This window comes from Gammaproteobacteria bacterium (assembly GCA_027296625.1).
Classification (GTDB): domain Bacteria; phylum Pseudomonadota; class Gammaproteobacteria; order JAKEHO01; family JAKEHO01; genus JAKEHO01.
In genome coordinates, this window is sequence record JAPUIX010000029.1 from 1 (window position 1) to 57,671 (window position 57,671).

The 57,671-nt window shown below is 54.5% G+C and carries 55 protein-coding genes and 1 pseudogene (1 of these 56 running past the window's edge); 24 read left to right on the plus strand and 32 right to left on the minus strand.

The features are described 5' to 3' along the window. Window positions 1-348: thymidylate synthase (gene thyA, locus O6944_01345; GenBank protein MCZ6717794.1), on the minus strand; the 348-nt coding region annotated here is incomplete at its 3' end. A gap of 40 nt (window positions 349-388) precedes the next feature. Further along, entirely contained in the window at window positions 389-1,189 is an 801-nt protein-coding gene (lgt, locus tag O6944_01350) for a prolipoprotein diacylglyceryl transferase (protein MCZ6717795.1), read from the minus strand. A gap of 135 nt (window positions 1,190-1,324) precedes the next feature. Between lgt and O6944_01355 the strand changes: the two genes are divergently transcribed. The 4 genes from O6944_01355 to O6944_01370 all read left to right on the plus strand — a co-directional run bounded on the left by O6944_01355 (window position 1,325) and on the right by O6944_01370 (window position 7,023). Continuing rightward, window positions 1,325-3,397: a thioredoxin domain-containing protein gene (locus O6944_01355; protein MCZ6717796.1), complete on the plus strand. Its 2,073-nt coding sequence runs from the start codon at window positions 1,325-1,327 to the stop codon at window positions 3,395-3,397. Between the two features lie 303 nt (window positions 3,398-3,700). Further along, a complete protein-coding gene (locus O6944_01360) occupies window positions 3,701-5,506 on the plus strand; it encodes a phosphoenolpyruvate carboxykinase (GTP) (GenBank protein MCZ6717797.1) in 1,806 nt (601 codons plus the stop codon). Window positions 5,507-5,826: 320 nt separating this feature from the next. Then, a complete protein-coding gene (locus O6944_01365) occupies window positions 5,827-6,630 on the plus strand; it encodes a DUF2092 domain-containing protein (protein ID MCZ6717798.1) in 804 nt (267 codons plus the stop codon). 21 nt (window positions 6,631-6,651) lie between these two features. Beyond that, window positions 6,652-7,023 (plus strand): hypothetical protein, encoded by a 372-nt coding sequence (locus tag O6944_01370; protein MCZ6717799.1) that lies wholly within the window; start codon window positions 6,652-6,654, stop codon window positions 7,021-7,023. A 17-nt stretch (window positions 7,024-7,040) separates the two neighbouring features. On the opposite strand, the gene O6944_01375 is transcribed toward O6944_01370, so the two are convergent. The 6 genes from O6944_01375 to O6944_01400 all read right to left on the minus strand — a co-directional run bounded on the left by O6944_01375 (window position 7,041) and on the right by O6944_01400 (window position 13,493). Continuing rightward, the gene (locus O6944_01375) at window positions 7,041-8,135 is read right to left on the minus strand and encodes a hypothetical protein (protein ID MCZ6717800.1); all 1,095 of its coding nucleotides are present in this window, start codon (window positions 8,133-8,135) and stop codon (window positions 7,041-7,043) included. Between the two features lie 25 nt (window positions 8,136-8,160). Further along, the gene (locus tag O6944_01380) at window positions 8,161-9,069 is read right to left on the minus strand and encodes a metal ABC transporter substrate-binding protein (protein ID MCZ6717801.1); all 909 of its coding nucleotides are present in this window, start codon (window positions 9,067-9,069) and stop codon (window positions 8,161-8,163) included. Between the two features lie 61 nt (window positions 9,070-9,130). Beyond that, the gene (locus tag O6944_01385; protein MCZ6717802.1) at window positions 9,131-10,312 is read right to left on the minus strand and encodes an ABC transporter permease; all 1,182 of its coding nucleotides are present in this window, start codon (window positions 10,310-10,312) and stop codon (window positions 9,131-9,133) included. After that, window positions 10,309-10,977, minus strand: a complete 669-nt coding sequence (locus O6944_01390; GenBank protein ID MCZ6717803.1) for an ABC transporter ATP-binding protein — start codon at window positions 10,975-10,977, stop codon at window positions 10,309-10,311. Before O6944_01390 ends, O6944_01385 begins: the two co-directional genes overlap by 4 nt. 77 nt (window positions 10,978-11,054) lie before the next feature. Then, window positions 11,055-13,082 (minus strand): hypothetical protein, encoded by a 2,028-nt coding sequence (locus O6944_01395; protein MCZ6717804.1) that lies wholly within the window; start codon window positions 13,080-13,082, stop codon window positions 11,055-11,057. A 66-nt stretch (window positions 13,083-13,148) separates the two neighbouring features. Continuing rightward, the gene (locus O6944_01400; protein MCZ6717805.1) at window positions 13,149-13,493 is read right to left on the minus strand and encodes a hypothetical protein; all 345 of its coding nucleotides are present in this window, start codon (window positions 13,491-13,493) and stop codon (window positions 13,149-13,151) included. A gap of 961 nt (window positions 13,494-14,454) precedes the next feature. Here O6944_01400 and O6944_01405 point away from each other — a divergent pair. The 3 genes from O6944_01405 (at window position 14,455) to gntH (ending at window position 17,282) form a co-directional block, all read left to right on the plus strand. Continuing rightward, the gene (locus tag O6944_01405; GenBank protein MCZ6717806.1) at window positions 14,455-15,138 is read left to right on the plus strand and encodes a lipid-binding SYLF domain-containing protein; all 684 of its coding nucleotides are present in this window, start codon (window positions 14,455-14,457) and stop codon (window positions 15,136-15,138) included. A 535-nt stretch (window positions 15,139-15,673) separates the two neighbouring features. Further along, the gene (locus O6944_01410; GenBank protein MCZ6717807.1) at window positions 15,674-15,958 is read left to right on the plus strand and encodes a hypothetical protein; all 285 of its coding nucleotides are present in this window, start codon (window positions 15,674-15,676) and stop codon (window positions 15,956-15,958) included. Window positions 15,959-15,992: 34 nt separating this feature from the next. Further along, the gene (gntH, locus tag O6944_01415; protein ID MCZ6717808.1) at window positions 15,993-17,282 is read left to right on the plus strand and encodes a guanitoxin biosynthesis MBL fold metallo-hydrolase GntH; all 1,290 of its coding nucleotides are present in this window, start codon (window positions 15,993-15,995) and stop codon (window positions 17,280-17,282) included. A 276-nt stretch (window positions 17,283-17,558) separates the two neighbouring features. On the opposite strand, the gene O6944_01420 is transcribed toward gntH, so the two are convergent. The 6 genes from O6944_01420 to O6944_01445 all read right to left on the minus strand — a co-directional run bounded on the left by O6944_01420 (window position 17,559) and on the right by O6944_01445 (window position 21,002). After that, the gene (locus tag O6944_01420; GenBank protein MCZ6717809.1) at window positions 17,559-17,837 is read right to left on the minus strand and encodes a hypothetical protein; all 279 of its coding nucleotides are present in this window, start codon (window positions 17,835-17,837) and stop codon (window positions 17,559-17,561) included. Between the two features lie 147 nt (window positions 17,838-17,984). Beyond that, entirely contained in the window at window positions 17,985-18,338 is a 354-nt protein-coding gene (locus O6944_01425; protein MCZ6717810.1) for a hypothetical protein, read from the minus strand. A gap of 61 nt (window positions 18,339-18,399) precedes the next feature. Continuing rightward, entirely contained in the window at window positions 18,400-18,867 is a 468-nt protein-coding gene (locus O6944_01430) for a hypothetical protein (protein MCZ6717811.1), read from the minus strand. 201 nt (window positions 18,868-19,068) lie between these two features. Continuing rightward, complete coding sequence (locus tag O6944_01435; GenBank protein ID MCZ6717812.1) at window positions 19,069-19,479, minus strand: hypothetical protein; 411 nt, start codon at window positions 19,477-19,479, stop codon at window positions 19,069-19,071. A gap of 113 nt (window positions 19,480-19,592) precedes the next feature. Then, a complete protein-coding gene (locus O6944_01440) occupies window positions 19,593-20,093 on the minus strand; it encodes a glycine zipper domain-containing protein (protein MCZ6717813.1) in 501 nt (166 codons plus the stop codon). Window positions 20,094-20,168: 75 nt separating this feature from the next. Next, entirely contained in the window at window positions 20,169-21,002 is an 834-nt protein-coding gene (locus O6944_01445) for a hypothetical protein (GenBank protein ID MCZ6717814.1), read from the minus strand. A gap of 82 nt (window positions 21,003-21,084) precedes the next feature. On the opposite strand from O6944_01445, the gene O6944_01450 reads away from it, so the two are divergent. Then, on the plus strand, window positions 21,085-21,522 hold the full coding sequence (locus O6944_01450; GenBank protein MCZ6717815.1) for a heme-binding protein: 438 nt from the start codon (window positions 21,085-21,087) through the stop codon (window positions 21,520-21,522). 34 nt (window positions 21,523-21,556) lie between these two features. On the opposite strand, the gene O6944_01455 is transcribed toward O6944_01450, so the two are convergent. Continuing rightward, on the minus strand, window positions 21,557-22,492 hold the full coding sequence (locus O6944_01455; protein ID MCZ6717816.1) for a carbohydrate kinase family protein: 936 nt from the start codon (window positions 22,490-22,492) through the stop codon (window positions 21,557-21,559). 130 nt (window positions 22,493-22,622) lie between these two features. On the opposite strand from O6944_01455, the gene O6944_01460 reads away from it, so the two are divergent. After that, window positions 22,623-23,267, plus strand: coding sequence for a hypothetical protein (locus O6944_01460; protein ID MCZ6717817.1), 645 nt, complete (start codon window positions 22,623-22,625; stop codon window positions 23,265-23,267). 53 nt (window positions 23,268-23,320) lie between these two features. On the opposite strand, the gene uvrA is transcribed toward O6944_01460, so the two are convergent. Beyond that, complete coding sequence (gene uvrA, locus O6944_01465; GenBank protein ID MCZ6717818.1) at window positions 23,321-26,203, minus strand: excinuclease ABC subunit UvrA; 2,883 nt, start codon at window positions 26,201-26,203, stop codon at window positions 23,321-23,323. 54 nt (window positions 26,204-26,257) lie between these two features. Between uvrA and O6944_01470 the strand changes: the two genes are divergently transcribed. Both O6944_01470 and ssb read left to right on the plus strand, forming a co-directional pair. Beyond that, window positions 26,258-27,655, plus strand: a complete 1,398-nt coding sequence (locus O6944_01470; GenBank protein MCZ6717819.1) for an MFS transporter — start codon at window positions 26,258-26,260, stop codon at window positions 27,653-27,655. A gap of 34 nt (window positions 27,656-27,689) precedes the next feature. Then, window positions 27,690-28,136, plus strand: coding sequence for a single-stranded DNA-binding protein (gene ssb / locus O6944_01475; protein ID MCZ6717820.1), 447 nt, complete (start codon window positions 27,690-27,692; stop codon window positions 28,134-28,136). A gap of 18 nt (window positions 28,137-28,154) precedes the next feature. Here ssb and O6944_01480 read toward each other — a convergent pair whose 3' ends face one another. Further along, complete coding sequence (locus O6944_01480; GenBank protein MCZ6717821.1) at window positions 28,155-29,510, minus strand: OprD family outer membrane porin; 1,356 nt, start codon at window positions 29,508-29,510, stop codon at window positions 28,155-28,157. A gap of 326 nt (window positions 29,511-29,836) precedes the next feature. On the opposite strand from O6944_01480, the gene O6944_01485 reads away from it, so the two are divergent. After that, on the plus strand, window positions 29,837-30,322 hold the full coding sequence (locus O6944_01485) for a hypothetical protein (protein ID MCZ6717822.1): 486 nt from the start codon (window positions 29,837-29,839) through the stop codon (window positions 30,320-30,322). 180 nt (window positions 30,323-30,502) lie between these two features. Here O6944_01485 and O6944_01490 read toward each other — a convergent pair whose 3' ends face one another. Beyond that, window positions 30,503-32,173 (minus strand): efflux transporter outer membrane subunit, encoded by a 1,671-nt coding sequence (locus O6944_01490; GenBank protein MCZ6717823.1) that lies wholly within the window; start codon window positions 32,171-32,173, stop codon window positions 30,503-30,505. A 351-nt stretch (window positions 32,174-32,524) separates the two neighbouring features. Between O6944_01490 and O6944_01495 the strand changes: the two genes are divergently transcribed. The 4 genes from O6944_01495 to O6944_01510 are packed head-to-tail and all read left to right on the plus strand — an operon-like array spanning window position 32,525 to window position 36,181. After that, window positions 32,525-33,691, plus strand: coding sequence for an MlaE family lipid ABC transporter permease subunit (locus O6944_01495; protein MCZ6717824.1), 1,167 nt, complete (start codon window positions 32,525-32,527; stop codon window positions 33,689-33,691). A gap of 47 nt (window positions 33,692-33,738) precedes the next feature. Beyond that, window positions 33,739-34,518, plus strand: coding sequence for an ATP-binding cassette domain-containing protein (locus tag O6944_01500; protein ID MCZ6717825.1), 780 nt, complete (start codon window positions 33,739-33,741; stop codon window positions 34,516-34,518). Beyond that, the gene (locus O6944_01505; protein MCZ6717826.1) at window positions 34,515-35,564 is read left to right on the plus strand and encodes an MlaD family protein; all 1,050 of its coding nucleotides are present in this window, start codon (window positions 34,515-34,517) and stop codon (window positions 35,562-35,564) included. The genes O6944_01500 and O6944_01505 overlap by 4 nt, the downstream gene beginning before the upstream one ends. Then, entirely contained in the window at window positions 35,564-36,181 is a 618-nt protein-coding gene (locus O6944_01510) for a PqiC family protein (GenBank protein MCZ6717827.1), read from the plus strand. Before O6944_01505 ends, O6944_01510 begins: the two co-directional genes overlap by 1 nt. Window positions 36,182-36,186: 5 nt before the next feature. Here the strand turns inward: O6944_01510 and O6944_01515 are convergent, their stop codons facing one another. From O6944_01515 to fusA, 4 genes are all read right to left on the minus strand, one after another. After that, on the minus strand, window positions 36,187-37,524 hold the full coding sequence (locus tag O6944_01515; protein ID MCZ6717828.1) for an MFS transporter: 1,338 nt from the start codon (window positions 37,522-37,524) through the stop codon (window positions 36,187-36,189). 176 nt (window positions 37,525-37,700) lie between these two features. Continuing rightward, complete coding sequence (locus tag O6944_01520; protein ID MCZ6717829.1) at window positions 37,701-38,279, minus strand: hypothetical protein; 579 nt, start codon at window positions 38,277-38,279, stop codon at window positions 37,701-37,703. Between the two features lie 14 nt (window positions 38,280-38,293). After that, the gene (locus O6944_01525) at window positions 38,294-40,585 is read right to left on the minus strand and encodes a nitrite/sulfite reductase (protein ID MCZ6717830.1); all 2,292 of its coding nucleotides are present in this window, start codon (window positions 40,583-40,585) and stop codon (window positions 38,294-38,296) included. Window positions 40,586-40,899: 314 nt separating this feature from the next. Next, window positions 40,900-42,951 (minus strand): elongation factor G, encoded by a 2,052-nt coding sequence (fusA, locus tag O6944_01530; protein MCZ6717831.1) that lies wholly within the window; start codon window positions 42,949-42,951, stop codon window positions 40,900-40,902. Window positions 42,952-43,068: 117 nt separating this feature from the next. Here fusA and O6944_01535 point away from each other — a divergent pair, with 117 nt between their 5' ends. After that, window positions 43,069-43,272, plus strand: coding sequence for a hypothetical protein (locus O6944_01535; GenBank protein ID MCZ6717832.1), 204 nt, complete (start codon window positions 43,069-43,071; stop codon window positions 43,270-43,272). Window positions 43,273-43,313: 41 nt separating this feature from the next. On the opposite strand, the gene O6944_01540 is transcribed toward O6944_01535, so the two are convergent. Next, window positions 43,314-43,526: a hypothetical protein gene (locus O6944_01540; protein MCZ6717833.1), complete on the minus strand. Its 213-nt coding sequence runs from the start codon at window positions 43,524-43,526 to the stop codon at window positions 43,314-43,316. Window positions 43,527-43,813: 287 nt separating this feature from the next. Next, window positions 43,814-44,910: pseudogene (gene zapE, locus O6944_01545) on the minus strand (cell division protein ZapE). A gap of 152 nt (window positions 44,911-45,062) precedes the next feature. Here zapE and O6944_01550 point away from each other — a divergent pair. Then, window positions 45,063-45,767, plus strand: coding sequence for a potassium channel family protein (locus O6944_01550; GenBank protein ID MCZ6717834.1), 705 nt, complete (start codon window positions 45,063-45,065; stop codon window positions 45,765-45,767). 107 nt (window positions 45,768-45,874) lie between these two features. After that, window positions 45,875-46,558: a zinc metallopeptidase gene (locus O6944_01555; GenBank protein ID MCZ6717835.1), complete on the plus strand. Its 684-nt coding sequence runs from the start codon at window positions 45,875-45,877 to the stop codon at window positions 46,556-46,558. 18 nt (window positions 46,559-46,576) lie between these two features. On the opposite strand, the gene O6944_01560 is transcribed toward O6944_01555, so the two are convergent. Next, complete coding sequence (locus O6944_01560) at window positions 46,577-47,665, minus strand: PA0069 family radical SAM protein (protein MCZ6717836.1); 1,089 nt, start codon at window positions 47,663-47,665, stop codon at window positions 46,577-46,579. A 27-nt stretch (window positions 47,666-47,692) separates the two neighbouring features. Then, complete coding sequence (locus O6944_01565) at window positions 47,693-48,574, minus strand: tetratricopeptide repeat protein (GenBank protein MCZ6717837.1); 882 nt, start codon at window positions 48,572-48,574, stop codon at window positions 47,693-47,695. Between the two features lie 65 nt (window positions 48,575-48,639). Between O6944_01565 and O6944_01570 the strand changes: the two genes are divergently transcribed. The 4 genes from O6944_01570 to O6944_01585 all read left to right on the plus strand — a co-directional run bounded on the left by O6944_01570 (window position 48,640) and on the right by O6944_01585 (window position 50,927). After that, window positions 48,640-49,068 (plus strand): hypothetical protein, encoded by a 429-nt coding sequence (locus O6944_01570; protein ID MCZ6717838.1) that lies wholly within the window; start codon window positions 48,640-48,642, stop codon window positions 49,066-49,068. Window positions 49,069-49,083: 15 nt separating this feature from the next. Further along, the gene (locus tag O6944_01575; GenBank protein MCZ6717839.1) at window positions 49,084-49,341 is read left to right on the plus strand and encodes a hypothetical protein; all 258 of its coding nucleotides are present in this window, start codon (window positions 49,084-49,086) and stop codon (window positions 49,339-49,341) included. Between the two features lies 1 nt (window position 49,342). Then, window positions 49,343-49,951, plus strand: a complete 609-nt coding sequence (locus O6944_01580; protein MCZ6717840.1) for a DNA recombination protein RmuC — start codon at window positions 49,343-49,345, stop codon at window positions 49,949-49,951. 160 nt (window positions 49,952-50,111) lie between these two features. Then, the gene (locus O6944_01585) at window positions 50,112-50,927 is read left to right on the plus strand and encodes an HAD-IA family hydrolase (protein MCZ6717841.1); all 816 of its coding nucleotides are present in this window, start codon (window positions 50,112-50,114) and stop codon (window positions 50,925-50,927) included. Window positions 50,928-51,045: 118 nt separating this feature from the next. Here the strand turns inward: O6944_01585 and O6944_01590 are convergent, their stop codons facing one another. Next, window positions 51,046-51,633 carry a Slp family lipoprotein gene (locus tag O6944_01590; GenBank protein ID MCZ6717842.1) on the minus strand — a complete coding sequence of 196 codons (588 nt, stop codon included), beginning with the start codon at window positions 51,631-51,633 and terminating at the stop codon, window positions 51,046-51,048. Between the two features lie 149 nt (window positions 51,634-51,782). Here O6944_01590 and O6944_01595 point away from each other — a divergent pair, with 149 nt between their 5' ends. Next, complete coding sequence (locus tag O6944_01595) at window positions 51,783-52,730, plus strand: hydrogen peroxide-inducible genes activator (protein ID MCZ6717843.1); 948 nt, start codon at window positions 51,783-51,785, stop codon at window positions 52,728-52,730. A gap of 91 nt (window positions 52,731-52,821) precedes the next feature. On the opposite strand, the gene O6944_01600 is transcribed toward O6944_01595, so the two are convergent. From O6944_01600 to otsB, 5 genes are all read right to left on the minus strand, one after another. After that, a complete protein-coding gene (locus tag O6944_01600; GenBank protein MCZ6717844.1) occupies window positions 52,822-54,204 on the minus strand; it encodes a DegQ family serine endoprotease in 1,383 nt (460 codons plus the stop codon). A 182-nt stretch (window positions 54,205-54,386) separates the two neighbouring features. After that, window positions 54,387-54,659: a MerR family transcriptional regulator gene (locus O6944_01605; GenBank protein MCZ6717845.1), complete on the minus strand. Its 273-nt coding sequence runs from the start codon at window positions 54,657-54,659 to the stop codon at window positions 54,387-54,389. Window positions 54,660-54,722: 63 nt separating this feature from the next. After that, window positions 54,723-55,670: a DnaJ domain-containing protein gene (locus O6944_01610; GenBank protein ID MCZ6717846.1), complete on the minus strand. Its 948-nt coding sequence runs from the start codon at window positions 55,668-55,670 to the stop codon at window positions 54,723-54,725. A gap of 71 nt (window positions 55,671-55,741) precedes the next feature. Further along, window positions 55,742-56,191, minus strand: coding sequence for an Hsp20/alpha crystallin family protein (locus O6944_01615; protein MCZ6717847.1), 450 nt, complete (start codon window positions 56,189-56,191; stop codon window positions 55,742-55,744). 184 nt (window positions 56,192-56,375) lie between these two features. Further along, window positions 56,376-57,671, minus strand: partial view of a trehalose-phosphatase gene (gene otsB, locus O6944_01620; GenBank protein MCZ6717848.1) — the 3' portion only. It continues 258 nt past the right edge of the window; the window shows 1,296 of its 1,554 coding nt (coding positions 259-1,554); its start codon lies beyond the right edge, outside the window; the stop codon is at window positions 56,376-56,378.

The window sequence follows — 57,671 nt, forward strand, 5'->3', positions numbered from 1 at the left end:
TACCACGTTACTTATCTGATCGATAGTGCGTCCATCGGAAGCACGCCACGAACGCCACTGTACACCATACACCGGCCCAAGATTTCCATCATTATCGGCCCACTGATCCCAAATCGTGACACCATGTTCATTCAGATAGTGGATATTGCCTTCTCCACGCAGGAACCACAGCAGTTCATAGATAATCGATTTGAAATGCAGCATTTTTGTTGTGACCACTGGAAACCCATCACCTAGTTCAAAACGCATCTGATAACCAAATACGCTCATCGTGCCGGTCCCTGTGCGATCGTGCTTCTGCACGCCATGGGCCTTCACATACCGCAAAAGATCGAGATATTGCTTCATTGAACGAAACGCAAGGCTAAGCGTCTATGTATCTTTGGAGCTACGTGCTCACTGCACCACGTTCTCGGTAGGCGAGTCCCACCATGAGCGCTCCAAGCAGAATCATGGGCAGAGAGAGAACGTGACCCATTGTGACCCAGCCCAAGGTAAGGTAACCAAGATGGGCATCGGGCACACGAACGAACTCAACTGCGAATCGGAAACAGCCGTACAAAAACAGAAACAGGCCCGACACGGCCATCGTGGGACGCGGCTTTACAGAGAAAAGCCAAAGGATGACAAAAAGCAGAAGGCCCTCAAGTAGCGCCTCGTAAAGCTGCGTTGGGTGACGTGGTAGACCACCAGCTCGAAGGTCTGGGAAGACCATTGCCCAAGGTAAACTCGTCGGTGCCCCCCATAGTTCGCCATTGATAAAATTACCAATCCGTCCCGCACCTAAGCCGATCGGCACCACGGGTGCCACAAAGTCCATCACTGCCAGGAACTGCTTTGCCTGTTTGCGGCTAAAGAGCCATAGAGCCAGAAGCCCGCCAAGCAGGCCGCCGTGAAATGACATCCCGCCTTGCCAAACCTTGAAAATACCTAGCGGATCATGCAGGTACACAGGTAGGTTATAAAACAGCACGTAGCCGAGGCGCCCACCGAGCACGGCCCCAATGGCGACGTAAAAGGTGAGATCAGCCACTTGTTCAGGAGTCCAACCCAATTTCGGGTCCCGTGATCGCCAGCGCAACAACCACCAACCGGCAACGATCCCAACGATATAGGAAATGCCATACCAGTGTATCTTCAATGGACCAAGATGTATGGCGACGGGATCAATATTCGGAAAGTTCAGCATGGTCGGCCACTAGTTTAACAAGCACCATCACTAAAATCAGAACCTAGCGGGCCATGCGACCCGGGTGCTGAACGAGACAGTTGCTACCCCCATACGTTATAGTGTGGGACGTTAGTCAAACATCGGCTGCTGCCCATGGCGCCTTCCAAACACCGCAATGCGCTCGCCAGTGAGACGAGCCCGTATCTTTTGCAACATGCGGACAATCCAGTAGCTTGGTTTCCCTGGGGTGAAGAGGCCCTGAAGCGAGCCAAGCAAGAGGATAAACCGATCTTACTATCGATCGGCTATTCCGCCTGTCACTGGTGCCATGTGATGGCGCACGAGTCGTTTGAAAATGATGAAACAGCGGCTCTAATGAATGATCACTTCGTCAATATTAAGGTCGATCGAGAGCAACGACCCGACCTCGATAAAATCTACCAGACAGCTCATCAGTTGTTGACGCAGCGCGCGGGTGGTTGGCCTTTGACGATGTTCCTTACGCCTGAAGACCAAGCACCATTCTTTGGCGGCACATACTTTCCCCGCGAGCCCCGATCCGGCCTGCCGGGCTTCAAAGACTTACTGTTAAATGTCTCTCAATTCTATAAATCAAATCGTGATGCCATCAAGGAACAAAACGAATCTTTGATCCGGGCGCTTAGCATGTTACAGCCGCAAGGCGCAGGTAATGACGCTGTCATGTCTGCAGAACCATTGGAACTTGCACGGCGACAACTTACACAGATTTACGATGCCAGAGAAGGTGGCTTTGGTAGTGCGCCCAAGTTCCCTCACCCCACCAACATCGAACGGCTCCTGCGAGACTACGCAACAAGCACCGCGTCAGGGCGATCGGATACCAATGTGCTGGAGATGGCGCTATTCACCTTGAGAAAAATGGCGCTCGGGGGGATCTATGACCAGCTCGGTGGTGGTTTTTATCGTTATTCCGTGGACGAGCGCTGGATGATCCCCCATTTCGAAAAGATGCTCTACGACAACGGCCCGCTACTTACGCTCTACAGCGACGCCTGGCAAATCACCCGGGATCCGCTGTTTGAAAAGGTCGCATTAGAGACCGCGGATTGGGTGATCAGGGAAATGCAATCGCTGGAAGGCGGTTTTTATTCAACGCTGGATGCCGATTCCGGGGGCATGGAAGGCAAATTCTACGTATGGTCCCGGGAGGAAGTCAGCGATCTGTTGAGTACAAATGAAAATCAACTTGTCGCACGCTATTTCGGACTTGACCGGGACGCTAACTTCGAAGGCAAGTGGCATTTACACGTAGCGTGTGACATCGGGGCCGCGGCTCAAGCCTTAGGCGCGACGGATACTGAGGCACATACACTTCTCAAAGATGCGCGACGGAAGCTGTTCGAGGCACGCAACGGGCGTATTCGACCCGGGCGGGACGAAAAAATATTGACCTCATGGAATGGCCTGATGATCAAAGGCATGGCGACGGCTGGCCGCATCTTTGAACACAGGGACTATGTCGATGCGGCCGAACGCGCGCTCGATTTCGTCCGGAAGACCCTGTGGCGGGACGGGCGACTCTTGGCGACCTACAAGGATGGCAAGGCACATTTGAATGCCTATCTTGATGATTACGCCTTCATGATTGACGCAATTCTGACACTGCTTGAAGCCCGTTGGCGAGATGGTGACCTGCCGTTTGCGATACAGCTTGCTGATGTTTTGCTTGATGCGTTCCAAGACAACGAGCAGGGCGGTTTCTTCTTCACATCCGATGATCACGAGCAGCTCATTCAGCGGTCCAAACCCCTGATGGATGACGCCCTGCCAGCGGGCAATGGGATTGCTGCCTACGCTTTGGGCCGCCTGGGACACATCACTGGCGAGACGCGCTACCTCGATAGCGCTGAATGCGCATTGCGCGCCAGCTACCCGTCAATTGAGCGAAGTCCCGCCACCCACAATGCCCTCTTGCTCGCTTTGGAGGAGTATCTCCAGCCACCACAAACCATTATCCTGCGAGGGCAAAGGGAAACGTTGCAGCCTTGGCGGGAACGCTGCTTGGAGCGCTTTGCCCCACGCCGGCTCACCCTCACGATCCCCACCGGTGCCACCGATCTGCCAGGCGTTTTGGGGGAACAAAGTCCAAACGGGGAAGCGGTCGCCTATGTCTGCGAGGGCCACGAATGCAGCGCGCCGATTGAAAGCCTCGATGCTCTCGCTGAGCGCTTGAAAGATTTGTGAATTCAGTGAGATAATGCTTAGTTACGATTGAGAAATGACGCCGCCCCTAAATAAACCGTCAGCCGATGGGACGCTCAACGACACCAGATAGCTCACAGTAACTGCAGCGTTAAGACAAAAGTACAGTGATAACTTGGCTGGCAAGGTATTGTACCGGTCAACTCAGAGGCGGTTCCAAATACCTTTAATATATGCGCAGTCATACATGCGATATGTCGACTTCAGCATGCTGATAGGGGAACCGCACGAGCACCTTGACCTTTAGGGTGAGTGTTGCAAAAAAACGATCGGGGTAGTTTACATATGGCGACGAGAAACAACGCACTACGGGAATGGGTCGAAGAGCTTGCAAAATTAATGCAGCCGGACGACATCCATTGGTGTGACGGCACCAAGACCGAATACGACGCAATGTGGGAACCGCTAGTCAAGGGCGGTACGGCGAAACGATTGAATGACGCAAAGCGTCCAAACAGCTACTACGTGAGATCCGTACCGGCTGATGTGGCCCGTGTTGAGGACCGGACCTACATTTGTTCTGAAGAGGAGCCCGATGCGGGGCCGACCAATAACTGGTGCGACCCGAAAGAGATGCGTGCAACTTTGAATAGTCTTTTCTCCGGTTGCATGAAGGGCCGCACAATGTATGTGATCCCGTTTAGCATGGGGCCGATCGGCTCGCCCATTGCTCACATTGGTGTGCAGGTGTCCGATTCGCCATACGTCGTCGCTAATATGCATATTATGACCCGCATGGGTCAGAAGGTCTTGGATGCCCTGGGCGAAGACGGCGAATTCGTACCCTGCGTGCACTCCGTCGGCATGCCGCTTACAGATGGACAGGCAGATGTGCCTTGGCCCTGTAATCCAGACAATCGCTATATCGTCCATTACCCAGAGACGCGCGAGATATGGTCGTTTGGTTCCGGATACGGCGGTAATGCACTGCTTGGTAAAAAGTGTTTCGCTCTGCGTATCGCGTCCGTTTTGGCTCGTGACGAGGGCTGGCTGGCCGAGCACATGCTGATCCTGAAAATCACTAACCCTGAAGGAAAAGTCCGATATATCGCCGGCGCCTTCCCAAGTGCCTGTGGTAAGACCAATCTCGCCATGCTGACGCCGAGTATCCCCGGTTGGAAGGTCGAGACCATCGGCGATGATATCTGTTGGATGAAGTTCGGCGAAGATGGGTGGCTCCACGCTATCAACCCTGAGGCTGGCTTTTTCGGCGTGGCACCAGGCACAAATATGAAATCGAATCCCAATGCCATGCGTACGTTGCTAAAAAATTCTGTGTTTACCAATGTGGCCGAGACCGATGATGGCGATGTCTGGTGGGAGGAGATGACCGACGAGGCACCGGCGCACCTGACCGACTGGAAGGGCAATGACTGGACGCCGGATTCCGAAGAAAAGGCCGCCCATCCGAACGCACGTTTCACTGCACCCGCTGCACAGTGTCCCGTGATCGCGGACGAGTGGGAGGATCCCCAGGGGGTGCCTATCAGCGCCATCCTGTTTGGCGGGCGACGTGCCTCCGTGGTCCCACTGGTCAACGAGGCCAGCAACTGGACCCATGGCACTTTTCTCGGCACCATCGTCGCCAGCGAAATGACAGCTGCCGCCTTTGGCGCAATCGGCGAATTGCGTCGCGACCCCATGGCGATGCTACCATTCTGCGGTTACAACATGGCTGATTACTGGAGTCACTGGTTAAGGATAGGCAAGACACCAGGGGCTGAGTTGCCGAAGATCTACTACGTTAACTGGTTTCGCAAAAACGACGAAGGCAAATTTATGTGGCCCGGCTTCGGCGAAAACAGCCGCGTGCTGAAGTGGATCTTCGAGCGTTGCGAGGGTACGGCTGATGCCCTTGATACACCAATCGGTAAAGTGCCGACGAAAGATGCCCTGGACTTCAGCGGTCTGGATCTCGACGAGGCCACTATAGCTGAATTGCTGCGTGTTGACATCGACGGCTGGCTTCAAGAGATCCCGCTGATCAACGAATACTATGATCAGTTCGGTGATCGCCTGCCAGCAGAACTTCGCAAAGAGATCAAAGAGCTGCAGCAGCGTCTGGAGCGCGTCAAACAGGCGGCTGCCTGAGGGATTCGCAAATCCATCAACTCATGAAAAAGCCCGCTTTAGGCGGGCTTTTCTTTTCTCTGCGAAAGACAATTGAGATAACGTCGCAAGATACTTCTTACACGAGCAATCTACATCGGGGCTAGCGCAGCGAACCAAGCTTATGCATTCGCCCTTTTGGCAGCGATGGTGATGGAGGATTGAGAGGTAAGTTCAGCCAGACAAAGAACCAATATGACAAATTACAGTCAAAATTCTTTAAATCGTCCTTTATAATCCGCTACATTAACACGATGATTTCGACTACCGAACTCCCCATTTTGATTGACCCAAATAACATCATGACGCGGACGTTGGTCTCCCAGCATACGCAATTTATGCGCAACCGACTCCTAGTGTGTATTGCGATCGTCTGGACTATGCTCGTCAGCGCACCGACCTATAGCGCAGACGCCGCGAGCGCTTCTGCAGTTAAACCGGAAGCCGATCAGTTGCTCAGACAAATGAGTGACTATTTGATTTCCCTTGATCAATTTAGTGTGCGAGCTGAAAACACAGAAGACGTGCTTCTCCCCTCAGGGCAGAAACTACAGATGGGCTATTTAGTTGAACTCTTTGTGCAACGTCCAGATAGACTTCGCGCCAATGTCAGAGGCGACAGAGACAACCAAGATCTCTTCTATGATGGCGAGACCATCACGCTCTTGGACACGGATCTCAACTACTATGCCACCATCGCAGCGCCCCCCGAGCTTGACGCGGCGCTCGATTATGCTATGGAAGCCTTTAACCTCAGGGCGCCCTTATCGGATCTCGTCTACACCAACGCCTATGCGGCATTGACGAAAAACACTGAATCCGGATTTTACGTCGGAATGAGCGAGATTCGAGGCATCGAATGTCATCATCTGGCATTTGTCCAACATGATATCGATTGGCAAGTATGGATTGAAAACAGCGAGACACCACTACCCAGAAAGCTCGTTATCACCGACAAATGGGTAACGGGTGCCCCGCAATTTGTGGCTATCCTGTCGGATTGGAATGTGTCTCCGCACTTGCAGGATAAGCTGTTTACCTTTGTCGAACCGGACAAGGGCGAAAAGATCGAGTTTTTGCCAGTCGATCAAACCCGGATGCCGTGAGCTATCACTGAGCCCCGCATCATGAAACGCATAAAGTCAAAACCATCAGTAGCCTTATCTTTCATGTCGGCGTTGCTGCCTGGGCTATTGATTGGACTTGTCGGACTTACGGGGAACGATGTCCTGGTGAAAGACGCCCAAGCCGTGGTGGGCCGCCCAGCCTCTCCGGGCAGTGTAGCGGGCATTCATCGCCGTGAGACCCGGCGAACCGTTCGCGCTACAAGCTATTATGGCGGCGCCACCGTCACAACGGGTTCGTCAGTATATACACTGCCCCCGGGTTGCGTCGCGGTGATCCATAACGCGGCAACATACTATTACTGCGACGGGATTTATTACCAACCCTACTACCAGGGCAATCAATTAGTGTACGTGCCCGTCGAAGCGCCCTGAACCGCGCTGCCTATAACCTACAACCAAAAAGCTGAAACAATCACCAAAGCGAAGACCAGGACGAAAAGCCAACGGGACCAATGATTCATTCTGACGGCAAGCGACTCGTTTCCCAGCTGGGTCAGCCTGGTAGTGAGGACGACCTCCCCTAATGCTAAGAAAACCAAAATGGTGGAGCCGATCATGAATTCATCGACCCGCGTGAGATAGGAGATTTGAGGTAGGAGCTGTGAGAACCGGAATTGAAAGAAGATCAGCGTCAGTATCGCTGCCGTGGACATACCAACCCTGGGACCAATTTCCGACGGAACGATCCAAAAGACTGTCCAGGCCATAAAAACGATCAACCCCAGCGGAACGATAAGCTTCCATACGTAGTAAGGGCTATCGCGCCGTGCTTGCAACTCATAGGTGAAGCGCGGGATGTTATGCGCCAATGGAGGCAGTTGGAATGCGTCCACTCGGGTGGTAGGGGCGCCGATCAACCAGTTAGTAACGGAAAAACGCCCGGCACGGCCCGTCATCGTTGGATCAAGCACGAACCAAAGGTCTTCCGGACTATAAAAAATAGAAATGATCTCGATGAGTAGCGCTTGCGTGTCCCACGGGACATCCTTGAAATGCATGGGAGACGCGAGCTCACCGTAGTACCGCTGTTCATAGGCGACATTTCCCTCGGAATCGACCGTAACGGTATCTTCCAGGCGCTTTGTAAGGATTCGTTGGTTGCGGATCCGCGCGACTGGATCCCACACCTCGCCCAGACTGATCTCGCAGCCTTCAAGGGACATGCCCAAGCTTTCGGCAGAAAGCCGAGGGTCAATCCACTTTAGTTCAATATGAAAATCGGCCGTATAGGCCTGCGACCTGTCCTCAACAGCCACAACGTCGAGCATGTAGATACCGACGCCAACCTCTGTTGCCGTACCCGGCGGGTCGGGCCGTGACTCCCTCAAACTGGGAGGCACCGAGCAATCTGCCACCGGATTATTTGAGACGACTTCGGCAGCCAATACACACGGCGCAGTGGCGAAAAACATCAGCACCAGCCAGACCGCCCAAAATGCCCATAATGAGATCGAGAAATTCCCTATGAAGCAAACCTGTTTCATTCCGATCATGCCTTGAAAGAACCAATCATTTTGAAAAGACAAGCCGGAGCCTGTCTGCGTTTTGCAGCATGACGGTCAGAAAGTTGCCATCGGCTGGCGTATTGCCCTGGGGGATAAACACCACGCTGTTGATGCCAAGCGATTTAAGTGTGGCCGCGGACTCAGGCTCCGGCGCGCCCTCCCAGATCATCCATCTGGCGGGATGTTCCCTAAGTATGGCCTGCAGTTCAAGCCACTGTTCGTCAGTCGGCACCTCGTGTGGTTCCCAGTGAACGCTTTTAATATCCAATCCGTATCGCCTGGCAAAGTACTGGTACACTGGATGGGAAGCAACCAGCGGCTCGTGCATATTACTCACGACGATGCCCTTGAGGTCCCGGTCAAGGCGTAAGAGGTCATCTTCCAAGGCCTTGTAATTGCTTTCGAATATATCACGCAGTGCAGGGCGCTTCCGGCTCATTGCGTCGGCAATGGCCCTCGCCTGGTCCGCCGCCAGATGAAAATCAAGCCAGGTCGTCGGCGCCACACCAGTGTCTGCGTGTTCGCCACCGGGACCGTGGGTATGCATTACAAGATTAGCGAGGGGAATGTACTGGTCCTTAAAGCTCGCAGAGGTATCAACCAGCTTTGAGCGCGGCAACGTGACCTTGTCGATCCATTTCGCGTAGTTTGCGCCATTCAAAATAATCAAGTCGGCTCTCTGGTACTCGGCAATGACCTCAACCCCTGGATTCCAGAAGGCCGGGTCAACATCGGGTGGAACCGGAAACGCCACCGTGGCATGCGCCTCGGCGATGCGTTGGGCGAAGTATTGGAGGGGATAATTCACCACGTAGATCGTGAGCTTACCTGACACATCATCCTCAGACATCGCAATAGCCGGGAGACCGAGGATCATCACTGCCAAAAAACATAAACGCGCCATAACTTTCATAACCACGGCGCAGGTTTCCTATAATCCATCAAATGTCCTCTTCACGTTGGCATCATCGAGACTAACGAATAAACAGCGCCCGGACGAGGTCGTTGGCAAACTGACTAAGAACCGCCATCATGGCTAAACTAAGGATCCCGCTGATGAGGACGATGATAAAGATCTCCGCACCCAAGAGCCGGGCAATCGTCATGCGGCTGCAACCGAGCTTGAAGATGGTGCTGATCTCGCGCTGACGCAGCCTGAGCGACAAGGCGAAAACGAGAACGACAGCGAGAACAGTTGCCAATCCGACCAATCCAATTACCGCATCCAGGACGTTTTTGATACGAAATATGTTTTGCAGCAGCTCATCAATGACATCCTTCGGTTGCGCGATTTGATTGATGGCATCAGTCAATAGATAACGGCCACGGAGGATTGTGCCTGCCTTTGCGTCACGGGGTAATGCAATGACCGCGCTGATTGGATAGTGCAAAGTATTGCCGTGAAAGTGAAACGAGTCTAGATTCGCTTCTGTGATCTCGGTGTACTGCTCAAGCTTGGCGTTGGCCACCACATTCGTCTCCGTGCGGCTCAAAATCACAGTTGAATCTTGCGTTTTTGTTATGTCTTCGTGGCCATGGCCCAGGCCTTCGATGACCCAGGCGGTTTTTAGATCGACAAATATGGCCAGATCATCGGACGTATGGGCCTTCTCAAGCACACCAGCGACGCGCATCTTCAAGGGATAAACACCCGCGAGATCAAAGAGATTGTCAGGGGATGAGATCAAACTGTCTCCCGGAGCAAGGCCCAAGCGCTTGGCCACCGTCGCACCGACGACGCAATCGCCCAGCACAGCCAGCCCCCGACCCTCAGCCACCTTCAAACTGCGAAAATCAAAGTAGTCCAAGGTCGTTCCAACAATCGCATGCCCTCTCGCACGAAACCGCACATAGACAGGCACGGCTAGGGCCAGGTCCGAATCCATCAGGGCTTGGGAGTCCGCCATCGAGATTAATTCCGGGACCTCGTCCCCGAAATACAGTGTATTCATCACCAGATCCAGCGCGCTGCCCTTGGCGCCGACGATTAGCGGTGTAGAAACGGCTCGGGAGAGAAGCTGCTGCTCGCTTTCAGTCAGTAGGCGTTGCAATCCCAGCGGCAAAAAGGCGATCAACGTAATGCACGCGATCAGGATAACAGTCTTTAGCTTATTAAAGGTAACGTACTTCCATGCGATATAGAAACTTTCGATCACGTTGCATCTCCGTCACGAAAGTCTTCGAAATCGATTACCCGGTCGAAGCGCTTGAGCAAGTCATGATCGTGGGTTACCGCCAAGAGCGTCGCATTGTGCTCGTCGACGCTACGAAACAACAGATCGAGAATGCGGCTCTTGTTTGTTGGATCTAGATTCCCGGTTGCTTCATCTGCAAGGATCACTTTCGGCCAGGGTAAGAGCGCCCGGCAGATCGCGGCACGTTGCTTTTCGCCTTGTGAGAGATCGTTGACAAGGCGCTTGAGCTTGTTGCCAATACCCATGCTCTCGGCAAGCATCGCCGCACGAGCGCGCACCTCCCCATCGAGCATAAGGGCGCCGGTAATGCGGTAAGGATGAAGGATATTATCGAGCACGTTGAGATAGTCCAGGAGTTCAAAATCCTGAAATACAAATCCGATGTTTGTAATCCGAAAATTACGACGCTCAGAATCCGTGAGTGCATCCACTCGCACGTCACCCACCTCCACCGTCCCACCGGCGGGCTGCAGGATACCGGCAATAAGGTTCAACAGTGTTGTCTTGCCCGAGCCACTGGGGCCAATCACAGCAATTTTTTCGCCCTCGGCAACAGCGAACTCAGGCACACGGAGCTGAAACTCGCCGTCCGGATAGCGAAACGCGAGACCACTGATGTTAATCATTGGTCCAGCATCCCCAGTCTAGAGTGTGGCGGTTGCCGGAAAGAAAGCTTAAAGACACCAAATGCTGAACTCTAGACCTATTTACTTGCTGTCTGTGCATAAGGGTCGATCCGTTTTTCTTCGAGCAGCTCAAGCTCGGTGATCTTCCACACGCCGTCAACAGGCTCGACGATGATATTGGCGCGGTACTCGTTCTTACGCCCATGCACATGTCCCCAGTGACCGACCGTCCCGAACGCCGTCCAGGTAGACTTGAACGATAAGGCCAAGGGGCGTTCGGGGTGCGGCTCAACGGCGACGTCCAGGATCTCGATCTCTTTTACTTTGGCCTGCGCCCCGCCGGCCTTTTGTACGGCGAGCGATTTTCTGTTCTGCAAATATACATCGGCCAGCAGATCACCGCTCACGCTGACCGCAAGCTTGTCATAGACATCCTCTTCCCGGCGAAAATCGAACGCGCGGTACACGTTCTTGAGCAGGCTTTGTAAGACCAACGTCGCCTCTGCCTTGCTTAGCGCCGGGGCCATGATTGCGGGCTTGCCGATCGAGGCGTGCATGTACGGCGACAGCACCAGACTCGTCCCGAGCAGCAGTGCACCAACGACAACTTGAAAGCGGATCGATCTCGATTGACGCCGTCGCGCCTTGATCTGCCATAACACCGGCACGAGCAGGAGCAGTCCCACTGCACTCCCTATCGGCACGCTAAACTTGGTGAGGGAGTCCGGCACGATCACCTCAGCGACCTGCGGCGGCTTGTAGTTTTTCAAGAAGTTGGTCCACCTATGTACGTTGTCATCGGGCGTCACGAAAGATAGCAATGGGCCGGCCGGATCGATCGCGGTGGCCGGCACGCGCTGGACCTGATCGGTAAAGAGTTCCCAATCGACGGTAACCTCCTTTGGCAACGCGTCGGTAAGATAGGCGAGCTTTACCCCCACGATGGCGGTCGAGAGCTCAAGACGTTCAGGCTGCTCCAGTAACTGAATGCCGGTCAATGCTACCTTTACATAGTCGGCCCGATCGAGGATCGGGCGAAGCGATTCGCCATCAACCAAAACGGTATTCTTATCTAACATGAACTCGCCGACCCGTTTCTTCAGCGGCTCCCACTCGTCGACCTCGATGTACTCGTCCCCGCGGAGGCCAAGATCCATCCATTCCTCCAAGTCCTTCACGCGTGTGAGAATCTCGTGGCGCACCTCGTAAGGTTCGACATAGAGATAAGACATCAGCGCCGACTTGTGGTGACGCTTGAGATTCGGATTGCCAAACTTCGAGTACCAGGGATCTTCCCAGTCAAGCGCCAGACGCGCGGGAGCACCGAGATAGCGAAAGTCGATAATGGGGACGGCCTTGTGGTAGGCGATAAAACCGATAGTGACCAAGGCGCGGCCTTCCTTGTCCAGAGGCGGGATGATGGTCAGCGTCTTCGGCTTCTTTTTCGGAAACGGGTAGACGACCTCCGCGTAGAGCACTCGTTTATCCTTTGGCGCTTCCGGCATACGTCGGCGTGTGTACGGATTGATCATGCCCGCGAAAGGTGACTGGCGATCGGTACGCAGGCGTGGCTCGACGAGTTGCAGCTGCGCCTCTAACTTTTCACCGGTATCCGTGACGAATTGAAATTTTTCGGAGGCAAAGATTTTCAACCGCTCTTCCGGCGCCGGGCGCTGCACCTTGGAATCTTTGACCCAGTCGTCCGGAATCAGCTCTTCGAAGAATTCGAGATCGCCGATGTGCACCTCTAGCACCAGCCTGACGTGGTCATCCAGAACGTAGATCTCGACGATGTTGGGCGCGGTCTCGGCGCCTGTCAGGTTAATCCAGTCGGCGCGCGCCGATCCGATGCTGGTGACTACGGCAAGCAGGGCAGCTGCCCAGAGCGCTCGCGCTAAGTCCGCAACATTACTCATTACGTGCAAGATTGAACCGTTGGAGTAGCTGCTGCGAGTGAACTGGTCTGGACTGCCTGTTAATAAAGCTATTCCTCGTGCGGCTCTTTTCTTCGCGGCATCCCATAAGCAACGCAGGAAGTTGTAACCATCAAGATAAATCTTGAAAGTTTGCCGGTTGGCCTGGCAATTCTTTTTCAGTTTCTCCACGCATTTAGGGGTCCTGCTCCCTGCCCTGCCTCCCCAACTCCCCGCTGTCGCAGGGGCAAGCCCTGGTCACTGCAGGTTGTACTTTTTCTTGAATGCGTCAACCAGGTCGCGCTGCGCCTCTTCGGCTTCGAGATTCCACTTGCCCGCCTTCATCGCATCGCTCAACGGATCCGGTACTCCCTTTATCGGAGCGGGTGGCTTATTTAGCCCAGGCACCGACCAGGCCTGGTCAGGCGAAACTGCCATGCGCTCGACGATCTTGTCCTTTGTGATATTCCAGACCATGTTGTCCGAGGCCATGGACAAAGGTCCTGAATACGTCTGTCGCACGCCATCATAGATCCCGTAACGGGTGTTCTCTTCATTAAAGAAATGATATGCGATGGCATGGCGGGGTTTGATGGCGCTCATTACCTTGCCAAACGCTGGCGGGGAGGTGTGTAACTCCGTGCCTACACCGAGCGCCGATCGCCGCGGCTCTAAACGAGGTTTGCTTCTTCATCCTGGATCCTCCCCAAATCTATTGAGGTTAATGCTCGGTCAACCCTTGTCTAGCTCGCCCATCAGGGTGTTGTTATCTTGAACTCGTACTCGTATAGGACTCGAACCTACGACCAAGGGATTATGAGAACCTCCCAAAACAGATTCAACACTATCCAGGAAAAAGAAACAAACGATTAGGCGAGTGATTCCCCCTGTAAACGCATCTCGGATCACCATGGATCGGCTCAGGGTGGTAGCAATCTCGTAGCAGATTCCTTATTAATAGTCGGCGCGATCGCAGCATTTTGGACCATCAAACGGGTTATGGGATTCTGGGCCTAAGCGATCCACTTCATCGATAGGAGACGATCCTAGCAGGACTGAAACGTGCTCGACGCGAACGTCCGCTTTTGGCCGAAAGCAGACATTCATTGATTCGGGACTTTTTCGGGATCTAGTTATGCGTCGTTACCCTTACGCGCGTACGCGAGGAGAAACGAAAACTGCTCATTAAAGGACTGATACCGAGAGATCTGATCTGCAGCCGCCTTGAGGATCAAACCATCTCCCGGCAGGAGCGCACCATGTTGGAAGAGTATCTGCACAAGGCGAAAAACTAAGATGCGGGGCCGGAGCCATAGAGCCTACGATAGATAGGCAGCTATGCATGCCACCGGGCTAATTTGTGGGCCGGCACGGGTATATTTCCGTAGAGGCGCAGGGGGCACGTGTGTATAATGCGCCCCGGGGGAAAGGTTCAAGTGGCTGCCTGAAAACTGCCTGTGCGCTGGCCAGCTTCTGGCCGGGCCGTCCGACAGGGCGCCACCGCTTTTACCTTCCCGCTGAAGCGCTTTAATCAGAATCTAATCGAATAAGAGGAGGACCCCAGATGAGTGCTCTGAAGAGATTAACCTTAACAATGGCTGTGCTTGTTGCGCCGTTTCTCATAGCGTCAGGCGCGGCGGCGGCCGAGACCGACGCCCAGAAGGCCCAGAAATTGGTGAATGCGGCGACGGTGACCTTTCAAAGTTTTGTCTCCAACCCGGACACCCCCTGGATTGGCGAACACCTCAAGGAGGCGCGCGCTGTTATGATTGTCCCCGAGCAGGTAAAGGGCGCGTTTATCGTTGGCGCCACGGGCGGTACCGGCGTCTTGTTGGCGAATCATGCGGGTGAATGGAGCGACCCAGCGTTCATTGACTTAGGGGGGATCAGTTTCGGCCTGCAGGTCGGCGCTAAGGCCTCGGAGGTCCTGTTGCTGGCGATGACCGAGGCGGGGGAGAAGGCGCTACTCGGTACCAAGGTCACGCTTGGGGCCGACGTCGGCATCGCGGCCGGACCGGTTGGTACTGGCGCTGCAGCGGGCACCGTGGATCTCCTGGCCTGGTCCCAGTCAAAAGGCGCCTATCTCGGTTTGGCTCTCGACGGTGCCGTTATTGCCCCGGCCAACAAGTGGAACCAAGCTTATTATCTGCAAGACGACATCACGCCCTACGACATCATCAGGGCACAGACCTATAAGAACCCGAAGGCGCGAGGTCTGGTGCATGCCGTCGCGGAGGCGGCCGACTAAGCGTAGGCCTGATGCCATACCAAGCTGCTCAGTCCCCGGGCTAATAACGCCGGGGCGACTGATCAAACCGAAAGGGCCGCAGTCAGCGGCCCTTTTTTTGACCGAGACAGCTGTCCACCCTAACAACCTATTTCTTCCGGAATTTTTCAGCTATCTCGTTTGCCCGATTCTTCCCCTCCTCGAGTTCATCCGGGGTCATTTCGTCTTTTAAACGTCCGCTTTTGGCCGCAAGCAGCCGTTCATTTATGCGTGACGAAAGTGTGCCACACTGAAATGCGGTGAGATGCAAATGAGGTGCAATTGAAATACGGTTTGAAATGAGCAAGCGTCGTAAGTGACTAAGTTAGTTGATTACTTAAAATTATAATTGTGCCCTCATAATGCTCCGTACGAAGGCCATAGGAATTAACTGACTAAGGCGCAACGTCCCCTTCCGACCCAATGCGGACATTGGTGAGCAAGCTTAGAGTTACTCTAATTAATATGTTATTGTTGCTCTGACTCCGAAACAATCAAGAATAAGGGGGATGGTTCAATGATGCGTAATTCCATTAGCCAAGTGATTGCCATAGCAGGCTTGGCAGTAGCAGCGTGCTCCCCTTCCGACGATACGTCAACTTCTCCCGACATCGCGGAAGACCACTTCCACCCGAAAGGCAAGCCGCCGTCCGAGCACACGATCAAGGTCCTTAAGGAGGCGCGAGCCGGCCTGCCTTTCGCCGACAAGCGGGACTTCGCGGAGCAGTCCAGGGGTTTCATTGCAGCGCCGGAATCCAAGCAGCTGTCTCTTTCCAAACCTACGTCAGTGAACTTACATTGAAACCTCATCTAATATTAAGAAAGGAGAACTTGTTATGGGAAAATTTATAAGTTCAAAATTTTTGTTTTTGGCAATGGTGGCTGTCGTGGTAGTAGCTGTGGCAGGTGTTTACATGAAAGGACGGTATGACGAACGTGCTGGCAAAGAATCCCCACTCATGGGACAGGCGGTCGAGGCCAATGACAAACCCACCGTGTCACCGACGAAAGCCAGGGGAGATCGTGGCGCATACTATCCTAATACGGAAGATCTGGCGGCCGACGAGATGCGCATCATTTCTTGCGGAACGGGTATGCCCAATCAGCGCCCCTCGCAGGCAGCTTCATGCTGGCTGGTCGAACTGGGGAACGGTGACAAGTTCCTTTTCGATATCGGTACGGCTTCGGCGGATAACCTTGCGGCGTTGCTCATCCCCGCCGATTACCTCGACAAGATCTTCCTGAGCCATTTGCATACCGATCATTTCGGCGACTTTGGTGCGATATTTGTCGGCGGGTTGATAAACGGTCGGACCGTCCCATTGCGCGCGTGGGGGCCAAGCAGTTCGAAGCCCGAATGGGGCACCAAATACTCCCTGGAACACTGGCGGAAAGCGCTCAGCTGGGACGTTGATGGGAGAGCCGGTCGCCTGCCCGCGTCCGGGCAGGAACTAGAGATTAACGAGTTCGATTATAAGGGCGAGAATCAGATCGTATACCAGGACAATGGGGTGACCATCCGCTCCTGGCCCGCCATACACGTTATCGATGGACCGGTCAGCTACAGCCTCGAGTGGAATGGCCTGAAGTTCGTCTTCGGCGGTGACACGTACCCCAACAAATGGTTCGTGGAATACGCCAAGGATGCCGACGTTGTAATCCACGAATGTTTCATTACGGTCCCGGACCTGGTTGCGAAGATGAACTTCCCGGTGGCGAGAGCTTTGAATGTCGGCACACAGATTCACACGCCACCGCCGGCCTTCGGTAAGGTCATGAGCATGGTAAAGCCTCGTATGGCGATCGCTTATCACTTCTTCAATGACTCCGACACCTCTCCAAAAATTTTGGAGGGAATCAAATCGACCTATGACGGTCCGCTAACCTTGGCCGATGACATGATGGTTTGGAACGTGACCAAGGACAAAATCATCGTGCGAGAAGTGGTATTTCAAGAGGATGTCTGGGCGCCCCCACTGGTCAGGAAGGTCCCGGTTGACCGTAGCATCATGTTAACGGAATCGGACTGGGTCAGGCAGCACTCATTGGATATGGGTGACATCATCCAAAAGATCTACGATCGGGCAAATAAGCTATATGGTACGAACGAAAAGCCGGGTTTTTAGAAATCAGACGCTCGGCCAGATAGCCTGATCGACCGCTCTTGGCCGTTTTCAGACGATCCCTCGCGACGAGATAAACAGAGCGATAGCAGGCGAGAAATGAGGCCTCGGCAAGCTGCGGGAAGCTAATAAATTAAAAGTGGGCCCGGTAGGACTCGAACCTACGACCAAGGGATTATGAGTATTCAGGGCAGAGTTTCTTTTGCTTCAGCGAGTCCGAAGCCGATAGAAGGTGAACTGATCAACAGAAGCAATGCAGTAACGATGCGACCCATCGCGTTATCTCCAGGCGGGCAAGAAGCACACTCGCCATACTTTTAACGTAGGTCGCTGCACATTGAGATCTTTTAGCCAGTCATCCGGTATCAATTCCTCAAAGGTCTCTAGGTCACCAATGTAAACCTGCAACACCAGTTTGACTCGGTTATCGAGGACGTAGATCTCAGCGATATTCGGCCAGGTCTCGGCACCGGTGAGATTGATCCAGTCGGCATTGGCGGCGAACATCCAAAGCCAAGACGCCAGAAACGCAACGGTGCGAACGAAACGTGATGGCACGGCTATATTTCAGACAAAGAGACGCAGAATGATCTTTCAGTGATTGGGAATTCTGTTGTATTCCGCATTCTGCCACATCCCCATGTGTAGGAAACGCGGCAATAAACGCCGGCAGCTCACCGTCCGATAATGGCGATGATTCTTACCTTACACGGCAAAAACATAGTTCAACCAGGTGTACATGCGAATGATGACTTTGCGAATAATGCGAATGACCTTGGCCTTATCGCTATAGATAGCGGCCGCACCATGGACCCCGGCTGGCAGACGCAGGTCCGACACGCCATCTAGCGTGAGCCGCACCGCAAACCGGCCCGCGGGCTGTTGCTGGGTAAACTCCAGCAGGTTACCACTCGGGGCCAGTTGTCCCTGTCCGGTCGCCCAGATAACGTTGTCCACCGTGGCACGAAAGATCTTGCCTGGCTGATCATCCAGCGCGACTTCAGCGATGTCTCCGGGTTTGATGTAGCGAAGCACATTCTGTGTAAATGTCGCGATCACACAAGCCCAGTCATTGTCCTCCCCTAGAAAGGTAATTCCGATCAGCGTGAGTTCGCGACGCTCACTGCGCGAGCGGGATGCCGCGAGCGAGCTCCAGGTTAATGATGGCGTCCAATTTGTTCTCGACCTGGAAATAGCGCATGACCTTTTTCTCGGGCAGGACGCGCTTAAACTTTCCGAGGTACTTTTTCTTCAAATTCAGCTCGGCCTGTTCAATGCTGAACCACTCCTTCAGCATCGCCTCCGCTTTTTCATCTGTGACACTGCCCCAGTTATCCGCATAAAATGTGATCAAATTGACTGTTCTGCCGATCAACTTATTTTCTTCTTTCCAGTAACCATCGTACACCGGCCAGAAGCCTTTAGCCTCCTCAGTGGTCAGCTCCATGGCATTGGCGACGATCGCCTTTCGCTGGGCCTGTATCGCTTCTCTTGTCAGCTGCTCGTCGGTGGGTGCCGCGACTGCGGCACCAGACAACATACCAGAGAACCCAAGCATAACGAGTAACATGCATTTGATCGTTTTCATCGTTGACTCCTTTGTTATTGCTAGCGTATTAGTTGGTATTTTTCACAGCGCTTGCGCTTTTCAAAAGATTGCATCGCAAGGAAAAGCCAAATCCAACGGCGCATTATCCGCCGCTCTGGCCATTGAACTATTGGGTCGCAAAGGTCCGCTTAGATCGATTTCGTAAGCCGCATTAGTTAGCCGGGCTTTGAACGAACCAGATTACAGAGGCGTGCAGGCGCCAAAGAGGACAAAACCCTCGCGGTCGCCTGCTACCGACACCGACATTTTCCCCGTGTATTCTGATATGACCAGGCTCCACGCTCGCCCGGCTTCGATCCCCTGCATGACCAACAGGCCGTCAACTCGCTCCATGGTTCTGATGCCCGTACTTTGATCCTCGCCATTCTCTTTGGTGGCGCTGATCGTCTTCTTCTTAAAGTGAATTCGGAAAAACTGCGGCGCGTTGATGCCCTCTGCCGTTCCTTCCAGGCATTCATCGCCGGGGCCACATTCGATGGCCTCGATGGTGGCACACAGAAGTGGCTTGGACCCGTCAAAATCGGCAGCCACGAGTGGATAGGACGCCACCCAAAAGCTCAGGCCCAAACTCATCGCGATCAGCTTTTTCATTATTCGCCTCCGATCAATTGACGTGTTTAATACACGATACAAATCGGGTTGTTGCTTTCCATTCGCCGGCGAGGCTATGCCATTACGATAGCCTCGTTGCCAGCAACGTCCCATCAGTTCACGGAGTAACCCCGACCTTGCAGGCAGGCCCCGTAGGCGCGGTCGTAGTTGGCGCGGTCCTGTTGGTAATGGGCGGCCTGCTCATTCGCCCATTGTTGCTCCGCGGCTTCCTGCTCCCGCTGTTGATTACGCCGTCGCATGCCGCCGATCACAGCGCCGGTCGCAGCGCCGATGGCGGCACCCTTGCCAGCATCGCCGGCGATGGCACCCCCGACGGCGCCGGCCGCCGCACCGCGCGCGCCACCTCTGACCACGCCGCCTTGGGTGGCTCCCTGTTGCGGGGGTGGCGACGTCGCCGTCGGCTGCTTCATCGGGTCGAAGCCTGTCTGCTGAACAGACCAGTTGTAACATTCGTATTTGTCCTTGTCCTGCTGCTCCTTGCTCTGACCCTTTTCGGGATAGACATAGACATCCGCGAGCGCCGGCGGTACAAAAAGGAGGGCAGCTAAACTTAGCGCGATAAGGAGAAAGTTACGCTCTTTCATTTTCCACATACCCGTGACTCCTTAAAGTTTGTCATTTTGCGTGGCGCTGGGCGGTCACGACCAAGGCCAGCCGGGTCGATGGCTCTACCATCGGATGTTCCATGCCAACAACGGCCCGTGCATCCAGATGTCCCAGACAAACGCGGTAGGCCCGCTCCCGCTGCTGTAGTCCTGGTATAGGCCACGGTAGCCAGCCAGGATATCCATATCAAGCCCCCATCCAACATAGCGATAATCAAAGAGACCCGAGGCGTTGAACGTGAAGTCCGATCCGACGCCGAATCCGCCGATATCGGTCCTTAGGATAAACGCCCAGCGCTCGCTGAGGTCAAAGGTCCCCCGTCCACCGAAGAAGGGGTCAGTCCAAGACTGATTACCGTTAACGTTAGGCGCCGGTGGGACCTTAAAGGTTATTTTCTGGTCGATGGAGGTATACCGACCACCGGCGAGGAGCTCCAACGTCCAGCCCCGATCGCCGTCGACGCGCCCATAAGGCCAGCGTCCGGCACGATATAACCCACCAAACTCCACCAGCCAAATCTCGGTCTCCAGATCACCAATGATCGCCGGCACGATCGGTCCCGGCGGTACCGCCAATACCTGATTATCAAAACCCAACTTAACATAGGTCCCGTCCAGGAAGCCTCCCCATCTTTCTCTCCACCATGCCTCGCCGTGCAGCGTCAACGCAAACACCGAATCGGCGTTACTGACAGTGTCGATGAAACTCTCGTCGATGCTGGTCGAAATTCCCCCTACGGTCGCATCGCCTCGCAAGCTAACAGCCCAGATGTACGGGGCGATGCTGAAATCCCAGTCACTGGACTTGGCAGCCGTCTCCTCAGCAAACGCAACGGGGGCATTGAACCCAAAGACCGCCAGCGTCATCGCGATGACGGCGATTCTTCTAACTTTCAACTTGCCCTCCCCAGGTTCAGGTGCCATCCGCCACCACAATCATTGTTCTTTTTTTGCTAAAGTCTTGCCACACGGATCCTACATGCTCACAGAGGTATTTTCCAAAACCATGATCGAGCTGACACTCACCATGGCAGAGAAGGCGATTGCCGCCGCCCATGCCAAGGCCGCAGAGCTGGGTGTCCCCATGGGGGTCACGGTGGTGGACGAGGCCGGGCGGGTGGTGATGGCCGCCCGCGCCGACGAGGCGGGCTTTTATACCATGGATACCTCATGCGCCAAGGCGGCGACTTCCGCATCGTACAAGCGATCCACCCAGGCGCTCGTGGAGGGCCGGGAGGCCAATCCTGTCTTCTGGGACGCGCTGCCTTCGGTGATCCCGAGACAGGTGCTGCCCAGCGTGGGGGCTGTGCCGATCATCAAGGAAGGCCGCGTGATCGGTGCGGTGGGCGTTGGCGGTGGCACACCGGATCAGGATCATGCCTGCGCGCAGGCCGGGGCTAATGCGGCCATTTCCTAGATCCGTTGTAGGCGATTTGCGGCTTGTTCAGGACTTAAACAAAGCTGTAACCAAAGCACTCAATGAACCGCCCTTCAAACTCTGGCGGCTCAAAGCGATGGTTCTGGGTACCGAATTCCTGGATTTTGATGGCCCCCATAAGTGATGCAATCCGGCCCGTTGTCACCCAGTCCATATCGTTCATCAACCCGTATAGCAATCCAGCGCGATAGGCATCGCCGCAACCGGTAGGGTCATTGACGGCCCCCGGTTTCGCCGGTGGCACCTCATGATGCTCCCGACGCGTACAGATGAGGGAGCCGTTCGCCCCTTTCGTTATGATCAGCGCCTCCACACGATCACATACCGTCTCGACTGACAAGCCGGTGCGATCCTGCATCAATTGCCATTCGTAGTCATTGAAGGTGACCCAGGTGGCCTGCTCGAGAAAACGCAACAGCTCTTCACGATCGAACAACGGCATGCCCTGACCGGGATCAAAGATGAACGGAATCCCTGCATCAGCGAATTGTGCCGCGTGTTCGAGCATCCCGTCACGACCGTCTGGCGAGACGATGCCGATGGAAATGCCATTGGCGTCACTCACCTTATTTTCGTGCGAGAAGCTCATCGCGCCCGGGTGGAAAGCGGTGATCTGATTATCGTCCAGATCCGTCGTAATGAACGCCTGCGCTGTTAGGGTTGTGTCGATCACTCTCACATGAGTGCGCGGTATCCCATTGTCGTCCATCCATTCGGCGTAGGGGCCAAAATCCGTGCCCACAGTCCCCATGGGAAGTGCATCGCCGCCAAGCAGTTTGAGATTGTAGGCGATGTTGCCCGAACATCCGCCGAACTCGTGTCGCAACTCCGGCACCATGAACGATACGTTCAGGATGTGCACCTTCTCCGGTAAGATGTGATTCTTGAAGCGATCGGGAAACACCATGATATTGTCAAAGGCAAACGACCCACAGATCAATGCAGACATCTTTCGTCTTTCCTTATTGCCATTCGTAGCGACTAGAAGACAGCAATGAGACTATGATAACGCGAAGCGAATGGGCAACCGTCATCGCATGCTAACCTAACCTGAATAGGCAACAAAATTCCCGCATCAGATGTCCTTAAGTCAGGTTCTCGTAAACGGACACTTTCTCTTTGGATACTTTATCTATGCAATTGCCGTGATCATCGCGGTGCTTTTTTTGGAACGCATTCACAATGCCCTGAATCATGCCTTCCTGCAATGGGCATGGGACCATGTTGGCATCCCGCTAGCGCGCGCCGGGCTGCTGATCCTGTTTATCTTAATTGCTTATCCGGTCCCCTTCGGCACCCAAACGGCGCCGCCGTTACAGACATTGTTTGCGGCAGATGCGATGCGCGTCAACCACCTGCTCAATCCGGTATTTCTCATCACCCTCCTGCTCCCACTCATTCCTGTGATTGGCACTCGCCCCGCCTGGGTTGTGCCTCTGCAGGGTATCGCTGCATGCGCGTTGCTGTTCAGCTGGCTTGCCACTGAGCAAGGCCTTGAAACGGTAAGTTACTGGCCGGGAGCCAATACCCTAATGCTCATCGCGGTCATTGCCATCGCAACCTATTGGCTCGCGATTTACCTTTCTCGTCAAGTGGGACAGCATTTAGATACCGCGTTCGAAGTCAAAGGGGCAAGTATCCTTGTGTTCGAAGCAACGGTCCTTGTCTTTCAAACCCCGGCACTTCTGTTGTTTAGCCTAGCGCTCGGCAGACAACTGGCCTAGCGTCACGATCGGCAACCCCCGCGGGTAGAAGGGCTGCCCGATGGCGGCCTTCATCACACGGCTTTGTCGGTGAGCGGTTCTAATCTGAAGGTCTCATCCTCAGGTCGTGCCACCCGTTTGAGGATCGGCCCAAGATAGCATCCCGTATAGGAGCGTGACTCACGACTCACTTCTTCCGGCGTGCCAACGGCCACGACCTCGCCACCCCGATCACCGCCCTCGGGGCCGAGATCGATGATCCAGTCGGCGGTCTTGATAACCTCCAGGTTGTGTTCGATCACGACGATGGTATTGCCGTGATCCCTCAGGCGGTGAAGCACCCGTAGTAACTGTTCAATATCGTAGAAATGAAGCCCCGTAGTCGGCTCGTCCAGAATGTATAGGGTATTCCCCGTATCGCGTTTCGAGAGTTCACGGGAAAGTTTCACGCGCTGCGCCTCGCCACCTGAGAGCGTCGTGGCATTTTGGCCGAGTTTGATATAGGACAGTCCCACATCAGTAAGTGTCTGTAGCTTGCGCGCAATGGTCGGTATTGCATGGAAAAACTCCCGCGCCTCTTCAATGGGCATCTCCAGCACTTCGTGGACATTTTTGCCTTTATAGAGGACATCTAACGTTTCGCGATTGTAGCGTTTGCCTTTGCACACATCACAGGGAACGTAAATATCGGGAAGAAAATGCATTTCCACTTTAATCACCCCATCGCCCTGACACGCTTCGCAACGCCCGCCCTTCACGTTGAAACTGAAGCGACCGGGCCGATAGCCCCGCGACCGACTCTCCGGGGTCACAGCAAAGAGCTCCCGGATCGGAGTAAACAACCCTGTGTAAGTCGCGGGATTGGAACGAGGTGTTCGGCCGATGGGACTTTGGTCGATGTCCACTACCTTGTCAAATTGATCCAAACCCTCGATGCGAACACTGGGAGCCGCATCGACATTGGCACCGTTCAACTCACGCGCCGCAAGTCGATACAGCGTGTCGTTGACCAGCGTAGACTTGCCCGATCCCGACACACCCGTAACACAAATCATCAAGCCAACAGGTAGTTCAATATCAACTTGCTTGAGATTATTCCCGCTTGCACCATACAGCCGTAAGATGCGCTTCCCATTGACTGGCGTACGCCGCTTAGGTATGGAAATGGACTTTCGGCCGGAGAGATATTGCCCCGTGAGCGATTTGGGATACGCGGCTAGCTCAGCCGGCGTCCCCTGCATCACGACTTGTCCGCCGTGCACTCCGGCACCCGGCCCCATATCCACGACGTGGTCTGCCGCATTAATCGCTTCCTCGTCATGTTCGATGACGATCACGGTGTTGCCCAGATCACGCAAATGACGAAGTGTTGCAAGCAACCTTTTGTTGTCGCGCTGGTGCAGGCCGATGGACGGCTCATCAAGAATATACATGACCCCGACAAGCCCGGCACCGATCTGACTGGCCAGGCGGATACGCTGAGCTTCGCCACCCGAGAGCGTCTCTGCGCTTCGATCCAACGTAAGATAATCAAGCCCGACGTTCACGAGGAATTGCAGACGCTGACGGAGCTCCTTGAGTATCTTTGCGGCGATCGCACCTCGCCGACCTTCGAGCTGCAGCTCCGCGAAGAAGGCCTCGGCCGGTCCGACTGCCATGGCTGTGATATCCGAGATCGACAACCCTGTGATAAAGACATGCCTTGCAGGCGTATTCAATCGTGTGCCGCCGCAAGAAGGACAAGCCTTACTGCCAAGATATTTTGCGAGGTCCTCCCGCACAAGTTGGGATTCCGTGTCCCGGTAACGGCGCTCCATGTTGGGGATGACGCCCTCAAACGGATGCCGTCGCGTTACCTTACCGTTCCGGTCATTCAGATAGGTAAAGGTGAGCTTGACACCGTCGCTACCATAAAGAATCACCTGTCGGACGTGTTCAGGCAGATCATGGAACACCGTATCCAGATCGAACTCATAATGATTGGCGAGCGCCTGGATCAACTGAAAATAATAAGCATTGCGTCGATCCCACCCGCGTATTGCGCCGCCGGGGAGACTCAGTTCCGGGTGTTGAACCACCCGCGCCGAGTCAAAAAACTGGATGGTCCCGAGGCCGTCACACTCGGTGCACGCGCCAGCGGGATTGTTAAAGGAAAAAAGCCGTGGCTCGAGCTCGCTCAGACTGTATCCACAATACGGACAGGCGAACTTGGCGGAGAAGATCACATCGGGTTGCTCTCCTACGTCGAGTGACGCCACCTTGGCGAGACCATCGGCAAGTTTCAACGCCGTCTCAAAAGACTCGGCCAGGCGTTGCTGAACGTCCGGCCTGACCTTGAAGCGGTCCACGACGGCTTCAATATCGTGTTTCTTGTAACGATCCAACTTCGGGACCTCGTCAAGCTCTACCACAGTGCCATTGATGCGTGCGCGTACAAAGCCTTGTCTACGCAGCAATTCGATGACCTGCTCATGCTCTCCCTTGCGCCCCTGGACAACCGGTGCAAGAAGGATCATCCGTGTCCCTTCCGGTTGCGCTAAAACGTGATCGACCATCTGGCTCACAGTCTGCGCTTCAAGGGCGGTATCATGCTCAGGACAACGGGGTTCTCCAACGCGCGCGAACAGCAGGCGTAAATAGTCGTAGATTTCCGTGATCGTACCGACCGTAGATCGCGGGTTATGTGACGTTGACTTCTGCTCGATGGAAATCGCCGGTGATAAGCCTTCGATATGATCAACGTCCGGCTTTTCCATTATCGAAAGGAACTGCCGTGCATAGGCCGACAACGACTCGACATAGCGACGCTGACCCTCAGCATAGATAGTGTCAAATGCCAGTGAGGACTTGCCCGACCCCGACAGGCCTGTGATGACGATTAACTTGTCCCTCGGAAGGTCGAGGTCGATGCCCTGTAGATTGTGTGTTCGGGCACCGCGTATATGAATAGTGTCCATATAAAGGTACGTTGCCGAAAAAAGTAAACTACTAATATAATCTTTTTCGACGCTATGAAGCAAAACGAAATCTATATCAAGACAGCGGAGACGATGACTGCCACGGAATTGCGCGCTTCCCTGACCCTGGCGACTATCTTCTTCCTGCGCATGTTGGGCCTATTCATGATCCTACCGGTTTTTGCCCTCTATGCCGACAATCTCGAAGGGGTAACGCCTCTCCTGATCGGTGTTGCACTTGGCATTTACGGCCTGACACAAGCAATCTTTCAGATCCCCTTCGGCATGCTGTCCGATCGCATCGGACGAAAGCCCATCATTTTGATGGGTCTCATCATATTTGCTGCCGGCAGTGGTCTCGCTGCGGAATCGGATACCATCCTCGGCATCATTGTTGGACGTAGCGTGCAGGGTGCCGGTGCCATCGCCGCGGCCGCCATGGCACTTGCAGCGGATCTAACGCGCGAAGAGCAGCGAACCAAGGCCATGGCGATTATCGGAATCAGTATCGGACTTGCCTTTGCCACGGCATTGGTGGCCAGCCCCATATTGGAGGCTTGGGTTGGTGTGCCCGGCATCTTCTGGTTGACGGTGGTGCTTGCGATCATTGCCATCGCCGTCTTGTATCTCTTCGTACCGCAACCTGTTCGCAGCCGTTTCCACCGCGATGCGGAGACAGCGCCTGGCGAGCTCAAGGTTGTTCTCACAAATACTCAACTGCTTCGACTGGATCTGGGGATCTTGTTGCTCCATCTGATACTGACAGCAAGCTTTGTGGCGCTGCCGTTGGCGCTTCGCAATGAAGCAGGGCTCCCGGCCTCGGAGCACTGGCAGGTGTATCTCCCTGTGTTGATCCTCTCTGTGGGGATCATGCTGCCCTTTTTGATCCTGGCTGAAAAATACCGGGTGATGAAACAGGTATTTGTTGGAGCAGTGTTCATATTGATGTTGTCCCTTTTTGGCCTGTCCCTCTGGCACACGACGCTCCTAGCGATTTTTCTGATGCTGCTCGCGTTTTTTGCGGCTTTCAATTTTCTTGAGGCGAGTTTGCCATCCTTGATCTCAAGGACTGCGCCCCCGGACCAGAAGGGCTCGGCGTTAGGGGTCTATTCCACCTCCCAGTTTCTCGGCACCTTCATTGGGGGCGCGCTCGGCGGATGGCTTTTCGGGCAGTTTGGCTATTCCGGTGTGTTTCTCTTAGGTGCCATTGCGGCCTTCGTCTGGCTCGGGGTCGCATTGAGTATGCCTAATCTACGCCATCTTACGAGCCACATGATCAACGTCGGCAGGATCACTCAGGCACAGGCACAGCAACTGGTTGAGCAATTGACGCAGGTGGCGGGTGTCGCCGAGGCCGTGGTCATTGCCGAAGACGAGGTTGCCTACCTCAAGGTAGACCGAAAGGCGCTGGATAACGATGCCCTGCGTGAAATTTCGCTGCGGAAAGAGTAATGTTAGAAAAATAAAACCATAAGGAGGACGGAGCATGGCCAAAGGCATCAATAAAGTCATCCTGATTGGGAATCTGGGCAACGATCCGGAGACCCGTTATACGCCGAGTGGTAGCGCGGTTGCCACGGTAAGTCTTGCCACCAGCGCATCCTGGCGAGATAAGGAAACCGGCGACCAACAGGAACGGACAGAATGGCACCGGATCGTGTTCTTTGGCCGCCTGGCTGAGATCGTAGGCGAATACCTGCGCAAGGGATCGCAAATCTATGTGGAGGGACGTCTGCAGACACGCAAGTGGCAGGACAACGAAGGCAAAGACCGCTACACGACCGAGATCGTTGCCAATGAGATGCAGATGCTGGGCAGCCGCAGCGGCGGAACCGCCCCTGTCGAAAAAGCACCGCCACCGACAGAGGAGAAAAAGACCGAGCCGGCTGAAAGTGCAGCCGCTGACGAATTCGACGACGATATTCCTTTCTAGGGCAGACCGAACAGTTGCCTAAAGAAACCCGTAACGGTAGTTAACGATCACACGAATTCCCGTGGTCAGATCATCCGCGCCCTCTTGGTCCACAATTAGCCCGCGGATGCGGAACCACAGGCCCCTGAGAACCTCTTTGGGTGGGAGGTAGTCAAGGGTCATATTAAATTCGCTCTCATCCGGCAAGGCGATATGGGTGGTGGCATCGCGCGCGCCGGTGCCGCGGGCAAAACTCCCGAACATGCTCAGCCCTGCGAGCGCCTGTTGCTTGAAGTGATAGGACATCCCGACCAACCAAGCATCCTCTCCGGCCCGGTTAAAGTCTAACTCCATCAAGGACACGAATCCCGGATAGCCACCCCAGGGACTCCTTATGGCGGCCCCATTGGAAGTCGTGTTAAACGCGACGTTCAAGATCGCGCCTTTGTAGCTCACTGCCACCTGAGCCCCGCCATTTTGGGTGTCGAAAGAGCCCAGCAGGGCGTCGCCGACGCTGCGTTGATCGGTGAACTGGCCCGAGAGTCCGAGTTCCAGCTCGTCGGTGATGGCGCTCGTGAAGTTCGCTTCAGTATAGAACGTGTTGAACAGATCGAATCCATAGAAGTTGATTGCGCCGCCGGTGAGGTTGTCCGTTGGCGCAACGATCGCGCCAACCATCGCAACGCCTTTGTCACTTCCCGGCACGCCCGCCACGTCCGACATCGATCGGAAGGTGTCTGCGCTCTTTGTCTTTATCTGATCGATATACCCAACGGAGATCCCCAGACGTCGACCCAGATAGCGGGCGTCATAAGCCTCAAAGGTATTTGCCACCATGCGGTCGTCGTCCCCATTCACATAGACCAGGTTCAATCGTTGCCTGTACAGTCGCGAAAGAAATTCCTTGTGCTGAAGTTGGACATAGGCCGTACCCAGGACGGTGAACCCGCCTTGGCCGGGGCCAAGGAGTTCGGTGCCATCGCGTGTCTCGGGGCCAAAGAGTTTCTGGGAGGTGAAGAGCTCCGCGGAAACTGAAAACAATTCCTTCCACTGTCCCGACACATAGTAGAGCGAGCCCCCCAGGGCCCATGCTTCGTTTTTGCTGCCGTCGAGGTTGTTTTGGTCAAGATAATAGGTGCGCGGCTTGATGCCGAAGCGCGTGTCACGGACAAAGGGTGTACGGTCTTTGAGCCATTCGTCCACGCGGGGATGGAGCCGCCCTACATCTACTGGCGTTTCAGTAAAGGCACGCTGCACCCTGTCCTGAAGTTGTTGCACCGAAGCGGGCGCAGGCTCTTGGGCACGAATGTATTCTGCGGATCGGCTCTGTTGCGATACCAAGCAAAAAACCACAGGCGCCACCAACGCAATGCGCCGTGATCGGATATGATCCAACCTTAGATTCCCCCAAATGACAGCAAGCGGTATTGTGAACTCAGTCTATTCCGTCAACCATTCTTGGTGCCTTAGGTCAATGTTGTGTCATGACAAAATAAATGGAAAACACTTAATCATTAAACTTATTATGACAGCCGCAATTTATTTCCGTGCCAGCACTGTGACCGGCAGCTTTGCAGACTGCCAGACCTGAGTCACGATAACCTATTTTTATTTATACCATCACGCTTGCCTCTCACCTAAAATCCCCCTACGATGCCAAGCTCCAAAACAATTGAATCCCAACGCAAGACTAGCCGACGAACATAAGAGACGTGGAGGATATGATGCATCGTGCAGAGACCTGCCGAAAATCTGGGCTTTATTTCATTTCTCTACTGATTGTCGCGGCGCTGACGGCCTGTGCGGCGCAAGAAGACCGACCCCAGGGGTCACCCGTCCCGAGTGATCAGGTTGGGCAGCTTTTGCCCGGGAAATGGCAGGGAGAGTGGAGCGCCCGCTGGGCAACGGAAGGTCATGGCCCCGGGAAGGTCACATTCAATCTCAAATCAAACAAGCAGGGGCAAATCGCAGGGACAGGCGCTGCAACCCCCTCGGGAGACTGCCCTGATCTGTTTAACATCAAAGGGAGCTATCAAAAGCAAGAAATCATAATGCGAATTTTTCTGACCGGCGCGTGCAGTGGCAGTGACCTCTCGATGAATATGCAAATGATGCGGACCGATGCAGGCGAATTCCTGTTGGTGGGCCACTGGTCACAACCGAATCGTAAGGACTACGGCTGGTTCTCCCTCACAAAGCAACCTTAAATAGGCTTATCTTCAAGACGGACTGCGCTCGCCGACCCTGTCCCTTAATCGCAGGCAAGACTGGGTTTGGCTTTGTCACACGTCAGAACCGAGATCACCAACGGCCCCGTTCGTCACTGGAATATGGGTTGTGGTGAGCGGATCCGGGTCCAGCACCTTCGAATCTTGCGCTGATCTTTATTACCAAAGCGGCTTGTAGAACAACTTATCGGGTTTCTCGTGGACTGGCAGGTCATCCGGCAGTTGCACGTCCTCGGGTGCGAGCAACTCACCCCAATCGGTTCGGGTCCCCATTTCTTCGATGATCTCTTCGGGCACAAAATCATGGCCAGCACGAATCTGCCAGCCGCCCCCGAGCGCCTTGTACACGGAAATCAGGCTCGTGACCACGTCACCGCGCGTTGCCGTTAGCTGATCCTGGCTCGTGACGAGGCGCTGCTGCGAATCCAAAACGCGCTGATAATCCGCGACACCGTCGCGGTACTGCAGGAGGGAAAGCTCGACGGAACGTTCTGACGCCGCTACGGATTCGGCAAGGTAGTTAGCCTGCTGCTGGCCTTGCAAGAAGCCCACGAGCCCATCTTCGACCTCGCGGGCCGCTTCAAGCACCGTGTTCTGGTAATTGACAATCAACCCCTGGAAGGTGGCATCTTGAAAGCGGACATTATTCTTAAGCCGCCCGTAGTTGAAGATCGGCCATTGGAAGGTGGGCCCAACCGTCGCCGTAAATGCGTCGCCGGTAAACAAATCGCTCAAATTGCTACTGCCGGTGGTGCTCGATAGAAAACCGATGGAACCGACCAGATTGAACTGGGGGTACAGATCCGTTCGTGCGATGCCGATCTGTGCGCTCTGTGCTGCGGCCTGAAGTTCTGCGGCGCGAATGTCCGGTCGGCGCCGAAGCAAGTCCGCCGGCATCCCGATGGCGACCTCCGCTGGGGTCGTTGGAATTACCCCGGCACCCTCCAAGATCGCCTGCAGTTCACTCGGGGGCATACCCAACAGAACGCTGAGTGCATTTTTCGCCTGACGCAGGCCCGCTTCCAAGGCAGGGATGGTTGCCTGGGTTTCGGTCAAGAGCGCCTTGGCCTGCTGGACATCGAGTTCCGTAGTCGCGCCGTTTTCGAAACGCACCTGCGCGATCTCAAGGCTTCGCTGCTGAATCGCCACGTTCTGGTGTGCGATCGCAATACGTTCCTCAAAGGTCCGGATCTGGACATAGGTGGCGGCACATTCAGCCGTGAGACTGACCAACACATCATCGTAGTTTGCAACGGAGGCGGCCAAATTGGCATCGGCCGCCTCGATGCCGCGACGGAACCGACCCCAAACATCCAACTCCCAGACCGTATCGAAGCCAATGTCAGCGGCTCCAAACGAAGAGTCAGCAAACGCCGCAAAAAAATTTGGAGAACGTTCGCTCAGCTCGTTATACGTGATGCCACCACTCACCTGTTGTTGTTGGGGGTACTGGCTGCCGATGGCGATGCCTAAGAGCGCCCTGGATTCGAGAATTCGGATCCCGGCGATCTGAAGTGGCAGATTCTGTTGATAGGCCAACTCGATAATGCGATCGAGCACCGGGTCGTTAAAGACCGTCCACCAATCACTGTACTCCTCAGCTTGCGTGTTGACCTGTGGGTCGCTGGTCTCTATCCATTCATCAGCAACGGGTGCTTCGGGCGTCTGAAAATCCGGACCAAGCATCGTACAGCCGCTCGTCAACAGTGCTGCCACAAGCCCGGTGATCGTTCGCGAAGTGCTGAAGAGTCCTTGCCTCGCGGCAGGGCACACATTACGCGTGTGACGGAATGGACAACGAAGACCTGGAACGTTGGTTGTTTTCTTCATCTTATTAATCTATTACGGGTGTCTACAGGCATCCCGCGAAGAATGCGTGGACGTCTCAGCAGAACGCCCCCTCTTCTTTTACGCAGACGCTCCATCGTACGCCGCGCACCATTATTCTGCTGCTCAAGATATTAAACGGTTCCCCGTCACAAGGCCAATTGGTCAAAACGAGTTTGCGCCACGGCTGCACACGACCGAGCAAAAAACCCCTGAATCCGTAGCCCGTACCATTGCGATGCTGCTATACTCGATGGCTGACTCATGCCGAACAGGCTCCGTTCGGCCCCCCGGCCAATAATAGTACACAGAAAGAGTGCGCCCGATGCCGAGTTGCGCACCGCAAGAAAAACAATGTACGTGGTCAATAACGATCCGGAGGAAATTTCCATTCAGCAATCCAAGATAAGCTTCACTCGGCCGACTGAGGACACGCTGCTCATCCGGTTTGTGGGGAGCTGGACTCTGCAGAATGGGCTACCCTCAGCTACCGAGGCGCAAAAGCATGTAACAGAAGGCTCACCAGTCCAGCGCGTCGCATTTGATGCCCAAGAACTCACGGGCTGGGACAGCGGGCTCTTGACCTATTTGATCAAGATCATCGATAGATGCAAAGAACGCAACATCCAGATTGATCGGACAGGGCTGCCGGACGGGGTGAGGCGACTTTTGGATCTCGCCTATGCGGTGCCCGAACGCGAAGGCGCGCGGGTTGTTGCGAAGCGCCCCTCCTTAATCGCGCGCATCGGCGCGGATTCAATCAGGATCGCTCGCGGGGCCATGGAGACCATCAGTTTCATTGGCGAGGTCAGCCTCGCCTTCCTTAAGTTTTTGCGCGGCAAGGCCCAATATCGGCGCGTCGACTTTACCTTGACCATTCAGGAGGCTGGTCCAAAAGCCCTGCCTATCGTTACCTTGATCAGTTTCCTGATCGGGGTGATCCTCGCCTTTATCGGCGCCGTTCAGCTCGAGCAGTTTGGCGCAGGGATCTACGTGGCCAATCTGGTTGGACTCGCCATGGCCCGGGAGATGGGCGCCATGATGACCGGCATCATCATGGCTGGCCGCACGGGCGCGGCGTTTGCTGCCCAGCTTGGCACCATGATGGTGAACGAGGAGATCGACGCGCTGAAGACCATGGGCATCTCGCCCATCGAGTTCCTAGTCTTGCCCCGCATGCTCGCCCTCATGCTGATGCTACCGCTCTTGGTTTTGTACTCGGACGTCTTAGGGATCCTGGGCGGCGCATTCGTCAGTACCACCATCCTCGACATCGGTGCCCTGGAATACTTCGAGCAAACAAAGCACGCGATTGCAATAAAGGACTTCGCCGGCGGCCTCTTCAAGGGCACCCTCTATGGTACGCTAGTCGCCATCGCTGGTTGCCTGCGGGGTATGCAAAGCGGGCGCAGCGCAGCGGCTGTCGGCGACGCGGCCACTTCCGCCGTGGTGACGGGCATCGTCTGGATCGTCGTTGCCTCTGCGATAACGACGGTCATTTACAACATACTCGGCATCTGAAGGACAACTGTCCCTTAACACAAAACGCGATTTATTGGTGAGCTGAGATGGCACAGGTGATGCCAGATGAAACACAACAAGCCGACGTGCAAATCACGGTCCGTGATCTGACGATGGCGTACGGAGACTTCGTGATCCAGCGGGATCTGAACTTCACGGTCCGGCGCGGGGATATCTTTATCATCATGGGGGGAAGTGGTTGCGGCAAGAGTACCTTGCTGAGACACCTCGTTGGACTCAAGTCACCGGCTCAAGGAAAAGTATTGTATGACGGCGAGAGCTTCTGGGACGTTGATCCCCTTGAACAGGTCAGGGTGATGAGACGCTTCGGGGTCATGTACCAGAGTGGTGCGCTGTGGAGTTCCATGACGCTCGCCGAGAACGTGGGCCTTGCCCTGGAAGAGTACACAGACCTCAACCCCAGTCAGATCCGTGAGCTGGTATCGCTCAAGCTCGCGCTGGTGGGGCTTGCTGGGTTCGATGAATTCTATCCGTCTGAGATCAGCGGCGGCATGCAAAAGCGTGCCGGAGTGGCGCGGGCCATGGCGCTGGACCCCGATATCCTGTTTTTTGATGAACCCTCCGCAGGATTGGATCCGGTCAGTGCCCGGCGCATGGATGATCTCATTCTCGAGCTCCGGGACAGCCTCGGAGCGACGATGGTCGTGGTAACCCATGAACTCGCGAGCATCTTCGCCATCGGGGATAACTCGACCTTTCTCGATCCCGAAACCAAAACGATGATCGCAAGCGGCCACCCTAAGACACTGCTGGCCGAGTCGAAGGATCCAAAGGTTCATAGCTTTCTCACGCGAGGTGAGGTATGAGCAAGCGCGCCAATCCAGCGGTAATCGGCGCATTCGTGCTGGGCGCTGTGGTGCTCATCATTGTTGGGGTGGTGGTCTTCGGTGCCGGTCAGTTTTTTGCCCAAAAGCAAAATGTGGTGGCTTATTTTAGCGGATCGGTCAAGGGGCTTGGCATTGGCGCCCCCGTAAAAGTCAGAGGCGTCACCATCGGTTCGGTCACCAATATTGAGATGGAATACAATCCCGAGGACTTCCACGTTGTCATCCCGGTCTACTTTCGGCTTGACTTCAATAAGATCCACTATATCGGCGTCGAAAGAGCTTCGTTTTTAAAGCAAGTGTACAAAGATCCCGAAGAACGCATGCAAAAATCGATTAAACAAGGTTTACGGGCGCAGCTGCAGTTGCAGAGCTTTGTGACCGGCCAGCTGTTCGTCGCCCTTGACTTCTTGCCCGATACACCCGTGCAGCTCACCGGCCGCGCCCCGGAGGATTATGTTGAAGTCCCAACGATCCCATCACCGCTGGAAGAATTAACCAAATCGATCGAGAAGCTGCCGCTCCGCGAACTCGCGAATGAAGCCGTGAGGGCGGTCAAAGGCTTTGCGGACCTGGTGAATTCTCCCGTAATGAAGAACATCCTCCACAACCTGGACACGACGCTGGAGGACATCGACAGACTAGTGAACACCGTCGACGCCGAGGTCAAACCACTGGCATCCAGCGCCGAGGAGACATTGGCAGATGCACGGACCACGCTTACCCGCGTGCAGTTGGCCCTTTCAGACGCCCAGGACCTGCTTCAAGGCGTCGACACCCAGGTCGAGCCGATCGCGGCAAGCGTCGAAGAGACCTTGGGAGAGGCGCGGGCCACATTGCAGCGGGCTCAAAAGACACTAGCCGATGTTGACGACATGATCACGGCGCGCTCACCCACGCGCTATCGCATCAATGAGACGCTCAATGAGGTCGAGAGGGCAGCGCGATCCATTCGGGTGCTGGCCGATGAACTTGAACGACACCCCGAAGCGTTACTGCGCGGTAAGCCCAATACGGGAGGACAATGATGCACCCGCTTTATACACGTCTGGCCCTCGTTATCATTGGAGTTTTCCTCATCGTGTCGGCAGGCTGCGCCCGTACCCAAGCCACTAACTTCTACCTCTTGGCGCCCCTGCCACACAGCGAGACGGGGACCACGGCGGCCGAGGGGGGCCTAGTCATTAGCATCGGACCTGTGGCGCTTCCGGGTTATCTGGACCGACCACAGATCGTGAGCCGTCCCAGCGAAAACACCCTTCACCTTGCGGTGTTCAATCAATGGGGAGAGCCACTTCAGGTTAATTTCGCGCACGTCCTTGCAGAAAACGTATCGATTTTACTCCCCAGCGATCACATTACCGTCTTTCCCGACCTCACAGGGACGCCGCATGATCTCAGTATTGCGGTCCAGGTAACGCGATTTGAACGTGATGCGAGTGGAAACGCCGTGCTCACAGCGCGCTGGCAGATCTTAGAAGGCCGCGACAGCGATGTGTTGCTGACACGAAACTCAAGTTTCAGCTCACCAATTGACGGACAGGACTACGAGGCGACCGTCACCGCGCTGAACCAAACGCTCACCGATTTCAGCCGTGAGGTCGCTGGGGCGATCAACTCGCTTTCAGAAACCGCATCACCCTAGAGCGCCTACAGCGCATCGGGTGCCCGGGCGATGCGCGTCCAAACAAGAAATCGTTGCACAAACTCCGGGATCTGAATAAACACGGTCCCGGTGGCGACGACATTCAGCATCGCCACTACGAGAAATACCTGAGGAATCGTCACACCTGCGCTGAGCAATCCGATCGTCACACCCGCCGAGACCACCATGAACAGGGCATTGAGGATATTGTTAGCGGCGATGATCCGGGCACGATGGTGAGCCGCACTCCGATGCTGCATCAGCGCATAGAGTGGCACAATATAGATCCCCCCGAATAGCCCAATCAATGTGAGATCGGCAAGGACGCGCCAGTTCGCACCGTGCTGTAAAAATTCCGCAGCTCCGATTGGCGTTGCGATGTAGGCAGCGCTTGGGACCGGCACACCCACAAAGAAGAGATCAATCGTGAACAACGTGATGCCAATGGCACCTAGGGGGACCAATCCCATTTCAATCCGCCCGCCTGATAACTTTTCGCACATCAACGCCCCGGCGCCAATGCCGATGGAAAATGCGGTTAACAACAAGGTCCCCACATGCTCGTTACCAAGAAGGATATCCTTCGTATACGACGGCACCATCGACAGACACGTGGCCCCGACGAACCAGAACCAGGAAATCGCAATAATGGTCATAAACACCGTGCGATTCTCCCTGGCGAATCCCATCATTCGCAGCGTCTCGGCGGGAATGTTCCAACTAATGGAAAGGCCGGGATCCGGTGCCAGGGCCTTGGGAATAAACTGGCTCGCGAGCCGTCCTAGTATAGCCACCGAAATAACAATGCCCGACACATACAACGGCCCCGCAGATTGAATTGCGACGAGGACACCACCGGCAATCGTACCCAGCAGGATAGCGAGGTAGGTGCCCGTCTGAATCAACCCGTTGCCTCCAGTCAACTCTGACATGTCAAGATGCTGGGGAAGGATCCCGTACTTAAGCGGCCCAAACAGAGTCGATTGCGTCCCCAAGAAGAACAGAACGGTCATCAGGATCCAGACGCTTTGAAAAAAAAACCCGACCGATGCAATCAACATGATGCAAATCTCGGCAAACTTGATATAGCGTATGAGAAATGATTTCTCATATTTGTCCGCAAGTTGGCCTGCTGTTGCGGAAAACAAGAAAAACGGAAGGATGAAAATCCCGCCGGCAAGGATCACCAGTACGGTGCTATTCATATCAAGATGGCTGGCTAATGTGAATGCAATGAAAAAGACCAGCGCGTTCTTATACACATTGTCGTTAAACGCCCCGAGAAACTGGGTTAAGAACAAAGGGGCAAAGCGTCGTTGCCTGAGTAATTTGAACTGGGTCATATTAGCGATTCGCCAGCCAACGCATGATCTAAACTCCGCATGCTAGCTTAAGTATCGGCTCAATGCTTGGCCCTCGAAGGGCCCGACCCAAACTGCATTCATACGCTTGAGTTGACTCGTTGCCGTCATAAACTCGACAGCATATCGCGCCCACGCCCCCTGATCTTAAGGGCCGATTACGCAGTAAGTCGTTGTAGGAGAGTGTCGATTGCAACAGGTTGCGCAGTTTTTGCCGTGACCGAGAAGCGTTCCTTCGGATCGCGCTCACGTTCAAGCGTGTAAACCGAACCCGGATAAAGTCTCGTCAGGAATTCTTCTAGTGCGGGCTCAAATGCCTCAAAGGCGTCATCGTTGTTCGGTGCAAGCAACCGGTCATTGGAAAAGATTTGCACCTCATCACCGCAGAACTTGAGACGCCCTTTTGTCTCGGGTCCCTGCTCCAGGAGCTGGCACGCCTTTAGCACTTTCTGACATACGGTGGCTAGTCGCTCGGGCAGTGTACCGGAGAGTGGACGCTTGCTGTAGTACATCATGCCACGCCGATTGCCGGTCTCGTCGAATCCGTAATTTCCCTCATCTGCCACGAGAAGCGTTCCCGGCCCCGCATGGACATGGCTATAGTCCGCCACATCGATCAGCAGGTTATCGAGTGCGTCGATCTGAATCCAACGATGGAATATCGGAATAAACTCAACCAGGCCGATGGCGTTGCCTTCCTCGGCAAAGAACTTGATCCCAATCTTATGCAGATCCATTGCGCCGTTTGCTGTCACCCCCTTGCTGCCAGAGCCGGCTTTCCATTCCCAATTGCCTGCGCCGTAGCACTCTGTTCCATGATCCTCCCGTTGCAGGCATAGGAGGCCTCAATGAAGAGCTGTGTTTCCTCAAAGAGGCGCCGGGTCGTGTCTTCATCAAAGGTACGGACTTTGTCCTCGTGCCGACGGAAGAGATACTGAGCAAATTTCCCACCCGCATACTTGTCGTGGAAGAGCTTAGTATCGTAGAAGCGGGTGCGAAATTCGCGCACGATCGTCTCGGCATCATCGATAATATCCTGGTACTGTGTTCGAATAAGCCCCTTGGCTGCCGCCAGCATGGCGCCATAGGCAGCTTCGTCAGCCTTCTGGTAATTCCCGTCTTCAGAGTGTAGTTGCGCTTCGAAATATTGGCGCTCAGCGGCCTGCAGGTCGAAGTCGATCCGAGACACGATCTCACCGGCGCATTCACCCGCGGCCATGTCGTTGAGGGTAAATTCGCGCGGATCGCGCCAATCCGAATAGTAGGAGCGGTCCAGCTCATACGGCGGCACGGTGGCAACCTCGTCCACCAGCACCCGCAGCTCCCGCTTACCAATGCGTTTTATAAAATCCTGGAAGCGCTCGCCCTTCTCGCGTTCATTGAGATACTTGTCCGCGATCTGTTCAACGAAATCAGGGACGCGTTTGGAGGGCACCACGCCGATGGCAACACCATACGAACCCGCATTTTCCTCCCATTGACCGCCAAGGACGACCCGGAAATGAGGCACGGTCGTGCCACCCACCTTGCGGCTTACGCCGTAGAAGCCCAGATCGGCGAGGTGCTGTTGTCCGCACGAATTAAAGCACCCGCTGATCTTAATGCGCAGCCCTTGGATCGCCTTGTCCAGTTGTTGATACTTGGCCGCGAGCCGCACGCTGAGTTCCGCTGCGAGACCACGGGATGATGCGATGCCAAGTTTGCACGTGTCCGTGCCCGGGCAGGCGGTGACGTCCATAATAGTACCAGCACCCGCTTCGCCCAAGCCGATCCGCGTAAGCTCACCATGCAGGCCCGGAAGGTCGGCCTCCGAAACCCACCGCAGCAGGATGTTTTGTTCCACCGTGTTGCGAACATTCTCGCCGACGTACCGCCGTGCGATGTCACCGAGCTGGCGCATCTGCCAGGAGGTAATGTCGCCTAACGGCAGGGTCACCGTGGCCACCGCATACCCGGGCTGTTTCTGCAAATAGACATTGGTCGCCCGCCATGCCTCAAATGCCGCGTTCGTTGCGCCGCTGTTGAGCTTCGTGGCCGGCTTTAGCGGTTTCTCACCGTATGCGGGGAGTTCCTTCAGGTAATCGGTCCATGCATCGTCATGGGGAAGCGCCCGGCGTTCTTCCAGAACCATCTCGCGAAATTGGTCAATACCGAGCTTATCCACCAGGAATTTGATGCGCGCTCGGCCGCGATTCTTTTTCTCACCATGCCTCGCGTAGACGCGGGAGATCGCCTGAGATAATGGCAGGATCTCGTCTTCTGGTACGAACTCGTCAAAGAGCTTCGCCTGGTACGGGACCGCTCCAAGGCCACCGCCGACGTACATCTCAAAGCCCCTTTTCTCAACCCCATCCTCGACCCGGGTTCTGGCGATAAATCCCAAGTCATGCATAGTGGTCAATCCACAGGCCCGATGTTTGCAGCCAGAGAAAGCGGGTTTGAACTTGCGGCCAAAATCCTGCACATCGGGGTGCCCCAGCAAAAAGTGAGCGCAGGCCTTTGCGTAGGGGGTGACATCGAAGGCCTCATCACTGCAGACACCGGCCAGCGGGCACGCGGTGACATTACGCACGGAATTCCCACACGCTTCGCGGGTCGTGATGCCAACCGCCGCAATGCGCCGCATGAGATCGGGCGTGTCGTCAATATGGACGTAATGCAGCTGAATGTCCTGACGCGTGGTGATGTGGCAGATTGCGTCGCAATATTCTTCGGCGACATCGGCCAGGACATCCATCTGATCGGGTGTTAGCCCACCAAACGGGATCTTGATGCGCTGCATGCCTGGCGCATCCCATAAGGTCTCCCGTCCCTTCGTCAGCTCCCTGGACTTGAAAGACAAGGTGCGCTGGGCGGTACCATCATGGCGTTGGCCGTTGTCATAACGCTGGCCATACACACCTCGGCGCAAGCGCGTCTCGGCAAACAGCTTGTCTTCGACCTTGCCTTGGCGCTTAAGGTCCATCTGGGTCTCGTAGATGTCGATCTCCCGGGCAAGCTCGGGCGGCATCTGCTCTGCGAGGCGTGCTTTCCAACTCGTCATGGCGATATCTAGTTTACTCTTGACGAACTACAGTGTGCAGGCGATCCAACTTAACCAATGTACGCGTTGCGATCTTTGCGAAGGGGGAGCGACCCTTATTGCGAAGTAACGCGCAACGTACAGTGGCTTCTTATCTTTACTGCATAAAAAAGATAGCACCTTTGCCTTATTCATAAAATAACTAAATATATCTAAAGCTATAACTTCAGGTTATTAACCCCTCCAGGGTTTCTCGGCCTGTATGAAGCGTCAAAATGTGCCGTGCGCGAGGCGGGGCGGATAGGATCATGAGCCCTCGCCAGAGCCGAGCGGCGTCAATCTGATTCTTCGGAAGGCTTGAACTGCGCGGCGAGTTCCTGCTGGGTCTTTGGCAGCACCGGATCATAGTGACTGAATTCGATGGAATAGGAGCCCGCTCCACCGGTGATCGATTTGAGCTGGGACTGATAGCTGTCCAGTTCACTCAACGGCACTTGACCTGCGATGGACGTCATTCCGCCCGACAATGCACTGGTGCTGCTGATGCGTCCACGTTTTCCGGACAGATCGGCGGTGATATCGCCTATCGTGCCGCTCGGGGCTGAGATCTGTATATTGACAATAGGCTCCAGAACAACCGACCGCGCCTTACGAACGGCGTCTAGAAAAGCCTTCTTTCCCGCCGTCACAAATGCAATTTCCTTGGAGTCCACCGGGTGGTATTTTCCGTAGTAGACAATTACCTTAATGTCCTGCATGGGATAACCTGCGATGGCACCCTCATCAATCACCTGATGTATGCCCTTATTTATCGCCGGGATAAACTGTTTAGGAATCACCCCACCGACGATCTTATTGACAAATTCATAACCGCCGCCGCGTTGCATCGGTTCTACCTTCAAAAAGACTTCGCCAAACTGGCCGGCGCCACCGGTTTGCTTCTTGTGCCTGTGATGGCCTTCCGCACCAGCGGTGATCGTCTCCCGATAAGGGATCTTCGGCGGCCGGGTTTGCACTTCGACGTTGTAACGATCCTTCAGCCTTTCGAGGATCATGCGAAGATGCAGCTCACCTAGCCCCCTGATCACTGTTTCGTTGAGTGACGCGTTATGTTCCACATGGAAACTTGGATCTTCTGTTTCCAGCTTCTGAAGCCCATCCGAGATCTTCTGTTCGTCACCCCGACGCTTCGCTTCGATAGCGAGTCCGTGCATCGGCTCCGGAAGTGTTATAGAACTCACGTGAATATGATCCTCATCATGGGAATCGTGCAAAACTGCATCGAAATAGATTTCTTCTATCTTTGCAACGGCACAGAGATCGCCCGGAATACCCTTATCGATTTCAATGTGTTCCTTACCCTGAAGTTTTAATAGGTGCCCGACCTTGAAGGGTTTGCGACCGCTGCCAATGAAGAGTTGGCTTTCTTTTATTACGGTTCCCTGATGAATTCGGAACGCGCCTAAGCGGCCCACAAATGGATCAATACTGACTTTGAACACGTGGGCGAGGGCATGCTGCTTAGCATCAGGTTTAAAATGGACTTTTTCAGCATCATCGCCCTCACCTTTCAAGAAAAGCGGCGGATTTCCTTCCAGGGGATTCGGCATGAGCCGTGTAATTACATCCAGTAGTTCACCGATCCCAGCACCCGTCTGGGCGGAAACTAGACAGATGGGTACAAGATGTCCCTCACGCAGTGCCTTTTCGAAAGGATCGTGTAATTGCTCAGGAGTAAGCTCTTCCCCCTGTTCTAGATACAACTCCATTAATTGCTCATCCATCTCGACAACTTGATCGACGATCTGCGTGTGTGCTTCTTCAACTGAAGAAAAGTCGGTGGTATCGCCGGAGTTCTGGAAAAAACAGTCGGCGACGGACTTACCGCCATCAACGGGCAAGTTAATCGGCAAGCATTCACTTCCGAAGGTGGCCTTGATTTGGTCGAGCAGGCTTCGGAGATCAACATCCTCCACATCGATCTTGTTAATGATGATAAGCCGATCGAGGTAACGATCTTTGGCCCACTCCATCATCCGCTGGGCCACCATTTCGATCCCCGACTGGGCACTGATGACGACCGCAGCAGTCTCAACAGCAGGAAGCACAGCCAACGCTCGACCGATAAAGTCGGGATATCCGGGTGTGTCAACAAGATTGATATGCCGCCCCTGATAATCGAGGCTGGCGATGGCGCTGTCTAGCGAATGTTGATGCGCCTTTTCTTGAGGGTCGAAGTCCAGGACCGTGTTGCCCCGTTCAACTGACCCCATCGTCTTAATAACACCCGCTTTTTGTAGTAAGGCTTCGGCAAGGGTCGTCTTTCCCGAACCGCCGTGCCCAACAAGGGCGATGTTGCGGATGTCTTGTGTGGTGTACTTAGGCATGGGCCGATCCCTCCTTCTTTTCGTTCTTGCCTCAGCATCCAAACTGAACTCGATAGCTTGAGTATACGGAGGGAAGGCGACGGCGCAAGCCGTGGCTTGGAGTGACGAAAACGCCCCATGGCCGCCGGGTCGGCGTGTCGGATTACTCAGACGCAGGAAAAAAATGGTGTCGAGGGGGTCATGGGCGCCGGGACCCATCAGGGTGGTGTCTACCACCCACGCTATCGGGTAGAAGACTCCAGAACGAAATGCCTCCCCGACAGACGGAAGGCTCGCCTATCCCTTGGCCTCTATCCCCGGGCATCGACGACATGGGCATAGGGCGCCCCAGTCCAAGGCCACCCTGGAACCGTGTGTCCGGCTCAGATGAATTGATAGCGTGCGAGCAGCACGCGTCCTTTTCGGGTTAGATAGCCGTCAGGGTCAACGAAACCGAGCGCCATGGCCTGGGAATAGACAGTCCGAGGCGCGTTCTTCGGGAGGTAGACCATGCCGTCACCATAACGGTGTTGCAGTATCTGGGCGATCTGGACCTCCGTTGACTCGATTCTTTCAGTTGCCACTACGGCACTCATCTTCTCTCCTCCGCAATCCCCTCTCAAGGGCCAATCCGGCTATGTGAATCGCTATAATTCAATATGTTATATAGTTCTTTTTATATAGATTATATTATGTGATTTGTCAAATAAATTACTTAACTATCTAATTTATATGATTTTATATAGATAGGCCGCGTTCAGCGCCTCGGATCCCCTTGCCACTGGCGACGGTCGCCCGTTTGCATGCCCTTTCAGCGAAGAGAAAACAACGGCGCCCGCCAGCCGGGCGTGCCATGCGCTCGCGGCGATAGGGCGAGTAGGACTTAGGAGAAGTGGGGCCTTGCCAGATAGTCGTGGCTTCGCATCTCTCCGAGACGACTTACGGTACGGCTAAATTGCGGGGACAACTTGCCGTCACGATAAAGGGCAGTCGGGGGCGCTTCTGCCGAGATAATCAACTTCACATTCCGATCATAGAATTCATCCACCAGATTAATGAGGCGCCTGACCTTGTCATTATCGGCATCATCCATGGACGGAATATTGGCAATCACCACGGTGTGATAGCAACGGGCAATTTCAATGTAATCCGCGACACTCCGTGGCCACCACAGAGTTAGTCAAACTCAAACCAGGCCACACCGTCAGCACAACGCACCGTTGGCATCGGCCGCCCGTTGATCTCGAGCACGACGCCGGCTATCCCCGCATGCGGTGAGATATTGGTGAAACAATCGGCGAGACTCTGTGTTGCTGCATTGTCCAACGGGTAATGATAGATATCCCCCTTCTCCAGGATACGAAGCCGATAGTCAACTCCACCATCCACCATCACGACCGCTGTTTGCGTTTTTATGAGATCAATCGCCGGCAAAAAACGCTCCTGTTGCAGGCCCTCCCAGTAGAGTCTATCCGGCGGCTCATTTGAGGTTACCACTAAGGTTACACCACCATCGAACAGTGCCTTTAACAAGCCGCTGAGCAACATCGCATCCGTAATATCCGAGACGTGGAATTCATCGAGACAGATTACCCGCGCGCGCCGCACCAGGTCCTGAGCAACCACCTCAAGTGGATCCTCAACGGCATTGATGTTTTTGAGGTCACAGTGCACCCGCTGCATGAAACGGTAAAAATGAATGCGCTTTTTGTCTTTAAATGGCGGGCAGTCGTGCAGGGCATCCATGAGGTATGTCTTGCCCGTACCCACACCACCCCAGAGATACAAGCCCTTGACCGTGGCTTTATTCGCAGGACGTATCAGTTTCTTCAGCGAAGCAAAGACACCGGCCCGCACTTAACCGATGTTAATAAGGTCATCATACAGGCGTTGGGTATGCGAGACGGCACACTCCTGGGCGGGATCACGGCAAAACCCTTCCCGCCCAAGATCCGCTTTATATCTTTCCATCGGTACCATATTTTTTTTGTCGTTGTACGCTTGGGCTCCTACGCAAACCGATCATTGGGACCCTCTTAGTATCACAAGGCGACATAAAAAATAGTATCATGGCCCCATCGTTATCAATTCAAGATTGAAGACGTACATAAAGAAGAGCGTCGTCCTAAATCATGCCGCGCAGACTACATTTATCATTTCTTGACTACCACAGCGGCAAGTATTTTTATCTTCTGCTGTTACTCCTTATATGGCTTATTGGCTACCCACTTGTCGCCAATTTCCCCATTGCCCGGATTGCCTTTAGTGTCTTACTTACACTCACATTGCTTGCGAGTGTCTATGCCGTCAGCCAAAAAGGCCACGTCGTCCGCACCGGGCTGGTATTGGCGATCCTAACGTTTATTTTTGAGTGGTCCGCTTTTAAGTTTCAATTTTGGTGGCTTGAGTTTGCTACAGTAGTGTTGTTCTTTCTTTTCTCTGCCTACATCACGGGGATGATCGTGCTCCATGTCGTCAGACAACGTCGCGTGACCATGGATGAGATCTTCGCTGCCATCAGTGCCTATCTGATGATCGGGATGACGGGGGCACTGTTATTTGTCCTCATCGACCAGGTGGTTCCTGGATCGCTGTCCGTCTCTTCGAGTCTGGGCGCTGGAGGCCCTGAGGTGATGACTTTTCGACGAGTTGATTTTCCGACTTACCTGTACTACGGCTTTGTCACGTTGACCACCTTAGGGTACGGCGATATCAATCCCGTTTCTGCCCCAGCCCGAGTATTTTCTTATCTGCTCGCCGTGACCGGCCAGATTTATCTTACTGTGCTGATCGCCTGGCTCGTGGGCCTGTACATCTCGCAATCGCGAAAGGAATAGACCCACCATTCATACCCCTGGGCACTTCCGCGATCAAGGCCGCTCCCCTAACGCCCCAAAGAAGGGCTTGTGCATGAGACACACTGAATGATCCTGCGGGTGAGCAGATGTTGATTGGCGTCGCGATCCTGTTGCTACTCGGCCTTGTCTTCGGCCCGCAACTCTGGGCAAGACACACACTCAAAAAATACAGCGGCCCCAGAGACGACTTCCCTGGCACGGGCGGCGAGCTTGCCCATCACCTCCTGAATCGCTTCGATATGCCGGAAATCAAGGTGGAAGAAACACCATCCGGCGATCACTACGACCCCGGGGACAAAGCCGTCCGGCTTACAGGGCCCATTTTTAGTGGCAAGACGCTGACCGCTGTGGTGGTCGCCGCCCACGAAGTGGGGCACGCCATTCAGGACCAGACAGGCTACCGGCCACTGTCCATGCGTTCGCGGCTGGTTCGAGTAGCGGCCAGGGCAGAGAAACTGGGCGCCATGCTGATGGTCGCGCTACCGTTCATCGCCATACTCGCCCGCATCCCTGCCGTCGGCGCCCTGATCCTGCTTGCGGGGCTTGCGAGTCTCGGCATTCCGGTGCTGATCCATCTCGTTACCCTGCCGGTGGAGTGGGACGCGAGCTTTCGGCGGGCGCTGCCCGTGTTGGAGGCCGGCCAATATATCAGCGAATCGGATCTGCCCGCTGCACGCCGGATCCTTACAGCCTGTGCACTCACCTATCTTGCTGCCTCCCTGGCAAGCTTGCTTAACTTTTACACCTGGATCCGGATCCTCCGGCGCTAACGCCAAGTCACTAGCGTATTAGAACAGTGCCAGCTGGTTTCCATCCGACACTGGTGGTGTGAATTTCGATACGTCGAGTTTGTGCTCCGACTTGTTGAGTCCAAGACGTTTGCACGCGAGCCGGAAGCGACGGCGAATCAAATCCGCATAGACGCCAGTCCCCCTCATGCGGCTGCCAAATTCGGAATCGTTTTCTTTGCCCCCTCGCATGGCCCTCATCATACTCATCACGTGACCAGCTTTCAGCGGTTCATTTTCCGCTAACCATGCTTGGAAGAGATCTTTCACTTCCCGGGGCAGGCGCAGCAGAACATAACCGGCAAAGCGAACACCAAGTGCCGCACTCACTTCGAGAATGGTTTCAATTTCCTTGTCGTTTAGTACGGGGATCACCGGCGCTACCATGACACCCGTGGGGATCCCCGCATCATGCAGCCTACCTAGGGTCTCAAGCCGGCGCTGTGGAGCCGTGGCACGCGGCTCCATACGCCGCGCTAGGTTACGGTCCAGTGTTGTAACCGACACAAAGACTTCTACAAGTCCGCTTTCCGCCATCGGCCGGAGCAGGTCGATGTCACGTTCAACCAGTGAGGATTTGGTGACAATACTCAAAGGATGACGACATTCCGCCAGCACTTCCATGATCGCCCGCGTGATCTGCCACTTGCGCTCAATGGGTTGATAGGGATCGGTGTTCGTACCGATGGCTATCGGTTTGCATTGGTACCCCGGCTTTGATAGTTCGTGTTTCAGTAGTTGCGCGGCGTCGGGTTTTGCGAACAGCTTGCTCTCAAAATCAAGCCCAGGCGAAAGATCCATATAGGCGTGGGTCGGTCTCGCATAGCAGTAGATGCACCCATGTTCACAACCCCGATATGGGTTAATTGAATAATCAAACGGCACGTCAGGAGACTGGTTGCGCGTTATGATGCTTTTTGGCCGCTCCACCGTGACCGTCGTTTCAAGTGGTGGTGGCTTGGGGTCAGTCTTCTCCCAGCCATCATCGATTGGCTCACGGGAATGAAGGAGGTAACGCGCATTGGGGTTCTTGGCGGCACCCCGACCCCGGCGCTTGACTCGTGCGATGTCCGATATGGTGGCAGTCACGACCATGTCCTCTCAAAAAACTGCACGTTAGATAAGTTTCGCAATTGCTTGGCGCAACTCCACACAACGTGCCCATATGTTCGCAGCGTCATCGGCCTCAGGCTGCAGATGGAGATAGTGCCGGTAGTCCGAGTATGCCGCCTTGAAGCAGTCCATCTTGTCATAGATTTGGCCGCGGTCACGGACTTCTTCCGCTGCGTCCGGAACAATCAAGAGTATGTAGTTAGCCACCGTCAGCACCCGGTTTAAGTTACCATGACTTGCGTAAATGGATTTAAGGTTGCGCAGCATACGCACGAGGATCTCCTTTTTACTGGCGGCGTTAAGCAAGTGCTCTAGATCGACATCGAATGACCTTTCCTCGTCAACCAGCTTGTTGAGTCGCTGTTCCAGATCCGCCTTCCCAAGAGATAATCCGCCAGAGAACGGATCGAGGACGATCTCGCCCGACTCAAGGCGAAGTTTAACCAGAAAATGTCCAGGAAATGACACGCCCACTAGAGGCAACCCCAAACGCTGACCAACCTCCAGATAGATCACGGATAGACTAATCGGGATCCCGAGTTTTCTTTCTATGACGTCATTCAGAAAACTATTTCTGGGGTCAAAGAAATTTTCAAGATTCCCGGCGAATCCCTGCTCTTCGAACAGGTACCTGTTCAGTTCTGCCATCGTCCGGACCAGGGAGTCGTCCTCCCGCAGGTGGGTGCCAACCGCCACGGCCATTTCATCCAGCCGTCGCAAATACAGGTCCATATCCAGCTCGGGGTACGCCATCTTAGCGATTAGGAGTGCCGCCTCGGCTAGATTGATATCCTCGTCTGGGCCGGAGACAACGGACACAAAGCGTTCAATATCTGCTCGCATCATGTCAAACTCAATGTATTCGCCTTCCAAGCTGCCAGTCACCACTTGTTGATCGCACGCGAGTGTCCCTTAGTCTGTCTGTTACCAACACCTCTCTGGAACCCTCGATGTCAACGCCCATCCTATCTGACATCATTCTGCTTGTCCTGTTGCTTATCATGCTGTGGGTCGCCTTTCGCCCACTACGCTCGGCCTTCGAACATGATGCGTTGGTGCGCCTCGAGGCGCGATTGGACGAGCAATCGAAGCATATCCATAGGCTTGAACAGCGCCTCAGTGAGGTTCAGACGCAACAGGCCAATGCATCGGCCACATTACGCGAACAGCTTGTGGAGCGTTTCGAGATCCTGAAGAACGCAGTCTCTGAAAACCTCGCTGATGATCGCACGCAGGTCGTCCGCTCATTAGGAGAGCTCCGCGAGCAGTTGCAAAGCTTATTATCCGACCATCGGACCCGGTTTGAGCAGCGCCGGGGTGAAGCCATCAAGGCATCGCAGGATAGTCTGCAGGCAGGAATGACCACCGTGCAAAAGTAGGTTGCCGATGCGCTCTTGGGCAATGCTGAAGAACTCGGTAAGCGCGTGCAAGGCCTGACCCAGAGCACAGATAAACGACTTCAGCAAATCAGTGGCGAGGTTGAACGTCGCCTGACCGAAGGATTCGAGAAGACCACCGCGACCTTTGCGGACATCTTGAAACGCCGTGCACTTATTGTCGAGGCACAGAAAAAAATTACAGAACTCTCAACGAATGTAGTTAGCGTGCAGGAGGTCCCTTGCAGACAAGCGCTCCCGCGGGGCCTATGGTGAGGTGCACCTTAGCGCCCTTATCCGCAATGTCATGCCCCAAGCGAGCTTTGCCATCCAATATACCCTACCCAATGACAAGGTTGTGGATTGCATTCTGTTTTTACCGGACCCAACCGGGACTGTGGCCATCGACGCCAAATTTCCATTAGAGTCCTACCAGCGAATGACAGACATTGCGCTTGCAGAGTCCGATCGGAAGGACGCCGAGCGCCAGTTTAAACAAGATGTCCGTAAGCACATTCAGGACATCGCCGGCACTACCTCCGACGGCGCCGTGATGTTTATCCCGGCGGAGGCGGTTTTCGCGGAGATACAGGCCCATCACCCGGATCTTGTTGAGGAAGCGAACTCTTTGCGGGTTTGGATGGGCTCACCAACTACACTCTGGGCCATTCTCAACACGGCCCGCGCAGTGCTGAAGGACGCCGCCACCCGGGAGCAGGTAGATATCATACAGGAACACCTCGGCTATCTTGGCAAGGACTTCGAACGGTTTCAGAAACGGATGGATACCCTTTCCAGGCATATAGAACAAGCACATAACGACGTTAAGGCCGTACATAAATCGGCCGAAAGATCAGCTCACGCTTTGCAAAGATGGAACGGGTAGAACTGGCAGATGCAAAGCAACCGGTACTACCGATGGATAAAAGCGACGATCTAAGGTAATATTGCAATGCAGCAAATTAATTTGTGATTTAGATCAAAAATCTAGCAAATCATTTTGACTATACTTTCACGAAATTCTACCGGCTAAAGACGAATCGCAAATGGCTAAATTGCAGGGATTGATCCTCGATGTCGACGGCACATTAGCCGATACGGAAGAGGTTCACCGTCTCGCCTTCAATGCCGCCTTCAGCGACTTCAGCCTCAATTGGGAGTGGTCGCGCAAACTGTATGCAGACTTGCTATCCGTGTCAGGTGGCAGAGAACGGATCCAGTTCTATGCGGAAAGCCGCGGGACCGAACTGGAATGCACGGATGAACCTCAGGACTTCGCTGCCAAGATTCACCGAAGGAAAACGGTGCATTATCAACGTATGTTACGGGCCGCAAAGCTGCGCCTTCGCCCAGGCGTTGAACGGCTACTCAACGAGGCGCGCGCTAAAGGGATCCAACTCGGTATCGCGACCAGCTCATTGCGCGCAAATGTCGAAACCCTATTGGAAAACGTCCTGGGAGAGGAGGCGCTCACCTGGTTTGACGTGATTGCGACATGTGACGTAATCGCGGAAAAGAAGCCATCACCAGCGGTATATCTATACACACTAACCGAGCTTGGACTCGACGCGGATGCTTGCATGGCGATCGAAGACACCCGAAATGGGAATCTTGCGGCGCTAAGCGCGGGTATGAAGACAGTTATCACCACCCATCCATTAACCCGCCACCAAGATTTCAGCGGCGCAAGTCTCGTGCTCGACCACCTCGGGGAACCCGACAGGCCGTTTACAGCCATCGCGGGCTATGCGCACGGTGCACATTGTGTCAACGTTACTTTGCTACGTACGCTGCACGCACAAGAAGCCCGTCCCATGAAAGAAGACGCGTGGGGATCGCTTACCGCCTCGGCTGGGCAATAGCGCACGCCCTCGTTTGTTATTCCGGCTCTTTCTTAAAGCCTGTTTTAACCTAGCCTTAAAGTCGCGACGCTGCAAGCCAGAGCATACGCTTGTGCACAGGCGTGCGTCAGTAGCCCGCCTAGTGGTGGCGATGGTGAAGACTATGGCCACGGTAACCAAAGTGATAGGGGTACGCATACGGGTACGGATAAGCGTACGGGTAAGGGTAGTAGTACGGATCATAATAGCCGTAGGGATAGGGACCGTAGGGCGCGTATCCCGGGTAGTATGAATATTCGGGCCAGAGATAAAAGCTCTCCGATTGCACGAGCGGATAGGTGTAGACATGTTCACCAATGGGGCGTGTGATCATAGTATCTAAAACGCCGTAGACGGTAACACTTCGGTCCTGCGTGTAGATCACTGGATCGAGAAATCCCTCGATCCGCACAAGAAAGCGGCCCAGCGAGTCATCGGTAGCATACGGCCTGCCTTCGCTGTCTAGTTTGCGTGCCACCACTTCCACGTCGGTTTCAGTCTCCCTGTTTTCAACCGAGGCAATCGTCCCGCCCCAGCGTACGTAGCGACCTTTGAATTCCTGTAAATTATTTCGCACAGCGGCGACCGTGGGATTGTCGGGTGGAGACTCACGTATCTCAATAGGAACTTGGCTTGCACATCCCCCAAACCAGAGTGCTGTAATGACGATTACCGTGGGTCGCTTCATGGCCGTCCTTGCATTGTAGGCCTTGCCCGATCGATTTGACTAGCATGTGGTCCTAGCGTTCTTGGGGCTTGCCCGCTACCAGCAACCAATCGGTTCTCGCACCGATATCAGCATGCGCATCCCCTGTGAAACCCTTGTAGAATTGAACCATGACCCTCACAGAGCTCCGCTATATCGTTGCTGTTGCCCGCGAACGCCACTTTGGCCGCGCCGCGGAGGCTTGTTTTGTCAGTCAACCGACGCTCAGCGTCGCCGTCCGTAAGCTTGAAGATGAATTGGACGTGGTCCTCTTCGAACGCCGGAAAAACGAAGTCAGCATCACACCAATAGGCGAACGTATTGTCGAGCAAGCTCAGCAAGTACTCGAAGAAGCAGAGACGATCAAGCAGGTCGCTCAGGAGGGCAAGGACCAGTTAAAGGGTCCGGTGCGCCTCGGTGTGATCTACACCATTGGTCCTTACCTATTACCACACCTGATCCCTTTGCTGAATCGGCGTGCTCCTGATATGACACTGGTTATCGAAGAGAGCTTCACAGCCAACTTGCGGGAGGCTTTGAGACGTGGCGAGCTTGATATGATCATTGTGTCTCTTCCCTTTGAGGCGCCCGGTATCGTTATGCAGCCGCTTTATGATGAGCCGTTCGTCTTGGCCCTGCCTTCGGGGCACCCATGGGGCAAGACGAAAGCGATCAACGCAGAACAGCTCGCGGATGAGACACTGTTACTTTTAAGCGCCGGCAACTGTTTCCGCGATCAGGTCATCGACGTCTGTCCAGCATGCGCTCATGCGGGCGCACTGGATAGTCCTATCCAGAAAACGCTTGAAGGGAGCTCGATCGAGACGATACGCCAAATGGTCGCATCCGGTGCAGGAATCACGGTGTTACCCTGTACCGCTCAAAGCGACCGAAACGATCTAAAAGACCTGCTAACTATTCGTCCATTCACCGCGCCCGCACCGTATCGGCGCGTGGCGCTCGGTCACCGACGAACCTTTCCACGTCCCCAGGTCGTTGATGTCCTGCGACAAGCTGTAAATGACTGTCCGCTGAAGTGCGTGCGAAAACTGGAAGTAGATTACCCAGAATCGAACTAAAGACGTATTTTGGAACCCGCCAGATATCGGGAAATCCGCTCTGTGTGAAGCCCCGCCCAACGCAAGCAGCTATGCAATCTCTCATCACTGACTATCTGGCAACGATAAACGCGACTGTATTCTCCCTTTGCACACGGAGTAGCAGACTACCCTTCACATTATTCACAGCTGCAAGAAACTCATCAAGATTTTGCACAGGCTTGCGATTTACTGATGTAATGATATCTCCTGCCCGCAGCCCGTTCTGCCACGCGCGACTGCCTCTTTCAACGCCGTAGACCTGCACACCCGTAACATCACCATCGTAAGGAACATCCGATTTCAGATCGCCAAACGTTGCCCCGCCGAGCCTTGGATTCCTCAGCAGCCCTTTGAACACTTCCGTGCCTTTCGCCGACATGACAGTAGAAATCTGAATCGATTTGCCATTTCGTATCAGATTGAATTTTAGCTTTTCCCCTGGTCGAAGCAGGCCGATTTCATTGCGGACATCACTGGAATTCTCGATCGGCTCGTCGTTAACTGCACTGATGATATCGCCCGCCTTCAGGCCTTCCCGTTCCGCAGGCGAACCCGGTGTTACGCCGACTATGACCGCGCCCTTCTGATCCGACAAACCAAACGCATCGGCGAGATCAGCGTCGATATCTTGAAGCGTTACGCCTAAAAACCCGCGCACCACCCGACCATATTCGACAAGCTGCTCCATAATGTCCTGAGCCATGTTGATGGGGATTGCAAATCCAATCCCGATGTTGCTCCCCGTACGGCTGAAGATTGCCGTGTTGATTCCAACCAACTCACCACGAAGATTGACCAACGCGCCTCCCGAATTTCCTGGATTAATCGAGGCATCGGTTTGAATAAAGTCCTCATAACCTTCTATCCCAAGACCACTACGTCCAAGGGCGCTGACAATGCCAGACGTTACGGTTTGCCCAAGTCCAAATGGGTTGCCTATAGCAACCACAAAATCACCGACGCGCAAACGATCCGAATCCGCGACGGGTAAGTCCTTGAGATCCTGCGATGGTATTTTGATCACAGCCACATCGGTCTCGGGATCCGTGCCGACCAGTTCCGCTTTAAACTTGCGGCCGTCGCGCAGCGTCACTGTGATCTCTACCGCGTTTTGAATGACGTGATTGTTCGTTATTACATAACCCCGCTGCGCGTCTACGATGACACCAGACCCCAAGCTCTGCGTCTTACGTTCCGCAGGCTGATCTGGCAGGTTAAAAAACCGTCTGAAAAAGGGGTCATTGAGCAGCGGATTCTCGATGAGAATTCGGCCTTCCGTCGCAATGTTAACGACCGTAGGCGTGACACGTTCTAACATGGGCGCAAGGCTTGGAAGATCCTCGTCGCCCACTTTCGCAGGCAAAACCGCCAAACTACCCCAACTGAAGATCAGGATCCCAAGCAAAACACTTATCGATATGAGAAATCGCACAGTTCTACAAACACCGAACATCACAACATGAATGAAAAGCTAATTCACAATACTTAGCCGAACATTTGAACCTGGCGATGTTAGCTACATTTACAAACAAACACACTCACACGCTGAATGATACTACAGTGACCGAGCGGCGGCTTAAGAAGAACCCCCTCAATTAGGAACAGGCTCGTAAAAAAATATTCTTAAACAACCGCTCACCAATCCGGAAAGTTATGTGCGAGCGTCTTTAAGCGGGTGCGCAATTTTCGTAATTCGTCCAGCAAATCTAGTGCCAAAGCAGCGCCGGCGAGATTGATGCCGAGATCCTGCTGAAGACGCAAAACGGCATTGATTCGGCATAGGCTGTCCGATGTAAACATCCACTCGCTAGGAGATGAGCCTCTCACTTCCAACACACCTTCGTTCACCATCTCGATCACCGTCTCAGCGTTGAGACCTCTCGCCTGGCACAGCTCGCTCAGGGTCAATCTGGATGTTCGTCAAGGACCACTTCGCTTAGAAATATCTGACTTTGCCTTTTGGTTCCCATGTCATTTCCCCAAGTTTGCACGAGGATCAAAAGCCATTTCACGCGCCATCTGTTCATAGAGCGCTTTTTGTGCGTCCGTCTTTGGTTTCGGCGTGATCCCCTGCAATAATACATACTGATCGCCGTTCGGATCACCCGGCAAACCGCGCCCTTTGAGACGCAATTTCTGTGCTGATTGCGAACCCGATGGAATCTTAAGGTCCACCTTGCCCCCCAACGTCAGCACTGGCACAGTTGCACCCAACGCGAGTTCCCACGGAGCTACGGGAAGATTCAAATAAACATCTCGCCCTTCTGCGCGAAATTGCGGGTGCGGCCGAAAAGCCACTTGCAAATAAAGATCGCCTTTTGGTGCCCCTCCGATCCCTGCCCCACCCTGGCCAGCTAGCCTGATCTGCTGACCCTCAGTGATGCCACGGGGGATCTTCACCTTGAAGGTGCGCTTCTTACTTACCAGGCGGCCGTGCGCGTCGCGTTCCGGTAACTGCATTGTTACCTGTCGCGTAGCACTGCGGTATGCATCTTCCAAGTCAATGGTAAGCGTTGCGCGACGATCCTCACCACGCATTCGAATGTGCGTGTGCCTCCGTGTAGGGCCCGCTGCCGGTCCCATACCGAACAATGATTCAAAAAACTCGCTGAAGTGGCTGGCATCTGCGTCGCCAAAGCCGCTGCCGCCCTCAGCAAAGTGATACTCCCATCCTGGCGGCGGCGTGAACTCCTGGCCACCTTTCCACTGAGCACCCAACTGATCGTATGCTTGGCGTTTTTCCGGATCCTTGAGTACCTCGTAGGCCTCACCAACTTCCTTAAAGCGTTGTTCAGCGTCCGGTGCCTTGCTGACGTCCGGATGGTATTTACGTGCTAGCTTGCGGTAAGCACGCTTCATTTCATCTTGGGAAGCCGTGCGCGGAACACCCATGATTTCATAGTAATTCTTGTACTTCATCGATCCTCCGCCGAAAAGCAAAAGGCGGGGCTTCGCCCCGCCAAGACATTACGCAAAAATCACTATAACAATTAACTTTGTACGGCAATCCTGCGCGGCTGTACCCGCTCGTGCTTGGGAATGGCGATCTCAAGTACGCCATCCTTGCCTTTGGCCTTAATTCCTTCCGCATCGGCGCTGTCAGGCAGGCTGAATCGACGATAAAATGTGCCACGCGCACGCTCGATGCGCTTGTAGCCTTCCCGTTCCTCCTCCGTCTGAGTCGAGCGCTCGCCTTTCAGCGTCAGCACACCGTCTTCCATAGTAACTTCAATGTCCTTGGGATCAATCCCCGGCACATCGGCGAGAATAACAAAGCGATTGTCCTCTTCCTTGATGTCCACGGCGGGCCTCCATCCACTCGTCACTATGCTAGAGCTATCGCCTTCCTGTAAATCGCCCAAACGCGATTCAAATAACCGATTCACTTCCTTCTGGAACTGGTTCAGCAGATTCCAAGGTTCATAACGTACTAATGCCATCTTTCTGACCCTCCTTTATATATAAGGTAATCTAAGAATTAAGCACCTACTCGATTGGCCTAATAGCCACCTTACCTTATATATGGGGGCATAGATTCCACTTTCAAGGACCTCGCCACAGATACCCTTTCCCAACAGAGGGTACCGGAGGGGCACGGATAGAGCCTCCAATCAGGGCGACTTGTCACGCTTTCGCATCACCCAAATGCTGAAGTAGCTGGCGTAGAAACTGCTCTACCTCTGCTGGACTTGTCAGGTAATAGGCAGCAGCTGTAGCCCTCGGGCGGTCCCAGACTACAATGCCGATGCCGCAATCCGCGACCGCTCGTAAGGCATCTTCATCAGTGACATCGTCGCCGATATACAACATGTGCTCGCAGGCCAGCCCGAGGGATTCCAGCAGCCACAAGACTACCTTTCCCTTATCCCAGTCAACGCGAGGCTGCAACTCAACGACCTTCTTGCCTTCTAATTTTCTCAAGTTGGGATGCGCCGCATGCACCTCCTCCACTGCTTGGGTGACAGCTGGAATATCCTCCGGGGCTGCTAAACGATAGTGTACGGCGACCGAAAAACGCTTGCGTTCAACCATTGTCCCCCTGATCTTAGCAAGCCGCGCGCTGAGGCCCTCTTCCGCGCTGTCGATCATGGGCAACATGGATGCCGCTTGCTCATGGTGGATCCGCTCCCCATCTGGATGCGCAATTTCAAATCCATGATCTGTGGCGTAATTGAGATTATCGAGACCCACACGATCTTTAATGTCGTCCATAGTACGTCCCGTGACGATGGCAATGGGACAGTACTCTGCAAGCGCACGGATCGTCTCACGCATGCTGTCCGAGAGTGCTGCGTCCTCTGGTCGCGCCGCAATCGGCGTCAACGTCCCATCGTAGTCAAGAAAAACGGCAACATGTCCGTCGCTGAGCCGCTTGTAAATGACTGCGAGTGAATCAAGTGCTGAGGGCAATCCCATCACCTGGATCTCTGAGAGCTGTGTCACCACCACGTCGGCCCCGTGCTGTAATAGCACATTGCGCTGCCCGGCCCTGTCAACGCCGATCACCAATCCGAAGCCCCCCTTGCGGCCAGCCTCAACCCCTGATAGCGCATCCTCAATCACCACAGCGCGTGCGGGCTCAACGCCGACACGCCGAGCCGCTTCCAAAAATGTATCAGGGGCTGGTTTGCCTGGAAGACCAAGCTTTGCCGCCTCAAGACCGTTAACCCGCTCCTCGAACAGATCGACGATGCCCGCCGCTTGTAAGATCGCCAAGCAGCTTTTGCTAGAAGAAACCACCACAACCGCGGTACCCTCCTCTCTCAACCTCCGTACCAAGTCAATAGCATCCTGGTAGGTTTGTACGCCTTCCTCATTTAGCGACGCGAGGAACGCCTGGTTCTTTGCATTGCCAAGACCACAGATGGTTTCCTTCATCGGATCGTCCCCGGGATCACCATAGGGGAGTGTGATACCTCT

Excerpts from the sequence above, each read along its gene's own strand:
- fusA (MCZ6717831.1), bottom strand. The coding sequence starts at position 42,951 with ATGCCTAAGTACACCACACAAGACATCCGCAACATCGCCCTTGTTGGG.
- O6944_01430 (MCZ6717811.1), bottom strand. The coding sequence starts at position 18,867 with ATGAAAACGATCAAATGCATGTTACTCGTTATGCTTGGGTTCTCTGGT.
- O6944_01410 (MCZ6717807.1), top strand. The coding sequence starts at position 15,674 with ATGATGCGTAATTCCATTAGCCAAGTGATTGCCATAGCAGGCTTGGCA.
- O6944_01500 (MCZ6717825.1), top strand. The coding sequence starts at position 33,739 with ATGGCACAGGTGATGCCAGATGAAACACAACAAGCCGACGTGCAAATC.
- lgt (MCZ6717795.1), bottom strand. The coding sequence starts at position 1,189 with ATGCTGAACTTTCCGAATATTGATCCCGTCGCCATACATCTTGGTCCA.
- gntH (MCZ6717808.1), top strand. The coding sequence starts at position 15,993 with ATGGGAAAATTTATAAGTTCAAAATTTTTGTTTTTGGCAATGGTGGCT.
- O6944_01380 (MCZ6717801.1), bottom strand. The coding sequence starts at position 9,069 with ATGAAAGTTATGGCGCGTTTATGTTTTTTGGCAGTGATGATCCTCGGT.
- O6944_01550 (MCZ6717834.1), top strand. The coding sequence starts at position 45,063 with ATGCCGCGCAGACTACATTTATCATTTCTTGACTACCACAGCGGCAAG.
- O6944_01615 (MCZ6717847.1), bottom strand. The coding sequence starts at position 56,191 with ATGGCATTAGTACGTTATGAACCTTGGAATCTGCTGAACCAGTTCCAG.
- O6944_01555 (MCZ6717835.1), top strand. The coding sequence starts at position 45,875 with ATGTTGATTGGCGTCGCGATCCTGTTGCTACTCGGCCTTGTCTTCGGC.
- O6944_01440 (MCZ6717813.1), bottom strand. The coding sequence starts at position 20,093 with ATGTGGAAAATGAAAGAGCGTAACTTTCTCCTTATCGCGCTAAGTTTA.
- O6944_01405 (MCZ6717806.1), top strand. The coding sequence starts at position 14,455 with ATGAGTGCTCTGAAGAGATTAACCTTAACAATGGCTGTGCTTGTTGCG.
- O6944_01455 (MCZ6717816.1), bottom strand. The coding sequence starts at position 22,492 with ATGTCTGCATTGATCTGTGGGTCGTTTGCCTTTGACAATATCATGGTG.
- O6944_01600 (MCZ6717844.1), bottom strand. The coding sequence starts at position 54,204 with ATGTTCGGTGTTTGTAGAACTGTGCGATTTCTCATATCGATAAGTGTT.
- O6944_01515 (MCZ6717828.1), bottom strand. The coding sequence starts at position 37,524 with ATGACCCAGTTCAAATTACTCAGGCAACGACGCTTTGCCCCTTTGTTC.
- O6944_01375 (MCZ6717800.1), bottom strand. The coding sequence starts at position 8,135 with ATGAAACAGGTTTGCTTCATAGGGAATTTCTCGATCTCATTATGGGCA.
- O6944_01495 (MCZ6717824.1), top strand. The coding sequence starts at position 32,525 with ATGTACGTGGTCAATAACGATCCGGAGGAAATTTCCATTCAGCAATCC.
- O6944_01610 (MCZ6717846.1), bottom strand. The coding sequence starts at position 55,670 with ATGAAGTACAAGAATTACTATGAAATCATGGGTGTTCCGCGCACGGCT.
- O6944_01470 (MCZ6717819.1), top strand. The coding sequence starts at position 26,258 with ATGAAGCAAAACGAAATCTATATCAAGACAGCGGAGACGATGACTGCC.
- O6944_01585 (MCZ6717841.1), top strand. The coding sequence starts at position 50,112 with ATGGCTAAATTGCAGGGATTGATCCTCGATGTCGACGGCACATTAGCC.
- O6944_01485 (MCZ6717822.1), top strand. The coding sequence starts at position 29,837 with ATGATGCATCGTGCAGAGACCTGCCGAAAATCTGGGCTTTATTTCATT.
- O6944_01535 (MCZ6717832.1), top strand. The coding sequence starts at position 43,069 with ATGGCCGCCGGGTCGGCGTGTCGGATTACTCAGACGCAGGAAAAAAAT.
- O6944_01510 (MCZ6717827.1), top strand. The coding sequence starts at position 35,564 with ATGCACCCGCTTTATACACGTCTGGCCCTCGTTATCATTGGAGTTTTC.
- O6944_01450 (MCZ6717815.1), top strand. The coding sequence starts at position 21,085 with ATGCTCACAGAGGTATTTTCCAAAACCATGATCGAGCTGACACTCACC.
- O6944_01505 (MCZ6717826.1), top strand. The coding sequence starts at position 34,515 with ATGAGCAAGCGCGCCAATCCAGCGGTAATCGGCGCATTCGTGCTGGGC.
- O6944_01595 (MCZ6717843.1), top strand. The coding sequence starts at position 51,783 with ATGACCCTCACAGAGCTCCGCTATATCGTTGCTGTTGCCCGCGAACGC.
- O6944_01365 (MCZ6717798.1), top strand. The coding sequence starts at position 5,827 with ATGACGCGGACGTTGGTCTCCCAGCATACGCAATTTATGCGCAACCGA.
- ssb (MCZ6717820.1), top strand. The coding sequence starts at position 27,690 with ATGGCCAAAGGCATCAATAAAGTCATCCTGATTGGGAATCTGGGCAAC.
- O6944_01525 (MCZ6717830.1), bottom strand. The coding sequence starts at position 40,585 with ATGACGAGTTGGAAAGCACGCCTCGCAGAGCAGATGCCGCCCGAGCTT.
- O6944_01360 (MCZ6717797.1), top strand. The coding sequence starts at position 3,701 with ATGGCGACGAGAAACAACGCACTACGGGAATGGGTCGAAGAGCTTGCA.
- O6944_01355 (MCZ6717796.1), top strand. The coding sequence starts at position 1,325 with ATGGCGCCTTCCAAACACCGCAATGCGCTCGCCAGTGAGACGAGCCCG.
- O6944_01490 (MCZ6717823.1), bottom strand. The coding sequence starts at position 32,173 with ATGAAGAAAACAACCAACGTTCCAGGTCTTCGTTGTCCATTCCGTCAC.
- O6944_01590 (MCZ6717842.1), bottom strand. The coding sequence starts at position 51,633 with ATGAAGCGACCCACGGTAATCGTCATTACAGCACTCTGGTTTGGGGGA.
- O6944_01370 (MCZ6717799.1), top strand. The coding sequence starts at position 6,652 with ATGAAACGCATAAAGTCAAAACCATCAGTAGCCTTATCTTTCATGTCG.
- O6944_01400 (MCZ6717805.1), bottom strand. The coding sequence starts at position 13,493 with ATGAGCGCCATCAAACCCCGCCATGCCATCGCATATCATTTCTTTAAT.
- O6944_01460 (MCZ6717817.1), top strand. The coding sequence starts at position 22,623 with ATGTCCTTAAGTCAGGTTCTCGTAAACGGACACTTTCTCTTTGGATAC.
- uvrA (MCZ6717818.1), bottom strand. The coding sequence starts at position 26,203 with ATGGACACTATTCATATACGCGGTGCCCGAACACACAATCTACAGGGC.
- O6944_01570 (MCZ6717838.1), top strand. The coding sequence starts at position 48,640 with ATGTCAACGCCCATCCTATCTGACATCATTCTGCTTGTCCTGTTGCTT.
- O6944_01520 (MCZ6717829.1), bottom strand. The coding sequence starts at position 38,279 with ATGGATCTGCATAAGATTGGGATCAAGTTCTTTGCCGAGGAAGGCAAC.
- O6944_01390 (MCZ6717803.1), bottom strand. The coding sequence starts at position 10,977 with ATGATTAACATCAGTGGTCTCGCGTTTCGCTATCCGGACGGCGAGTTT.
- O6944_01435 (MCZ6717812.1), bottom strand. The coding sequence starts at position 19,479 with ATGAAAAAGCTGATCGCGATGAGTTTGGGCCTGAGCTTTTGGGTGGCG.
- O6944_01540 (MCZ6717833.1), bottom strand. The coding sequence starts at position 43,526 with ATGAGTGCCGTAGTGGCAACTGAAAGAATCGAGTCAACGGAGGTCCAG.